This window comes from Luteimonas rhizosphaerae (assembly GCF_002849595.1).
GTDB lineage: Bacteria > Pseudomonadota > Gammaproteobacteria > Xanthomonadales > Xanthomonadaceae > Luteimonas > Luteimonas cellulosilyticus.
Genome location: NZ_NRQR01000017.1, coordinates 1 through 57671, shown reverse-complemented (window position 1 = coordinate 57671; position 57671 = coordinate 1). Strand labels below are relative to the sequence as shown.

The window sequence follows — 57671 nt, the reverse complement described above, 5'->3', positions numbered from 1 at the left end:
TCCGGCAAGGCCACCCAGGTGGTGGCCGACCTCGAGAAGGTCTTCGGCCAGGACAGCGAGTCGCCGGTGTCGGGCATGTTCCGTTTCATGCCGCTGGAAGGCGCGAACGCGGTGCTGGTGATCACGCCGCAGGCCGATTACCTCGGCGAGATCCAGCAGTGGCTGGAACGCATCGACAACGCCGGCCAGGAGCCGAGGCTGTTCTCCCACGAACTGAAGTACATCAAGGCGCGCGAACTCGCGCAGCGCCTGTCGGAAGTCTTCGGCGGCGGTGGCGGCAGCAGCGGCCAGGACAGCGCCTCGCTGGCCCCCGGCGCGACCAGCGGATCGCTGCGCAGCGGCGGGTTCGACAACCGCAGCAGCGACGGCGGCAGCGGGCTCGACAGTGGCGGCGGCTTCGGCAGCAACAACGGCGGTGGCATGAGCGGTGGGCGGGGCGGCAGCGCACGCGGCGGCGGCAATGTCGGCCAGATGCAGCTCGACGAGACCCAGGACGGCCCGAGCAGCGTGACCCTGGAAGTCGAAGGCGACCGCGTCGGCGTGTCCGCCGTCGACGAGACCAATACCCTGCTGGTGCGTACGACGCCCGCGGCATGGCGCTCGATCCGCGATGTCGTCGAGCGGCTGGACGTCATGCCCTCGCAGGTGCACATCGAGGCGCAGGTGGTGGAGGTGCTGCTGAGTGGTGACCTCGAGTACGGCGTCAACTGGTTCATCGAAAAGGGCATGACCGACAACGGGATCGGGCCGTTTCCGGGGCCGGGTCTTCCGGGCGTCGGCGGCCCCAGCCGCTGGAGCACGCTGGGCGCCAGCATCGGCGGCACCTCCGGCGCGGGGCTCGCATGGTCGCTGGTCCGGAACGACGCGGCCGCGGTCATCCAGGCGCTGGACGAAGTGACCGATGTGCAGATCCTGCAGTCGCCATCGGTGTTCGTGCGCAACAACGCGATGGCCGAGTTCAACGTCGGTGCGAGCATTCCGATCTCGTCGACGAGCGTGAATCCGATCATCGGCGACAGCCAGTTCACCCAGGTCCAGTACATCGAAACCGGCACCATTCTCAAGGTGCGCCCGCGCGTGACCCGCGACGGCATGGTCTTCCTCGACATCGTCCAGGAGGTCAGCTCGCCCGGACCGCAGAACACCGCCGATTCCCAGGGCAACGTGCGTATCGACACCCGTCGCCTGAAGACCGAAGCCGCGGTCCAGGCGGGCGAGACCGTGATGCTCGCCGGCCTGATCCGCGACGAGGTCGGCAAGACCTCGGGAGGCATTCCGGGCCTCAGCCGCATTCCTGTCGTCGGCGGCCTGTTCGGCTCGCAGTCCTCGCGTACCGAGCGCAGCGAAGTCATCGTCCTGCTGACGCCGACGATCGTGCGCAATCCGATGGAAGCGCGGCAGTTGACCGACGAGTACGGCAAGCGCTTCCGCGCGCTGCAACCGCTGAACCGGACCACGGACTGAGGCCGGCGATGTCGACGGGGCAGTCGCATGACTGACGTGCCGGTCGTGCTGCTGCCCGTCGGCCACGACGACGACGCGCTCGACGCGTGCCTGGCCGCGCTCGACGCCGGCACGCCGGCAGGTGCGCGTGTCTGGCTCGCGGACGACGCGCGGGTCGGTCCGCGCGGCGCGGCCATCGTGCAGCGCTGGCTCGCAACGACGCCGCTGCAGGCCGACTACACCTGCCGCCCGCGCAGCATCGGCGAGGTCGCGCATCTCGACGACGTGCTGCGCGCCTGCGGCGATGCCGATGTCATCGTGCTCGCGCCCGACGCGATTCCCGCGCCCGGCTGGGCCAACGCGCTCGCCGCGTGCTTCGCGCGCGACGCCTCGATCGCGACCGCGACCCCGTGGTGCAACGCCGGCGAAGCGGCCGCCTGGCCGCGTATCGGCGAGATCGCGCCGATTCCCGACGATCCGTCGCGGCTCGCGCGCGCCTGCCAGCAACTGCCGCCGCTGTATCCCGAGCTGCCGGCCGCCGTCGGCCACGCCGTGCTGCTGCGCGGCAACGCGCGGAAGAAGGCCGGCGGGCTCGACGCGTCCAGCTACGCGTCGTGGTACGCGGCGCTGATTGATCTGTCGCTGCGCATGGGCGGTCTCGGCTGGCGCAACGCGCTGTGCGAAACCGCCTTCGTCGCGCGCGGCGGCGAAGGCGGGCCGGCCGACGGCGACATGGATGCGCTCGCCGTGCGCTGGCCGGCCTGGCATGCGCGCCTGGCCCGGTTCCTGATGGACGATCCGCTGCACGCGAGCCGTGAACGCCTGCATCGCCTGTATGCCGCGCTGGAGGACGCGCCGGCGCAGCAGCAGTTGTTCGGCGATGCACCGGCCGACGAGGCCATCGCGGCGACGCCGCACCAGGACCGCGACGCGAGCGCGGCCCAGGACGCAAGGACCGATCCGGCCGCGCCTGTCGACGCACACGCGCGCGAAGGGCATGCAGGCTGACGCATGACGATGCCCCCGGAAACCGCCACCGGCGCCGACATCGTCGCCGTCGTCGTGACCTACCAGAGCGGCAGCACCATCGACGCCTGCCTCGCCCGCCTGCGCGCCGCGCAGGGCGTGGCCCAGGTGCGGGTCGTCGACAACGGCTCCAACGACCAGACGCTGGCCATCGTGCAGCGCCACGCTTCGCTCGATCCGCGCGTGCATTTCATCGGCAATCCCGACAACCCCGGGTTCGCGGTCGCCTGCAACCAGGGCGCGCGCGACAGCGACGCGCCGTGGATCGCGTTCGTCAATCCCGACTGCCTGCTCGAGCCCGACGCGTTGCAGCGGCTGCGCGCGCACGCGGATGCGCTGGCGGCGCCGTGCCTGCTCGGCGTCGATCTCGTCGACGAGGCCGGCGTCCGCGACGCCGCCGCGCGTCGCCGCGATCCGGATTTCGTCGCGATGCTGCGTTCGGCGGCCGGCCGGGAGCTCGCGTTGCCGCGCGATCCCGACCAGCGGCTGCAGCGCGTCGACGCGGTGTCCGGCGCGTTGATGCTGCTGCCGCGCGCGCTGTTCGACCGGATCGACGGCTTCGATACCGCGTATCGCCTGCACGCCGAAGACCTGGATTTCTCGCGCCGCGCGCGCGAAGCCGGCGCCGTCGTCGCGGTCGCCAACGACGTGCAGGTGGTGCACCTGCGCGGCGTGTCGAGCCGCGCGCGGCCGGTGTTCGTCGAGTGGCACAAGCATCGCGGCCTGTGGCGGTATTTCGGCAAGTTCGAACGTGCACGTCGCAGCCCGCCGATGCGCGCGGCGGTGTGGGCGATGATCTGGCTGCGGTTTCCGGTCGCCGTGCTGCGGAAGTTGCTGCGCGGCTGACGCCTCCGGTGTCATCACGGTTTCATGCGCGTCCGCTCCAATGGCGGCCCGCCGTCGTCGACGGCGTGCAAGCGTCCGATCCGCGCGACGCCGGAGCCCCTCATGCCTGTCCCATCCGCGCCGCTGGCGCCACGTCGCGCGCACGCCGCGTTTCCATCCCTGCGCGCGGCAGTCGTCGCGCTCGCCCTCGCGTCGATGCTGGCGACGCCATCGTTCGCGAACGACGCCGCGGGCCGGCGCTGGCTGCCGGGCGATCACCACGTGCACAGCGAATGGAGCGTGACCTGGGACGACAGCACGTCGCCGCCGACGCCGATCCGTGGCGGCGATTCGCCGTATTCGCGCACGCGCAATGCCGAGGAAGCGCGCCGGCACGGCCTGGCGTGGATGGTGCACACCGATCACGGCGGCCCGAACCATTCGGCGGTGACCCACGATTCGGCGTGGCCCGCGCTGCAGCAGGCGCGCACCGGGGTGCCCGAGGTGCTGCAGTTCCACGGCATGGAATTCGACGTGCCGGCCGGCGAACATGCGTCGCTGATCATGGCGCCGGGCGCGCACGAGAACGCGATGCTGGTCGATCTGGAGCGGCGTTTCAGCCGTCGCGAGGTGGACGACGACACGCGCGACACGCCGGAGGCGATGATCGCCGCGCTGCGCTACATGCAGGCGCAGCAGCCGCAGCCGCTGATGTTCGTCAACCATCCGTCGCGCACCGCGACGGCGACCGGCGCGTGGGGCGAGGTCGAACCCGACGAGCTGCGTGCCTGGCAGGACGCGGCGCCGGACGTGCTCGTCGGCATGGAAGGTGCGCCCGGCCATCAGGCCGACCGGCGCCATCGCGGCCTCTACCGCAACGATGCGGCCAAGACCTGGGGCGGGTTCGACCAGATGACCGCGCAGCTCGGCGGCGTGTGGGACACGCTGCTCGCCGAGGGGCGGCGGTTCTGGATCACGTCGACCTCCGACTCGCATCGCAATGCCGACATCGGCGGCGCCGACTTCTGGCCGGGCGAGTACAGCAAGACCTACGTGCTGGCGCGCCACGACAGCGCTGACATCCTCGACGGTCTGCGGCAGGGCCGCATGTTCGCGGTGACCGGTGATCTCATCGACGGCCTCGACCTGCAGGTGTCGGCCGACGGTGCGGCACCTGCGACCATCGGCGACACGCTGCAGGTCGCCCCGGGCGCGCAGGTCACGGTGCGGCTGTCGGTGACGGTCCCGGAGGGTCCGAACTTCAACGGCGACCGCAATGCGATCGACCACATCGACGTGATCGCCGGGCAGGCGGCGGACGACGGCGCGCCGCAGATGACCGTGCACACCGTGCGCGCTGCGCAATGGCGGCAGGACGGCAATCGCATCGCGTTCGACGTGACGCTGCCGGCGCCGGAGACGCGTGGCTTCGTGCGCGTTCGGGGCACGTCGAACGCGCAGATCGAACCGACGCCGGATGTCGCCGGCGAGGATCCGTGGCAGGACCTGTGGTTCTACTCGAATCCGGTGTTCGTGGAGCTTGTGCGCTGACGCCGTTGACTGGACTCGGCGCGGTCAACGGACCCGGTTGATCGCATCCCGCAGGGCGCGCGCCTCGCGCGCCGCAGCGTCCGCGAAATCGTCGCCGTTCGATGCATAGAGAATCGCGCGCGACGAACTGACCATCAGGCCGGTGCCGTCCGCCGTCTTCGCATTGCCGACCACGGCCTCGACGTCGCCACCCTGCGCGCCGACACCCGGCACGAGGAACGGCATGTCGCCGACGATCGCGCGCACTTCGCGCAGCTGCTCGGGCCAGGTCGCGCCGACGACCAGCGACACGTTGCCGTGGCCGTTCCAGTCGCGCGCGATGGTCTCGGCGACATGCTGGTACAGCGGCCGCGTGGCGCCGGCATGCGCAACCGGCAGGTCCTGCAGATCGGCCGCGCCCGGATTCGACGTGCGGCAGAGGATCACGACGCCCTTGTCGCTGCGGTCGAGGAAGGGCTGCACCGAATCACGACCGAGGTAGGGGTTCACCGTCACGGCATCGGCCGCGAAGCGTTCGAAGGCCTCGGCGACGTAGCGCTGCGCGGTGCTGCCGATGTCGCCGCGCTTGGCGTCGAGGACCACCGGCACGCCGGGGTGCGCGGCATGCAGATGCGCGATCAGTCGCTGCAGCGCGTCTTCGGCCCCGAGGGCGGCGAAGTGCGCGATCTGCGGCTTGAACGCGCAGGCGTAGTCGGCGGTCGCATCGGCGATGTCGCGGCAGAACGCGAACACCGCATCGGGATCATTCGCGAAACGAGCGGGAAACTTCGCCGGTTCGGGGTCGAGACCGACGCAGACCAGCGTGTCGGCGGACTGCCAGCGCGCACGCAGCGCCTGCATGAAGGTGTGCGTCATGGAGCGGTTCTCAGGTGACGATGATCGGCGCGCCGTGGGTGACGACGACCGTGTGCTCGAACTGCGCGCCATAGCCCTTGGGGCAGAGCAGCGACCAGCCGTCGTCCAGGTCTTCGGTGCGCGTGGCGTGGGTCGCGAGGAACGGCTCGACGGTGATCACCATGCCGTCGTGCAGGCGTCGGGTGTCGCGGCGATCGAAGTAGCCGGGAATCGAGCCGGGCGACTCGTGCAGCGCACGGCCGACGCCGTGGCTCTGCAGGTTGCGGATGATGCGGAAGCCGCGGCGCGCGGCCACGGCTTCGATGGTGCGGCCGATGCCGCTGAGCAGTTCGCCTGCCCGCAGCTGGGCGATGGCGGCATCGCGCGCCTCGCGGGTTGCGTCGAGCAGGCGCTGCTGCGCGGCGCTCGCGGTGCCGACGACGAAGCTCGCGCCGGTATCGGCGAAGAAGCCGTCGAGTTCGGCGGACACGTCGATGTTGACCAGATCGCCACCCTGCAGCGGCGTCGCGTCGGGGATGCCGTGCGCGACGACGCGGTTGACGCTGATGCAGGTCGCGGCCGGGAAGCCGTAGGTCAGCACCGGCGCGGACTGCGCACCGGCGTCGTGGAGCATCTCGGCGCCGATGGCGTCGAGATCGCGCGGCGTGGTGCCGGCCAGCGCGTGATCGCGCATCGTCGAGAGGATGCGCGCGACCAGCGCACCGGCGCGCTTGAGGCCTTCGAGTTCTTCCAGGGTCTGGATGGTCATCTGTGGCTTCCGGTTGTCTGTGCCGCTCTCACCCCAACCCCTCTACTCCGGCGGCACGTAGTCGGAGGGGGAGAGGGCTCGACTTTTTTCGGCTGCTTACTTCAGCGCCTTGAACCGCAGACGCTTCGGACCCGCGTCGTCGCCCATGCGGCGGCGCTTGTCTTCCTCGTACTCGCGGTAGTTGCCCTGGAAGAACTCGACGTGGCTGTCGCCTTCGAACGCGATGATGTGCGTGGCGATGCGGTCGAGGAACCAGCGGTCATGCGAGATCACGAACGTGTTGCCGGGGAACTCCAGCAGCGCGTCTTCGAGCGATCGCAGGGTCTCGATGTCGAGGTCGTTCGACGGTTCGTCGAGCAGCAGCACGTTGCCGCCCTGCAGCAGGGTCTTGGCCATGTGCAGACGGCCGCGCTCACCGCCCGACAGCGTGCCCACGAGCTTCTGCTGGTCCTGGCCCTTGAAGTTGAAGCGGCCGATGTAGGCGCGCGACTGGATCTCGACGCCGTTGATGTTGAGGATGTCGAGGCCGCCCGAGATTTCCTGGAAGACGTTGTGGTTGCCCTCCAGCGCGTCGCGGCTCTGGTCGACGTAACTCAGCTGCACGGTCGGCCCGACCACGATCTGGCCCGAATCCGGCTTCTCCTGCCCGGTGATCATCTTGAACAGCGTGGACTTGCCCGCGCCGTTCGGACCGATGATGCCGACGATCGCGCCCGGCGGGATGATCATCGACAGGTTGTCGATCAGCAGGCGGTCACCGAAGGTCTTGCTGACGTTCTTGAACTCCATCACCGCATTGCCCAGGCGCTCGCCCGGCGGGATGAACAGCTCGTTGGTCTCGTTGCGCTTCTGGTAATCGACAGACTGCAGCTCTTCCAGGCGGGCCAGACGCGCCTTGCCCTTGGTGCGACCGCCCTTGGCGTTCTGGCGCGACCACTCCAGTTCCTTCTGGATCGCCTTCTGGCGGGACTTTTCCTGGTTGTCTTCCTGCTTCAGGCGCTCGTCCTTCTGCGTCAGCCACTCGGTGTAGTTGCCCTTCCACGGAATGCCGCGGCCGCGGTCGAGTTCGAGGATCCACTCCGCGGCGTTGTCGAGGAAGTAGCGGTCATGGGTGACCGCGACGACGGTGCCGGTGTAGCGCGCGAGGAACTGCTCCAGCCACTCCACCGACTCGGCGTCGAGATGGTTGGTCGGTTCGTCGAGCAGCAGCATGTCCGGCTTCTGCAGCAGCAGGCGGCACAACGCGACGCGGCGCTTCTCGCCGCCCGACAGGTTGCCGACCTTGGCCTCCCACGGCGGCAGGCGCAGCGCGTCGGCCGCCACGTCCAGTTGGTTTTCCAGCGTGTGCGCGTCCCCGGCGGCGAGGATCGCCTCCAGGCGCTCCTGTTCCTTGGCCAGCGCGTCGAAGTCGGCGCCTTCCTCGGCGTAGGCGTCGTAGACCTTGTCCAGCGCGGCCTGGGCCTGCAGCACTTCGCCCACGCCTTCCTCGACCGCTTCGCGGACCGTCATCTCCGGATCGAGCTCGGGTTCCTGCGCCAGATAGCCGACCTTGGTGCCGGCCTGCGCGCGGGCTTCGCCTTCGAAATCCTGGTCCACGCCGGCCATGATCTTCAGCACGGTGGACTTGCCGGAGCCGTTGAGGCCCAGCAGGCCGATCTTGGCGCCCGGGAAGAACGACAGCGAGATGTCCTTGATGATCTGCCGCTTCGGCGGGACCACCTTGGACACGCGGTTCATGGTGTAGATGTATTGCGACATGGGGGCTCCGGTTGTGCCGGCCCGCGCCGGGGCCCGGTCGGGCGGCGTCGGGTAGGGAAGGGATGGCGGCAATTATAACGGCTCACGCCCGCCCGGGCCGCGCGCCGGGCGGCCCGGCGCTACAATGGCCGGCCTCGCCGTTCACTGTTCCGGAGCCCTCGATGTTCCAGCGCGACGCCCGTCTCGAAAGCTACGATCCCGACCTCGCCCAGGCCATCGCGAACGAGGTCCGCCGCCAGGAAGACCACGTCGAGCTGATCGCCTCGGAGAACTACTGCAGCGCGCTGGTGATGGAGGCGCAGGGCAGCCAGCTGACCAACAAGTACGCCGAGGGCTATCCGGGCAAGCGCTATTACGGCGGCTGCGAGTACGTCGACATCGCCGAGCAGCTCGCGATCGACCGCCTCAAGCAGCTGTTCGATGCCGACTACGCGAACGTGCAGCCGCATTTCTTCTTCGCGCTGCTGCAGCCGGGCGACACGATCCTCGGCATGTCGCTGGCCCACGGCGGTCATCTGACCCACGGCGCCAAGGTCAACGCGTCCGGCAAGCTGTTCAACGCGGTGCAGTACGGCGTCGACGACGCCGGCCTGATCGATTACGACGAAGTCGAGCGCCTCGCGCTCGAGCACAAGCCGAAGATGGTCATCGCCGGCTTCTCCGCCTATTCGCAGGTCGTCGACTGGGCGCGCTTCCGCGCCATCGCCGACAAGGTGGGCGCCTATCTGTTCGTCGACATGGCGCACGTCGCCGGCCTCGTCGCCGCGGGCGTCTACCCGACGCCGGTGCCGCACGCGCATGTCGTCACCTCGACCACGCACAAGACCCTGCGCGGCCCGCGCGGCGGCATCATCATCGCCAGCCAGACCGGCGCCGGCGAGCAGTTCGACGAGATCGCCAAGAAGCTGCAGTCGATCGTGTTTCCAGGCATCCAGGGTGGCCCGCTGATGCACGTGATCGCCGGCAAGGCGGTCGCGTTCAAGGAAGCGCTGGAGCCCGCGTTCAAGACCTACCAGCAGCAGGTGGTGAAGAACGCGCAGGCGATGGCGAAGGTCATCATCGAACGCGGCTACAAGATCGTGTCCGGCGGCACCGAGAACCATCTGATGCTGGTCGACATGATCGGCAAGGACGTCAGCGGCAAGGACGCGGAAGAAGCCCTCGGCCGCGCCCACATCACCGTCAACAAGAACTCGGTGCCGAACGATCCGCGCAAGCCCTTCGTGACCTCGGGCCTGCGCCTGGGCACGCCGGCGGTGACCACACGTGGCTACGTCGAGCAGGACTGCACCGACCTCGCCCACTGGATCTGCGACGTGCTCGATGCCCCGAAGGACGAGGACGTGATCGCCACCGTGCGCGACAAGGTCGCCGCGCAGTGCGCGAAGTATCCGGTCTACGGCTGATGCGACGTCCGCCGGCGTCGACACTTGGCGCCGGCGCCGTTCGCGCATCCTGACCAGGCCACGCCGCCCGCATGCATTGCCCCTTCTGCCAGCACACCGACACCAAGGTGATCGATTCGCGCGCCTCCGAGGACGGCGCGACGATTCGGCGTCGCCGCGAGTGCGAGGCCTGCGGCGAGCGGTTCAGCACGCTCGAGACCATCGAGCTGAAGCTGCCGGCGATCATCAAGGGCGACGGTCGCCGCGAGGCCTTCGACGCGCGCAAGCTGCGCCTGAGCATGGATCGCGCGCTGCACAAGCGGCCGGTGTCGGAAGAAGAGATTGAGGCGACGGTGCGCGCGGTCGTGCACCAGCTGCGCATGACCGCCGAGCGCGAGGTGTCGTCGCGCCGGGTCGGCGAGTTCGTCATCGCCGAACTGCGCAAGCTCGACCATGTCGGCTTCGTGCGTTTCGCGTCGGTCTACCGCGCCTTCGAGGATGTCGCGGATTTCCGCGAGGAACTCGACCGGCTGGAACGCGATCTGCCCGGCGACGGCCAGCTGCCGCTGCTCGGCGGCGGCGCGGCGCCGACGGGCAAGGGCGACAAGGGGCGCAAGCGCTGAAGGCCGGTTGCGGGACGGGCGGGGCGGGCGGCGCCACACGGATCGCGCGGCTCACGAGCGGCGCCTGTGAGCGCCGTCCACGACGCCAGCCGGCCGCCGCCGTCTTCCGCGCGATGCCCCGGGTTCGCGCGATCCCGATGTCTCCGCGTCGCGCCCGACCGCTGTACGTTCTCCATCCGTTTCCCGCCACCCGCGCCGAGCCATCGCCGCCCGCCTGCCAGGACTCCGCATGACGCACTTCACCGCCGACGATCACGCGCACATGGCGCAGGCCCTGCGGCTCGCCGAGAAGGGTGCCTATACGACGCGCCCCAATCCGATGGTCGGGTGCGTGCTCGCGCACGGCAGCGAGCGGGTCGGCGAGGGCTGGCACCGCCAGAAGGGCGGGCCGCATGCGGAAGTGCTGGCGTTGCGGGCCGCAGGCGAGCGGGCCCGTGGCGCGACCGCCTACGTGACCCTCGAGCCCTGCGCGCATACCGGCAGCACCGGCCCCTGCGCCGATGCGCTGATCGACGCCGGGGTGGCGCGCGTGGTCGGCGCGATGCGCGACCCCTTCCCGCAGGTCGACGGCGCCGGCTTCGAGCGGCTGCGCGCTGCCGGCATCGCCGTCGATGTCGGCCTGATGGACGCCCAGGCGCGCGCGCTGAACCGCGGCTTCCTGTCGCGGGTCGAGCGCGGCCGGCCCTGGGTGCGGATCAAGCTCGCCTGCAGCCTCGACGGCCGCACGGCGATGGCCAACGGCGATTCGAAATGGATCAGCGGCGACGCCTCGCGCGCCGACGTGATGCGCTGGCGCGCACGGGCCGGCGCGCTGCTGACCGGCAGTGGCACGGTGCTGGCCGATGATCCGCAGCTGACGGTCCGTTTCGATGCGGCCGCGTCCGAGGCGGACGCCGGCTTCGTCGCGCCGCTGCGGGTCGTGCTCGACCCCGGCCTGGCGACGACCGCGCGCGGTCGCATCCGCGACGCCGCCGCGCCCACGCTGTATCTGCACGCGGGCGAGGCCAAGGTGCCGCACGGGCTCGACGTGGCCCGCGCCGCGGTGCCGACCCGGGACGGGCGGCTGGACCTCGACGCGGTGCTGGCGTTGCTGGCCGAGGGCGGCATCAACGAGGTCCAGATCGAGTCGGGCGCCACGCTGTCGGGCGCCTTCCTCCGGGCGGGCCTGGTCGACGAGGTGCTGCTCTACGTCGCCCCGGTGCTGCTCGGCGACCGGGCGCGGCCGCTGTTCGAGGGGCTGGGCATCGACGCGATGGCCCAGCGCCTGCAGCTGGAGACCGTCGAGTCGCGGCGCATCGGCGACGATCTGCGGCTGCTGCTGCGTCCGGCCAAGGGCTGAACCCGGGCCACGGCTGCAATGAAGCGTCCCGGCCTGCGGGCCGGCGCGGCGCAGGGGCGCTGCTAGAATGCGCGGGCCGGTTCGCCGGCAACATCGAAACGTCTTCAGGGCGGGGTGCGATTCCCCACCGGCGGTAGGTGGCAGCGGTCCGGGGTTCCGGTCGCCCACGAGCCCGCGAGCGCTGCCACGGTGGATCCCACGCCGCGGCAGGTCAGCAGACCCGGTCCAATGCCGGGGCCGACGGTCATAGTCCGGATGAAAGAAGACGACCCGCGCATGGCGATCCGCCGTGCGTGCCGTCGTGCGTCCCGGAGCATTTCGTCGCATTCAACGTGCGGCGTGCCGGGCTGCATCCCGACTCCGCCGCGCCGTCATGGAGTCCAGCGGATGTTCACCGGATTGATCGCAGGCGTCGGTGCCTTGCAGACGCGCGATGCGCAGGGCGGCGATGCCCGCCTGCGGATCGCCACGGGCAGCTTGCCGTTCACCGACGTGCGGATGGGCGAGAGCATCGCCGTCAATGGCGTGTGCCTGACCGTCGTCGCGTTCGATGCCGACGCTTTCGAGGCGGACGCCTCGACCGAGACGCTGGCGCTGACGACACTCGGCGCGCTCGCGCCGGGGCGTGCGCTGAATCTTGAGCGCGCGATGCTGCCGACCGATCGCCTCGGCGGGCACCTAGTCAGCGGCCATGTCGACGGTGTCGGCCGCGTCGCCTCGGTCCACGAGGACGCGCGCGCCCAGCGCTGGCGTTTCGAGGCGCCGCCGGCGCTGCTGAAGTACGTCGCGCACAAGGGGTCGATCTGCGTCGATGGCGTCAGCCTGACCATCAACGCGGTCGACGCGACGGGCTTCGAGGTCGCACTGGTGCCGCACACCGTCGCGCACACCGCGTTCGCGCAGACGACTGTCGGCGACGCGGTCAATCTCGAGGTCGACATGATCGCCCGTTACGTCGAGCGCCTGGTCGGCGCTTCGTTGCCGCCTTCCGGAGACGCCGCATGAAGTTCGCCCCGGTGCCCGAACTGCTGGAAGAGATCCGCCAGGGGCGGATGGTGGTCATCGTCGACGACGAGGACCGCGAGAACGAAGGCGACCTGATCATGGCCGCCGAACTGGTCAAGCCGTCGGACATCAACTTCATGGTCACGCATGCGCGTGGCCTGGTGTGCCTGTCGCTGACCCGAGAGCGTTGCGGCCAGCTGGGCCTCGCGCCGATGGTCCGCGACAACACCGCGCAGTACCAGACCGCGTTCACCGTCTCCATCGAGGCGGCCGAAGGCGTCACCACCGGCATCTCCGCCTACGACCGGGCGCACACCGTGCGCACCGCAGTGAAGCCGGACGCGAAGCCGCACGACCTCGCCCAGCCGGGCCACATCTTTCCCCTGCTGGCGCATCCCGGCGGCGTGCTCAGTCGCGCCGGCCACACCGAGGCCGCGGGCGACCTGGCGATGCTCGCCGGGCTGGAGCCCGCCGGCGTGCTGGTCGAAGTGCTGAACCCGGACGGCTCGATGGCGCGGCGGCCCGAGCTCGAGGTCTTCGCCCGCGAGCACGGCCTGAAGATGGGCTCGATCGAAGACCTGATCGCGTGGCGGCTGGCCAACGAGCACACGGTCGAGCGCGTCGACGCGCGCGACATCGACACCGAATTCGGCCCGTTCCAGCTGGTGACCTACCGCGACCGCATCGCCCACGACCTGCATTTCGCCCTGGTCCGCGGCACGCCGGACGCGGCGACGCCGACGCTGGTGCGCGTGCAGGTGGAGAATCCGCTGGCCGACCTGCTGCACTGGCGCCGCGACGATTTCGGCGTCGCCGCGACCGATGCGCTGCGCGCGATCGATGCGGCCGGCAGCGGCGTCATGGTGATGCTGACCGCGCCACGCGATACCGACGCGCTGCTGGCCCGGCTGTGCAAGCAGCCCGAGCAGCAGAACGCCAAGGACGTCGGCCAATGGCGCCGCAACGGCGCCGGCGCGCAGATCCTCGCCGAGCTCGGCCTGGGCAAGCTGCGGGTACTCGGCACGCCGCGCAAGCAGGTGGGACTGGCCGGGTTCGGGCTCGAGGTCATCGAGTACGTCGACGTCGGCACCGGCACCCGCTGACGCTGCCGGCCGCCCGCCGCCATGCACTAGACTGTCCGGCCCACGCAGACCCGTGTCCCTCATGAGCCACTTCGAAGGCGACCTGCGCGCGCCAGCCAACGCGCGCTTCGCGATCATCGTCAGCCGCTGGAATCCGAAGATCACCGATGCCCTGGTCGCCGGCGCCCGCAAGGCCTTCGTCGACAACGGCGTCGCCGAGGATGCGGTCGACCTGGTCCGCGTGCCCGGCGCCTGGGAAATCCCGCTGGCCTGCCGGCAGCTCGCGCTCGGTGGCCGGCATGCGGCGTTGCTGGCGCTGGGGTGCGTCGTGCGCGGCGACACCCGGCATTACGAGCAGGTCGCCGACGGCTGCAGCGATGCGCTGATGCGGGTCGCGCTCGATACCGGCGTGCCGGTGGCCAACGGCGTGCTCGCGGTCGAGGACTACGCCGACGCCGAGCAGCGCGCCGGCGGCAACCACGGCAACAAGGGCGAGGAGGCGGCGCTGGTCGCCATCGAAATGAGCAACCTGTTGGACAAACTGTCATGAACCAGCGCCAGAACAGACACGGCGTCGATCCGGTGCTGCGCTCGCGCGCGCGCCGCCGCGCGCTGCAGGCCGTCTACGCGATGCAGATGTCGGGCGCGAACGTGCAGAGCATCATTGCCGAGTTCGCCCACGAGCAGGCCAAGGAAGTCGCGGATCTCGCGTATTTCGAAGACCTGGTGCGCGGCGTCGGCGAGCGCTACCGCGAACTCGATGCGGCGCTCAAGCCGTTCCTGGACCGCGAGATCGACGAGGTCGATCCGATCGAGCGGGCGATGCTGCGGATCGCGACCTACGAGCTGCAGCACCGTCTCGACGTGCCGTACCGCGTCGTCATCGACGAGGCGCTGAAGACGGTCAAGCGGTTCGGTTCCGAACACGGCCACACCTACGTCAACGGCGTGCTCGACCACGCGGCCGCCGAATGGCGTGCGCCCGAGGTCGCCGCCGCGCGCACGCGCTGAGCCCGCGATGAGCGCGGGCGCCGGCGAGTTCGACCTCATCGGGCGCATCCGCGCGCGGGTCGCCGGCCGCGACGACGTGGTGCTGGGCATCGGCGACGATGCGGCCATCGTGCAGGTGCCGCGCGACCGCCAGCTGGTGATCGCGATGGACACGCTCAACGCGGGCGTGCATTTCCCCGGCGACACCGCGCCCGCCGATATCGGGTGGAAGGCGCTGGCGGTGAACCTGTCGGATCTCGCGGCGATGGCCGCGACGCCGGCCTGGTGCACGCTGTCGCTGTCGCTGCCGGACTCCGATGCCGCGTGGCTCGACGGCTTTCTCGACGGCTTCGCGGCGCTCGCCGCGGCGCAGCGCGTGGCGCTGGTCGGCGGCGACACCACGCGCGGCCCGCTGTCGGTGTGCGTCACGGTGCATGGTCTGGTCGCGCCGGACGCCGCGCTGCGGCGCGACGCGGCCCGGGTCGGCGACGACATCTGGATCAGCGGCACGCTCGGCGATGCGGCGGCGGCGTTGCGGCAGTGGCAGGCCGGCGGCGTGCGCGATCCCGCACTGCGCGCGCGCCTCGACCGGCCGACGCCGCGCGTTGCGCTCGGCCTGCAACTCGCCGGACTCGCGCATGCGGCGATCGACGTGTCCGACGGCCTGCTGGCCGATCTCGGGCATGTCTGCGTCGCAAGCCACGTCGGCGCCGAGCTGCGACTCGCCGATCTTCCGGCGTCGCCCACGCTCCGCGCCGCCTGCGATCCGGTGATGCGCGCGTCCCTGCAGGCGACCGGCGGCGACGACTACGAGCTGTGCTTCACCGCGCCGCCGCAGCTGCGCGACCGGATCCTGCAGGCCGCGGAGACCGCCGCGACGCCGGTCACCCGCATCGGCGTGATCGGCGCCGGGCAGAGCGTCTCGGTCCGCGATGGCGACGGTGCGCCGTGGCGCCCGGCGCGCACCGGCTTCGATCACTTCGACGCGCGCTAGGCGATCGCGGCGAAACCGCCGGCAGCCTCAGTCGTCGGCGCGGAACGCGTCGCGGATCCACTGCAGCGTCGGGGCGTCGGGCGTGCCGCCGGTCTCGACCACGTCGAAGCGGCAGGGCCGCTCGCGCAGGCTGCGGTCGTCCTGCAGGAACTGCTGGGCGGCGTGCACCAGGCGCCGCCGCTTGCCGGCATCGACCGAGGCGGCGCCACCGCCGAAGAAGGCCGAGCGGCGATGTCGCACCTCGACGAACACCACGGCGTCGCCGTCGCGCATCACCAGGTCGAGTTCGCCGCCGCGGCAGGCCACGTTGCGGGCGACGAGGGTCAGTCCCGCCGCCTGCAGATGCGCGCAGGCGCGCGCCTCGGCCGCCGCGCCATCGCGGCGGCGATCGTTCAACCGCCGACGTCCGCCTGCGGCACCACGTAACCGTTGCGCCAGGTGGCCCACGCCGGCGTGCGCATCACCGTGCCGTCGGGACCGACGCGCAGCATGCCGGTCGCGCCGCCGATGCCGGTATCCGGGCGGCTCGACAGGTGCTCCAGATAGCCGCTGAGCAGCCAGGCGTCGTGGCCGAACGCGAACAGCTTGGCGGCCTGGCCGCGCGCGGTCGGCAGCTCGGTCGCGACGCTCGTCATCGGCGGCAGGGCGCGCGCGCTGGCCCCGGTGGCCCAGCTCTCGGTGGGGAACACGATGCCGTCGAGCGCCTGGTCTTCCTCCGCCTTGCCGGTGCCCAGCGTCAGCTGCGAGGTGCCGATGCGCAGGCGGCTGCCGAGCCCGGCGACCGACAGCTGCGGGGTCAGCATCCGCGCCTGGTTGCCGCGGATCGCCAGGAACACCGCGTCGACGCCGGCGCCCGCGGTCACCGCATTGCGGAAGGCGTCGGTCTGGTCGACCGGCGTGTCGCCGACGATCGCGACGGTGTTGACGATGGTGCCGCCTTCCTGGGCGAGACGGGCGCGCAGCGCATCCACGCTGCGGCGCGCGTTGTCGTCGCCGTTCGACAGCACCAGCACGTTGCGGGCGTTGCGGGCCAGCAGGTATTGCGCCGCGGCGTCGCCCTCGTCTTCCGGCGCCAGCGAGAAGCTGGCGGTGTTGTCCGGACCGGCGACGTTGCCGCGGTTCAGCGCCAGCAGCGGCAGGCCGCCCGGCGCCTCGAACAGGGCCGTGACCTCGTCGCGGCCGAGCGGGCCGACGACCTGGTCGGCGCCTTCCTGCACGGCACGCGCGTACGCTCCGGCGGCACCGGCCGGCGTGCCGGCGGTGTCGTAGAACGCGAGTTCCGGGCGGGTGCGGCGCTCGCCGTAGTAGCCGGCGAGGAAGCCGTCGCGCACCGGGCCCGCGGCCGTCGCCAGCGCGCCGGTCATCGGCAGCAGCACGGCGAGCTTGCGCGGCGGCCGGTAGCCGTCGCTCTCGGCGGGCGGGCGCGTGTCGTCGAAGGCCCAGCGCCCGGATTCGACGACCGGCTCGGCGCCGGGCGCTTCGGTAACGGTCGGCGCGCTGACCTGCACGCTCGCGCAACCGGCGGCGAACAGGGCCAGCGATGCGACGATCGCGAGGCGGGCGGTCGAGTGACGCGGCGTCGAAGCTGCCATGTTGCGGTCCCGCTGCAGGATAATGCCGGGCATTCTAACGTTCCCCCTGCGTGGAGACGATGTCGGTACATCCCGGAGCAAGCGCGGCCCCCGGCATCCTGCATGTCGTGGCGACCCCGATCGGCAATCTCGGCGACCTGTCGCCGCGCGCGCAGGACACGCTGCGCAGCGTCGCCGCGATCTGCGCCGAGGACACCCGGCATACGCGCCAGTTGCTGTCGCACTTCGGCATCGAGCGGCCGCTGATCGCGCTGCACGAGCACAACGAGGACGAGATCGCCGGCAAGCTGGTCGCGCGCCTGCAGGCCGGCGACGCGCTGGCGCTGGTCAGCGATGCCGGCACGCCGCTGGTCAGTGATCCCGGTTTCCGGCTGGTGCGGGCGGCGCGTGCGGCCGGCGTCCGGGTGTCGCCGGTGCCCGGCGCCAGCGCCCTGATCGCGGCGCTCAGCGTCGCCGGCCTGCCCAGCGACCGGTTCGTGTTCGAAGGCTTCCTGCCGGCCAAGAGCGCCGCCCGGCGGGAACGCCTGCTGGCCGTGGCCGGCGAGCCGCGGACGCTGCTGTTCTACGAGTCCTCGCACCGCATCGCCGAGATGCTGGCCGACTGCGTCGCGGTGTTCGGCGAGTCGCGTCCCGCGGTGGTCGCGCGCGAGCTGACCAAGCTGTTCGAGACCGTGCTCGACGGCACCCTGGCCGGGTTGCATGCGCAGGTCGTGGCCGATGCCAACCAGCGCAAGGGCGAGTTCGTCGTGCTGATCCAGGGCCTGGGCGAAGACGAGGACAACAAGCGTGCCGAGGGCCTGCGGGTCTACGCCAAGCTCGCCGCGCACCTGCCGCCGTCGACGGCCGCGCGCCTCGCGGCCGAGATCACCGGCGCCTCGCGCAAGGCGCTGTACGGCACGACGCCGGCGTCGTGACCGGTTCGCCGCCGGCGCGCCGCGGCGGTGGAGCCACCTCGGCGACCGGGGTCTTCCTGGCCTTCCTCGGGCTGGGACTGACGTCGTTCGGCGGGCCGATCGCGCATCTGGCCTATTTCCGCGACGCGTTCGTCGTGCGCCGCCGCTGGCTGCGGGAAGACGAATATGCGGAGCTGGTGGCCCTGTGCCAGTTCCTGCCCGGGCCGGCCAGCAGCCAGGTCGGCATGGCGTTGGGGCTCCGCCGTGCCGGCCTGCGCGGTGCGCTGGCGGCCGGGTTCACCCTGCCATCGGCGCTGCTGATGATCGGCGTCGCGCTGGGGTTGCTGCACTGGGGCAATGGCGTGCCGGCGGGCGTCGTGCACGGCCTGAAACTGGTGGCGGTGGCGATCGTCGCGCAGGCGGTCTGGGCCATGGCGTCGGCGTTCTGCCGCGATCCTCTCGCGATCGCCATGGCCCTGGCCAGCGCGGCCGCATTGCTGCTGTGGCCGGCAGCGGGCACGCAACTCGCGGTCATCGCGGTGGCGGCGTTGCTGGGCGCGGCGGTCTGGCGCGTGGGCGCCGCGCAACCGCTCGATGCGGTGGGCCTGTCAGGGCTGCGCTGGCCCGGCCGGCTCGCGCTCGGGGTGTTCCTGGGGCTGCTGCTGGGTCTGCCGTTGCTGGCGCGGGTGTTTCCGGCGTCGACGCTGGCCGTGGTCGACGCGTTCTACCGCGCCGGCGCGCTGGTCTTCGGCGGGGGGCACGTGGTGCTGCCACTGCTCGAGTCGAGCGTGGTGGCGCCGGGCTGGATGGACGGCGAGTTCTTCCTCGCCGGTTACGGCGCGGCGCAGGCCTTGCCCGGTCCGCTGTTCGCGTTCGCTGGCTTCGTCGGCGCCGGCATGCAGGCCGGTCCGGGCGGTTGGGCCGGCGGTGCGCTGGCGCTGGTGGCGATCTTCCTGCCCGGCATGCTGCTGGTCCTTGGCGTGCTGCCGGTCTGGCAACAGGTGCGCCGCTGGCCACGCATGCGCGCGGCTTTGGTGGGCGTCAACGCCGCGGTGGTCGGGTTGCTGCTTGCGGCGCTGTACGACCCGCTGTGGACCGGCGCCGTGTCCGGCTGGCGCGACGTGGGCCTCGTCGCGGTCGCCCTGCTGCTGCTAGGCGGACTGCGGGTCCGCGTCTGGTTGCTGGTGCCGGCGATGGCGCTCGCGGGCTGGGCGCTGACGGCGGTCCCGCTGTCCTGACGGGTGGAACGCTGCGATGGCGGCCTTCGCGCGACGATCTCGCGGCCGCGGATGGTCGGAAGCCGATGCGCTAGATTCGGTAGCCGGGCGCATGACGCGTCGTTGGCAGGGCGGAGAGGGCATGGATTCCAGGACTTTCAGGTTGGTGGGCGTTCTGTTGCTGCTGGCATTGCTGCCGGGCTGCGTCTATCACTTGAAAGAGGACCAGCTCATCCGCCCGCGACCGGCGCCGGCAGTGGCACTCGATGTGCTGGCCACGGCGTACCCGGACTATCGGATCGAGGCCGGGCACATTCCCGCCGCCGATGGCGCCTCGCTGGCGACGCTGCGCCTGACCCGGCCCGATGCGCGCGCCACCGTGCTGTATTTCGGCGGCAACGGCTACCGTATCGGCCTGCACGCAGGCCACAGCGCCACCGCGTATCGCGATGTGCCGGTCAACCTCGTCCTCGTCGATCACCGTGGCTATGGCGGCAGCACCGGCACGCCGACCACCGAAGCCCTGATGGCCGACGCCCTCCACGTCTACGACCACTTCCGCGCGGACACGGCGTCGGCGGGGATGCCGCTGCTGGTGCACGGCCAGTCGCTGGGCAGCTTCATGGCCGGCCACGTCGCCGCGCAGCGCCGTCTCGACGGCCTGGTGCTGGAAAGCTCGACCACCACGGCCGAGGACTGGGCGCGCGACATGCGGTCGAAGGGCAGCCTGTGGATGCGCCTGGCGATCCGGCGCATCGACATCGCACCGCCGCTGCGCCGGTTCGGCAACCAGGGGGTCGTGGCGACGCTCGAGGCGCCGGTGCTGTTCGTCGTCGGCGCCAACGACCAGACCACCGCGCCGGGCTTCTCACGGACGCTGTACGAGGCCACGCCGCTGCCCGAAGGCCGCAAGCGGCTGCTGGTCGTGCCCGATCGCAGTCACGACAACGCCAGCCGCTCGCCGGAATTCACTGATGCGATGCAGGCGTTCGTCGCGCAGGTCGCGTCAGGCTGAGCGTCGCGGACGGGTGGCCGGCAGCACGTGACGCGGCGCGAAGCGGCATTGCGCGTGCGGCGGCGTGCGACAATGCGCGCGGCGGAGTCGGCCAGACAGTCGCGTCATCACGGTTGCTTCGGCAGCCGGCGGTGCCGAGGAAAGTCCGGGCTCCACAGGGCACGGTGCCAGGTAACGCCTGGGCGGCGCGAGCCGACGGAAAGTGCAACAGAAAGATACCGCCCAAGACTGCTTCGGCAGGACGGCAAGGGTGAAATGGTGCGGTAAGAGCGCACCGCGAGCCTGGTAACAGGCCGGCACGGCAAACCCCACCGGGAGCAAGACCAAATAGGGACCTCATGACGTTGCCCGCGTCGGGTCCGGGTAGGTTGCTCGAGCGTACCGGCGACGGTGCGCCTAGAGGAATGACTGTCCACGACAGAACCCGGCTTATCGGCCGGCTCCGCCACCTTCTTTCGATCCCGTGATCCGCGCGTCGGCGCACGGGCGGCGGGTCCGGTGCATCGGCCAAGCACCGAAGCCCGAGGCGCCGTGGCCTCCTGATCCGGTTTCGCCAGGCATGAATCTCCGGACCTGCGGGGGGCTCGCCGCGCAGCGCAGCCATTCGGCACACGGATGCTGCGGCGCAACATGATGATTTCGTGAAGCGCTTGTGAGGGTGGCATTCAGCTCGAAAACGTGCCCGATCTCAAAATTTGAGACGAAACAAACGCTTGTGGATAAAGCTTGAACAAGTCTCTCAAGAGTGCCGCAAGTCATTGACGGGACTGGTGAAATCACCTCCTGAAAGCTGTTGACAACCCTGTGGGGCAGTCCTAAGGTGGCGACTCGTGGGGAAACCGGGAAATTCGTGGTTTTCCAGCGCTGAAACCCGCCAGAGACGGGTCACCACCGGCAGGACTGACGTGTTCCAGGGCGAGACCGCCATCACCATCGATGACAAGGGCCGACTGGCGATTCCCACCGCCTATCGGGACGTCATCGCGCGTGAGTGCGACAACCGCCTGGTCCTGACCTACAACCCCTTCGATGCCGGCAGCCTCTACCTCTATCCCTTCAAGGTCTGGGAGGGCGTCCGCGACCAGGTCAACGCACTGCCGCGCACCCGCTCCACCAACCGCACCCTGCAGCTGAAGCTGGTTGGCGCGGCGATGGTGGTCGAACCCGACGGAAGTGGCCGCATCAGCGTGCCCGCCAGCCACCGCACCACGGTCGGCATGGAGCGCAAGGCGGTGCTGGTGGGGATGGGCGAGAAATTCGAACTGTGGAGCGAGCAGGCCCACCAGGCCCAGATCCGGCAGACGCTCAGCGATGCCGATATGGACGGTGACGACCTGGTCGGGTTGCAGCTATGACGGCCGGTGGTGCGGATGCTGCGTCCGGCCACCTCCCGGTGTTGTTCACCCAGGTCATCGACGGCCTCCGGGTGCTGGATGACGGCAGGTATCTCGACGGGACCTTCGGACGCGGCGGGCATGCGCGCGGCGTGCTGGCGCGTCTCGGCCCGTCCGGCCGGTTGCTGCTGATGGACAAGGATCCCGATGCGATCGCGGTCGCCGAACTGGCCTTCGGCGGCGACGCGCGCGTGTCGATCCACCGCGGCAGCTTCACCGAGCTGGCGCACTGGGATGCGGTCACCGAAGCCGGCCTCGACGGCATCCTGTTCGACCTCGGCGTGTCGTCGCCGCAGCTGGACGTCGCCGAGCGCGGCTTCAGCTTCGGCAAGGACGGTCCGCTCGACATGCGCATGGATCCCGCCAGCGGCGAGAGCGCGGCCGAGTGGATCGCGCGCGCCTCGGATGCCGAGATCGCCGACGTGCTGTGGACCTACGGCGAAGAACGCCTGAGCCGCCGCATCGCGCGCGCCATCGTCGCGCGTCGCGAGGAAGCGCCTTTCCTGCGCACCGCCGACCTGGCCGCGCTGATCGCGACCGTCGTACCGCGCGGCAAGCCGGGCAAGAAGGAAACGCATCCGGCGACGCGTTCGTTCCAGGCGATCCGCATCCACATCAACCGCGAGCTCGCGGATCTCGAGACCGGCCTCGATGCCGCGCTCGCCGCGCTGCGGCCCGGCGGCCGGCTCGCCGTGATCAGCTTCCATTCGCTGGAAGACCGCATCGTCAAGCGCTTCATCGCCGGCCACGCGAAGGCCCCGGCCGGCAACCGCCGCCTGCCCGAGCTGACCGGCTTCCAGCCGCGGCTGCGCATCGTCGACGACGCGCGCAAGGCCGATGCCGACGAACTGCAGGCCAATCCGCGGGCGCGCAGCGCGGTGCTGCGGGTCGCCGAGAAGCTCGACCTGGAGGCCGCCGCATGAAGCTGCGCCACCTCGTCTTCGGCGTGCTGCTGATCGCCAACATCATCACCGCGATCGGCGTCGTCCACGCGCGCCACGACCACCGCCAGCTCTACATCGAGCTGACCAGGCTGGAGCGCGCCCGCGACGAGCTCAACATCGATTTCGGCCGCCTGCAGCTGGAACAGGCGACGGTGGCGATGAGCAACCGCGTCGACCAGGTCGCGCGCGAGAAGCTCGGCATGCGCTTCCCCGAAACGGCCGAAATCGTGGTGGTGCGGCCGTGAAGTTCATCCGCGCCCGCGACGGACACGCCAAGAAGCCGCGCAAGCGCGCGCAGTTCGACCTGCGCATGCGCCTGATGCTGGTCGGCGGTGCGCTGGGTCTCGGCGCGGTGGCCCTGGTCGGACGCGCGGTCGATCTGCAGCTGATCGACAACGCGTTCTACCAGCAGAAGGCCGACGCGCGCTTCCGCCGCGAAGTGCCGATTCCCGCATCGCGCGGCATGATCACCGACCGCAACGGCGAGCCGCTGGCCATCTCGTCTCCGGTCGAGTCGCTGTGGGCCAATCCGCAGGAACTGAGCAAGCATCCCGATCGCCTGCCCGAGCTCGCGGCCGCGACCGGCCTGCCGCTCGACGAACTGTCGCGCGCGGTGTCGCAGCGCGCCGACAAGGAATTCATGTACATCCCGCGGCATCGCCGGATCAGTCCGTCGGTGGCCAAGCGGGTCCTCGATCTCGGCGTGCCGGGCGTGTTCTCGCAGCGCGAGTACCGCCGCTTCTACCCGCAGGGCGAGGCGATCGCGCACGTGCTCGGCTTCACCAACATCGACGACCGCGGCCAGGAAGGCGTGGAGCTGGCGTTCGACCACTGGCTGGCCGGCAAGCCGGGCGCGCAGAACGTGATCCGCGACCGCCACGGTCGCATCGTCGAGCACGTGAGCCTGGTGCGCGCCGCCGAGCCGGGCAAGGACCTGGTGCTGAGCATCGATCGCCGCATCCAGTTCCTGGCCTATCGCGAACTGCGCCGCACGCTCGAGGAAACCGGCGCGAGCGCCGGTTCGATCGTGATCCTCGACGTCGCGACCGGCGAAGTCCTCGCGATGGCGAACCTGCCCTCGTACAACAACAACCGCGTGACCGGCGAGAACCGCGACGCGCAGCGCAACCGCGCCGTCACCGATCTCATCGAGCCCGGTTCGACGATGAAGCCGTTGACCGTCGCCGCCGGCCTCGAAGCAGGCGTGATCACGCCGACCACCCAGTTCAACACCAGCCCCGGTTCGATCGCCAACGGCCGCTACCGCACCAGCGATTTCCGCAACTACGGGGTGCTCGACACCACCGGCATCCTGACCAAGAGCTCGAACGTCGGTTCGGCGATGATCGTGCACAAGCTGTCGAACCAGCAGTTCTACGACTTCCTGCGCAAGATGGGCTACGGCGCGAGCACGCGCAGCGGCTTCCCGGGCGAAGCCTCGGGCATCTTTCCCGAGCCCGCGCGCTGGAGCGGCACGACGAAGCAGACGATGTCCTATGGCTACGGCCTGTCGGCGACGCCGCTGCAGATCGCGCATGCCTACGCGACGCTCGGCAACGGCGGCCGCGCGAACGCGCCGACCTTCGTCAAGGGCCAGGCGGGCGAATCGGTGCAGGTCCTCGACCCGGGAATCGCCAACGAGGTCATGCACATGATGCAGACCGTGACCGAGCCCGGCGGGACCGCGACCCGCGCCGCGATCCTCGGCTACCACGTCGCCGGCAAGACCGGCACCGCCCGCAAGGCGACCGGCGGCGGCTACGCGCGCCGCTACGTCGCCTTCTTCGCCGGCGTGGTGCCGGTGGAGAATCCGCGCTTCTCGATGGCCGTCGTCATCGACGATCCCGACACCTCGCGCGGCGGCTCGACCTACGGCGGCGGCATCGTGTCGGCCCCGGTGTTCCAGCGGGTCATGGACGGCGCGCTGCGTCTGATGGACGTACCGCCCGACGACATCGAAACCTGGCTCGCCGCCCAGGCCGCCGCCGAAGCGAAGCAGGCGCGTGCGAACCCGCGTCCCGCCGCGCCACCCGCGGCGGCTGCGGCCGTCGGTACGCCGGGAGCCCTGCGATGAGCCGTCCGGTGCTGCTGTCCACGTTGTTGCCCGATGTCGCCGGCGTGCCCGACGGGCTGGCGATCACCGGCCTGGTGCAGGACAGCCGCGCGCTGCGCGCCGGCGATGTGTTCGTCGCGATCGCCGGCGAGGACACGCACGGCCTGCATTACGCCGCGCAGGCCAAGGCCGCCGGTGTCGCGGCGATCCTGTTCGAGCCGCCGGTGGGGGGCGACTTACCTGCGCCTCCCGCCGATGCGATCGCGGTGCCGGGCCTGTCCGCGCGCCTGCCCGCGATGGCGGATCGGTTCCACGGCCAGCCGTCGCGGGCGATGACGATGGTCGGCGTCACCGGGACCAGCGGCAAGACGTCGACCGTGCAGCTGCTCGCACAGGCGTTCGAGGCGACCGGCCTGCGCACCGGCACCATCGGCACGCTCGGCGCCGGCCTGCATGGCGCCATCGTGCCGACCGGCTTCACCACGCCGCTGCTGCTGCAGACGCACGCGCTGCTCGCCGAGCTGCGCGATGCCGGCGCGACCGCGGTCGCGATGGAAGTCAGTTCGCACGCGCTCGACCAGGGCCGCGTCGACGCGGTGCATTACGACATCGCGGTGTTCAGCAACCTCACCCGCGACCACCTCGACTATCACGGCGACATGGCCGCCTACGGCGCGACGAAGGCGAAGCTCTTCGTCCGTGACGGCCTGCGCGCGGCCGTGCTCAACATCGACGACGCCTTCGGTGCCGCGCTGCAGGCGCAGCTCGCGCCCGGCGTGCGCGCGATCACGCTCAGCGCGGCCGGCAGCGCCGGGGCCGACATCGCCGCGCACGACATCGCCCTGGACGCCGACGGCCTGTCGTTCACGCTGCGGATCGGCGCCGACACGCGCGTGCTGCGCTCGTCGCTGCTCGGTCGCTTCAACGTCGACAACTTGCTGGCCGTCGCCGGCGTGCTGCAGGCGCTGGGCCACGACACCGATGCGATCGCGGGCGTGCTGGCCGCGCTGCAGCCGATTCCCGGTCGCATGAACCGGCTCGGCGGCGGCGACGCGCAGCCGCTGGTCGTCGTCGACTATTCGCACAAGCCCGATCCGCTGCAGCAGGCGCTGCAGTCGCTGCGTGGCCACCTGCGCGGCCAGCTGGTCTGCGTGTTCGGCTGCGGCGGCGAGCGCGATCGCGGCAAGCGTCCGGAAATGGCGGCGATCGCCGAGGCACACGCCGATCGCGTCATCGTCACCGACGACAATCCGCGCGGGGAGGACGGCGACGCGATCGTCGCCGAGATCCTCACCGGCTTCGCCGCGCCCGACGCGGTGATCGTCGAGCGCGACCGTCGTCGCGCGATCGAGTGCGCCATCGCCGAGGCGCAGCCGGGCGACATCGTGCTGATCGCCGGCAAGGGCCACGAGCCCTACCAGGAAATCGACGGCGTCCAGCATCCCTTCGACGACCGCCTCGTCGCGCAGGCCGTTCTGGAGGCGGGACGATGATGCCGCTGTCGCTCGCGCGCATCGCGCAGTACACGCACGGCCGCCTGCACGGCGCCGATGACGACGTGCGCATCGATGCGGTCGCCACCGATACCCGCACCCTGGTGCCCGGCGACGGCCGCGCGCTGCTGTTCCTCGCGCTCAAGGGCGCGAACTTCGACGGGCACGACCACGTCGCCCGCGCCGCCGAGCAGGGCGCCCGCGCCGCGCTGGTCGCACGCGCGGTCGGCGTCGCGATCCCGCAGCTGGTCGTCGCCGATCCGGAACAGGCGCTGGGTGCGCTGGCCGGCGCGGTCCAGCGCGAGCGCGACGCGACCGTGATCGGCATCACCGGCAGCAACGGCAAGACCAGCGTCAAGCAGCTGGTCGCGACGATCCTGGCGCGCGCCGCGGCGACCTACGTCAATCCGGGCAACTTCAACAACGAGATCGGCCTGCCGCTGTCGGTGCTGGCTGCGCCGGACGACGCGCGTTTCGCGGTCTACGAGATGGGCGCCGGCAAGCCGGGCGACATCGCCTACCTGACCGCCATCGCGCGGCCGCGCATCGCCCTGGTCAACAACATCGCGCCGGCGCACATGGAGCGCATGGGCAGCCTGCTCGGCATCGCCGACACGAAGGCCGCGATCTACGACGCGCTGCCGGCCGACGGCACCGCCGTCATCAATGCCGACGATACGTTCGCGCCGTACTTCGCCGAGCGCGCCCACGGCCGCCGGCTGCTGCGCTTCGGCATCGAGGCGAGCGCCGACGTCCGCGCCACCGCGATCGAAGCGGACGACGCCGCCACCCGCTTCACGCTGCACACGCCGGTGGGCGAGGCCGCGGTCCTGTTGCCGCTGGTCGGCCGCCACAACGTCCGCAACGCGTTGGCTGCGACCGCCGTCGCGCTGGCTGCCGAGGTGCCGCTGGCGACGATCGTCGCGGGTCTCGCCGCGATCGAGCCGGTCGCCGGTCGCCTCGTGCGCCACCGCCTCGGCAACGGCGCGCTGCTGATCGACGACAGCTACAACGCCAATCCCGGTTCGTTGCACGCCGCGATCGACACCCTGGCTGCGGCCGGCGGCGATCGCTGGCTGGTGCTCGGCGACATGCGCGAACTCGGCGCCGATGGCGCGGCGATGCATGCCCAGGCCGGCCGCAACGCGCGCGCCGCCGGCATCGCGCGGCTGTACGCGCTGGGCGCGCTCAGCGCGGCCGCGGCCGAGGCCTTCGGCGACGGCGCCCGCCATTTCGACACGCACGCCGCGCTGATCGCGGCGCTGCAGGCCGACCTGCACGGCGACGCGCGCGTGCTGGTCAAGGGATCGCGCGGCAGCGCGATGGACCGCGTCGTCACCGCGTTGCTGCCGCCACAAGGACACCACGATGCTGCTTGAACTCACGCGCTGGCTGCAGGGCCTGGAAAGCTTCTTCGGCCTGTTCGGCTACCTGACGTTCCGCGGCATCCTCGCGGCACTGACGGCGCTGCTGCTGTCGCTGTGGATGGGCCCGGCGGTGATCCGCCGCCTGGCGCAGTACAAGGGCGGCCAGCCGATCCGCCAGGACGGTCCGCAGACGCATTTCTCCAAGGCCGGCACGCCGACGATGGGCGGCGCGCTGATCCTGATGACGATCCTGTTCTCGGTGCTGCTGTGGGGCGACCTGCGCAACAAGTACGTCTGGGTCGTGCTGCTGGTGATGCTGTCGTTCGGTGCGATCGGCTGGTATGACGACTGGATCAAGATCGTCAAGCGGGACCCGAACGGCCTGAAGTCGCGCTGGAAATACCTGCTGCAGTCGATCCTCGGCCTGGCCGCCGGTTTGTTCCTGTTCCACACCGCCGACGTGCCGGCGGCGACGACGTTCTACATCCCGCTGTTCAAGGCGGTGGCGCTGCCGCTGGTGTCGGTGACCTTCGTCGCGATCGCCTACTTCTGGATCGTCGGTTTCTCCAATGCCGTCAACCTGACGGACGGCCTCGATGGCCTGGCGATCATGCCGACGGTGCTGGTCGCCTGCGCGCTCGGCGTGTTCGCGTACGCCTCGGGCAATGCGGTGTTCTCGACCTATCTGCAGATCCCGCAGGTGCCGGGGGCCGGCGAGCTGGTGATCATCTGCGCGGCGATCGCCGGGGCCGGGCTCGGCTTCCTGTGGTTCAACACCTATCCGGCGATGGTGTTCATGGGCGACATCGGCGCGCTCGCGCTCGGCGCGGTGCTCGGCACGATTGCGGTCATCGTCCGCCAGGAACTGATCCTGGTGATCATGGGCGGCATCTTCGTCATCGAAACCCTGTCGGTGATGATCCAGGTCGCGTCGTTCAAGCTGACCGGCAAGCGCGTGTTCCGGATGGCGCCGATCCATCACCACTTCGAGCTCAAGGGCTGGCCCGAGCCGCGCGTGATCGTGCGCTTCTGGATCATCTCGGTGATCCTGGTGCTGATCGGCCTCGCCACGTTGAAGGTGCGCTGATGGCCCGGACTTACGACAGCATGGCCTACGACAGCGCCGGCGCCCGCCAGGCCACGCGCCTGGACGACATCTACGGCCGCTTCGATCCGTGGCTGCTCGGCATCGTCGTCGCGATCGCGACGCTCGGCATCGTCATGGTCGCCTCGAGCTCGATCGCGATCGGCGAGGACATGGACGTCGGTCGCTACTACTTCCTCACCCGTCACCTGATGTTCCTCGCGCTCGGCCTCGGCCTGGCGCTGGCGGTGATGCGCACCGAACTCAAGACCATCGAGAAGTACGACCGTCTAGCGCTGGTCGCCTGCGCGGCGCTGCTGCTGCTGGTGTTCGTGCCGGGGCTCGGCCGGTCGGTCAACGGCGCGCACCGCTGGATCAACCTCGGCATCTCGAACTTCCAGGTCGTCGAGGCCGTGAAGATCATCTACATCGTCTGGCTGGCGAGCTATCTCGTGCGCTTCCGCGACGAGGTCAACGCGACCTGGCCGGCAATGATCAAGCCGCTCGGCGTCGCCGTGGTGCTGGTCGCGCTGCTGCTGCTGCAGCCGGATTTCGGCTCGGCCTCGCTGCTGCTCGCGGTCACCGCCGGCATGCTGGTGCTCGGCGGCGTGCATCTGCCGCGCATGGCCGCACCGGTCGTCATCGGCCTGCCGATCTTCGCGTTCATCGCGATCCTCGAGCCCTACCGACTGCGCCGCATCACGTCCTTCATGAACCCCTGGGAAGACCAGCTCGGCGCCGGCTACCAGCTCAGCAATGCGCTGATGGCGGTCGGCCGCGGCGAGTTCTCGGGCGTGGGCCTGGGCGCATCGGTGCAGAAGCTGTCCTATTTGCCGGAGGCGCATACCGACTTCATCTTCTCGGTGCTCGCCGAAGAGCTCGGCTTCGTCGGCGTCTGCCTCGTGGTCGGCCTGTTCGTCGCGCTCGTCGGCCGCGCGTTGTGGCTCGGTCTGAAGTGCGTCGAGATGCGCCGCCATTTCGCCGGCTACTGCGCCTTCGGCGTGGCGCTGATGATCGGCCTGCAGAGCCTGGTCTCGATCGGCGTCAACCTGGGCCTGCTGCCGACTAAGGGGCTGACCCTGCCGCTGGTGTCGTCGGGCGGTTCCAGCGTGATGATGACCTGCGTCGCGATTGGTCTGCTGCTGCGCGTGTCCTACGAACTCGACCGCGCCCAGCGCCAGGTCGCGCGCCTGCGCGGCGACGCGCCGCCGGCGCCCGCCGCGGCCGCGCCGGCGACGCCGCACGCACCGCTACCCACCACCGAACCGTATCGCGGCACCAGCCGCCTGCGTCAGCGCGCCGAGCCCACGTTCGGCTCCCGGAGCACCCCATGATCCGCCGCCTGCACGACACCCGCGGCCTGTCCAAGGAAGACTTCGCCAAGGTCTTCTCGCGCGTCCATTTCGTCGGCATCGGCGGCACCGGCATGAGCGGCATCGCCGAGGTGCTGTGCACGCTGGGCTACAAGGTGTCCGGCTCGGACACCGCCGACAGCGCCGTGACGCGCCGGCTCACGCGGCTCGGCGCCACCGTGCACCGTGGCCACGCCGCCGCCAACGTGCTCGATACCGACTGCGTGGTCGTCTCGAGCGCGATCCGCCACGACAATCCCGAACTGATGGAAGCGCGCGCGCAGCGCATTCCGATCGTGCCCCGCGCCGAGATGCTGGCCGAGCTGATGCGCTTCCGCCGCAGCATCGCGGTGGCCGGCACGCACGGCAAGACGACGACGACCTCGCTGACCGCGAGCGTGCTCGCCGAAGGCGGCATGGATCCCACCTTCGTCGTCGGCGGACAGCTGCTGGCCGCGGGCGCCAACGCGCGCCTCGGCAGCGGCGACTGGCTGGTCGCGGAAGCCGACGAGAGCGACGGCAGCTTCCTGCGCCTGAATCCGCTGGTCGCGCACGAGTGCGCGCCGGGCCACAGCTTCCAGGCCGCGCTGGCACTCGAAGCGCCGGCGCGCCCCGACTTCCGCCAGCAGACCTATTTTTCGGGCTACGGCGAAGGCGGGGTCGCCGTGGTCACCAACATCGACGCCGACCATCTGGAGAACTACGGCGGCGACTTCGCGCGCGTCCAGGCGGCGTTCTCCGAATTCCTGCACCGCCTGCCGTTCTACGGCCTGGCCGTGCTGTGCATCGACGATGCGGAAGTCGCCAAGCTCGTCGTCGACATGCCGCGCCACGTGATGACCTATGGGCTGTCGCCGGACGCCGACGTGCGCGCCGAGGACGTGCGCCAGGACGCGGCGGCGATGCAGTTCACCCTGTGCCTGCCGGAGAGCATCCGGATCGAGGCGCGGCTGGCGCTGCCCGGCCACCACAACGTGCTCAATGCGCTGGCCGCGGCCGCGGTGGGCTGGCAGCTCGGCGTCGCGCCGGAGGCGATCGTCGCCGCACTCGGCAAGTTCGAGGGCATCGGTCGCCGGTTCAACCTGCTCGGTGAACTGGTCACGCCGTCCGGCGCCCGGGTGCAGCTGGTCGACGATTACGGCCATCACCCCAAGGAACTCGCCGCGGTGTTCGCCGCCGCGCGTGGCGGCTGGGCCGACCGGCGCCTGGTGGTGGCCTTCCAGCCGCACCGCTTCAGCCGCACGCGCGACCTGTTCGACGATTTCGCCGGCGTGCTGTCGGACGTCGACGCGCTGGTGCTGACCGAGGTCTATCCCGCCGGCGAATCGCCGATCGCGGGCGCCGATGCGAAGGCGCTGGCGCGCGCCATCCGTGCGCGCGGACGCATCGATCCCGTCGTCGTCAACGGCGCCGACGATCTCGCCGGCGTGCTGCCCGACGTGCTGCGTGACGGCGACCTGCTGCTGATGATGGGCGCCGGCGACATCGGCGCGGCCGTGCAGCAACTGGCCCAGCACGGCTTCGAAGGAGCATCGCGTTGAACGTCACGCTCGCCCCGAACCGCTTCACCGACCCGGCCGTGTTCGGCCGCGTCGCCGTCCTGCTCGGCGGCCCCGGCTCCGAGCGCGAGGTGTCGCTGCAGTCCGGCGCGGGCGTGCTCGAGGCGCTGCGCTCGCGCGGTGTCGACGCGCACGCGGTCGACGGCGTGCCCGCGCTGGCGCAGGCCATCGTCGCCGGGCGGGTCGATCGCGTGTTCAACATCCTGCACGGCGGCGACGGCGAGAACGGTGTCGTCCAGGGCCTGCTCGACGCGTTCGGCGTGCCCTACACCGGGTCCGGCGTGCTCGGCTCGGCGCTGACGATGGACAAGATCCGCACCAAGCAGGTGTGGATGAGCCTGGACCTGCCGACGCCGCGCTACCGCCGGCTGCAGCCGGGCGACGACGTCTACGCGGCGGCGCATGCCATCGGCCTTCCGATCATCGTCAAGCCATCCAAGGAAGGCTCCAGCGTCGGCATCAGCCGGGTGTTCGCCGATGCCGATCTCAAGGCTGCGGTCGAGCTCGCGTCGCGCTACCCCGGCGAACTGCTGATGGAGCAGATGGTCGAGGGCGACGAGCTGACCGTCGCGGTGATCGTCGATGCGACCGGACCGAAGGCGCTGCCGTCGATCCGCATCGTGCCCAAGGGCGCGTGGTACGACTACGACGCCAAGTACGTGTCCGACGACACCCAGTATCTGTGTCCGGGCCTGGACGGCGAGGACGAGGCGCGCATCGGCGCGCTGGCCGTCGATGCCTTCGTGTCGGCCGGTTGCAGTGGCTGGGGCCGGGTCGACGTGATGCGCGATCGCCGCACCGGCGCGCTGCTGCTGCTCGAGGTCAACACCGCGCCCGGCATGACGAGCCATTCGCTGGTGCCCAAGGCTGCGGCGAAGATCGGCATCGGCTACGCCGACCTGTGCTGGCGCGTGCTCGAATCGACCCTGCCTGCGGAGGTGCCCGCGGCATGAACCAGGCGTTCGGCACGCTGCTCCGCGTCATGACCTGGCTGCTGGCGATCGCGCTGGTGGCGCTGCCGGTCGTGGCCGTGGTCAACGGCTGGATCGGCGCCGAGCGCTGGCCGCTGCGCGTGCTGCGTGTCAACGACGGCCTGGAGCAGGTCGACACCGCGCGCCTGCGCGAGACCGTGCTGCCGCATGCGCAGAAGGGGTTCTTCGCCGTGCGCCTCGCCGATGCCCAGCGCGACGTCGCGCGGTTGCCGTGGGTCGCCGCGGCCGACGTGCGCAAGCGCTGGCCCGACGTGCTGGAAGTGCGCATCGACGAGCATCGCCCGTTCGCCCGCTGGGGCGACGATCGTCTGCTGTCGGACAAGGGCCGGCTGTTCTCGACCGACGGCATCGACGTACCGGCGCGGATGCCGCGCCTGTTCGGCCCCGAGACCCGGGTGCAGGACGTGGTCGCGCTCTACAACGAATCGCGCGAGCTGTTCCGTCCCACTGGCTTCGAGGTCGCCAGCGTGACGCTCGACGAGCGTGGCAGCTGGACGCTGGGTCTGTCGAACGGCATCGACGTCGTCGTCGGCAGCCAGGAGGCGCGGCTGCGGCTCGCGCGCTTCGCCCGGGTGCTGCCCCGCCTGCTCGATAACCGGCCGCAGCCGCTGGAGCGCGCGGACCTGCGCTACACCAACGGCTTCGCGCTGCGCTGGGGCGACGTGCCGGCTGACGAGGCCGACGCGGCCACCGGCGCCGCAACGGGTACCCCGGCGCCGCAGGCGATCGCGGCACGCACCACCTCCCCCAATTTCCAACCCGGCCTGACGACATGAACCGCAAGGGCGACAAGACACTCATCGTCGGACTCGACATCGGCACCTCCAAAGTGGTGGCGCTGGTCGGCGAGTACTCGCCGGGCAATCCGATCGAAGTCATCGGCATCGGCAGCCACGAATCGCGCGGCCTCAAGCGCGGCGTGGTCGTCGACATCGAATCGACGGTGCAGTCGATCCAGCGCGCGGTCGAAGAGGCCGAGCTGATGGCCGGCTGCGAGATCCGCTCGGTCTACGCGTCGATCTCCGGCAACCACGTGCAGTGCCGCAACTCGCCGGGCATCGTGCCGATCCGCGACAACGAGGTGACCTGGGCCGATCTCGACCGCGTGCTCGACGCGGCCAAGGCGGTGGCGATCCCGGCCGACCAGAAGATCCTGCATGCGATCCCGCGCGAGTACGTGCTCGACGATTCGCAGTCGGCCGCCGCCAACATCAGCAAGTGCGTGCAGCGCTGCGGCCTGTCGATCGACGATCTGATCCTGTCGTCGTTGGCGTCGAGCACCGCGGTGCTGACCTCGGACGAGCGCGAGCTCGGCGTGGTGCTGGTCGACATGGGCGCCGGCACGACGGATCTGGCGGTGTTCGTGCAGGGCGCGATCTGCCACACGGCCTCGCTGCCGATCGCTGGCGACAAGGTCACCGAGGACATCGCGCACATGCTGCGCACGCCGACGCCGGAAGCCGAGCAGATCAAGGTCCGCTACGCCTGCGCGCTGGCGCAGCTGGCGACCAGCGAGGAATCGATCCAGGTGCCGAGCGTCGGTGACCGTCCGCCGCGTCGCCTGCCGCGCCAGTCGCTGGCGCAGGCGGTGCAGGCGCGCTACGAGGAGATCTTCGAGATGGTGCAGGCCGAACTGCGCCGCTCGGGCTTCGAGCAGCACGTCCGCGCCGGCATGGTGCTGACCGGTGGCGCTTCGAAGATGGAAGGCGTCGTCGAACTCGCCGAGGAAATGCTGCAGATGCCGGTGCGCGTGGGCATTCCGCAGCACGTCACCGGCCTGGGCGAAGTGGTCGGCAATCCGGTGCACGCCAGCGGCGTGGGCCTGCTGCTGATGGGCAGCCAGATCGAACATCCGCGCAGGCCGGTGATCTCCACCGGACGTGCCGGCGGGCTGCTGCGCAAGGTCAAGACCTGGTTCAACGGCGAGTTCTGACAGCGGTCACGCAGCGAAGACACAAAGCGGGCAGGGCAGGGCGACGACGACACGGCGGCACATGTGACACCAGGACACCCATAACAACACCCGGCCCGCAGAGGCCGGTCACCAACAAGAGAGGACGACGGACATGGCACATTTCGAACTCGTGGAAAAGATGGCACCCAACGCGGTGATCAAGGTCATCGGCGTGGGCGGCGGCGGCGGCAACGCGGTCGCGCACATGGTCAACAACAGCGTCGACGGCGTGGAGTTCATCACCGCGAACACCGATGCGCAGGCGATCAAGAACTGCGGCGCCAAGCTGCAGCTGCAGCTCGGCAGCAGCGTCACCAAGGGTCTGGGCGCAGGCGCCAACCCGGAGGTCGGTCGTCAGGCCGCGCTGGAAGATCGCGAGATCATCATGGACGCGCTGCAGGGCGCGGACATGGTCTTCATCACCGCCGGCATGGGCGGCGGCACCGGCACCGGCGCCGCGCCGGTCGTCGCGCAGCTGGCCAAGGAGATGGGCATCCTGACCGTCGCCGTGGTCACCAAGCCGTTCCCGTTCGAAGGCCGTCGCCGCATGCAGGTCGCGCTCAAGGGCATTGAAGAGATGTCGGCGCATTGCGACTCGCTGATCACCATCCCCAACGAGAAGCTGATCACCGTCCTCGGCCGCAACGCCACGATGATCCAGGCCTTCCGCGCCGCCAATGATGTGCTGCTGGGCGCCGTGCAGGGCATCGCCGATCTGATCGTCCGTCCGGGCCTGATCAACGTCGACTTCGCCGACGTGCGCACCGTGATGTCCGAGATGGGCCTGGCGATGATGGGCACCGGTTCGGCACGCGGCGACGATCGCGCGCAGGCCGCCGCCGAGTCCGCGATCCAGAACCCGCTGCTCGACGACGTCAACCTCGCGGGCGCCAACGGCATCCTCGTCAACATCACCGCGGGCGCGGACTTCACGATGGCCGAGTTCGACGAGGTCGGCCGCACCGTCGAGAACTTCGCCAGCGAAGACGCGACCATCGTCATCGGTACCGTGCTCGATCCCGACATGCAGGACGAAGTCCGCGTGACCGTGGTCGCCACCGGCCTCAACCGCGCACCGGCGCGCGCGACCGGCTATGCCGGCGAGGGCGCCACCCGCGGCAAGCCGCAGGTGCAGCTGATCAGCAACAACCAGCGTGGCGTCCGCGACGGCACCACCGGCATGCTGATCGACGACGAGTCCGATGCCGTGGCGCCGTACAGCCCGGGCCACAGCATCGCCTCGACGCTGCGCGGCCAGTCCCAGGGCAAGGCGACGCCGGCGGCACGCGGCGATGCGGCCGAAGCGCCGAAGACCGCCGACTTCGGCACCGACAGCTACCTCGACATCCCCGCGTTCCTGCGTCGTCAGGCGGACTGATGTCTGCCATGACGGCGCGACCGGCCGACGGGGACGCCTGCCCGGCTTCCGTCGACCGGGCGGGGGCCGGCATGTGGCGCGCATCCGCGCGCTGCAGCCGGAACCCGCTGCGCCGTCGGGCGGGGTGAAGCCCGCCACGTGCGTCCTCGCGACACCGGTGGCGCGTCGTCCGCGCGCTGCTGCTTTGGTTCCCCGGGCCGCCCGGCCCGGGGGGCTGTTTCGACGGGCGTCGTCGTCGGCGCGAGCGCCTGCGATGTCGGCCACCGGACGCCCTGGCTTTCGTTCAGGTTCAGCCGGTCCCGTGATAATCTGCCCCGCGCGTTGATGACGACCTGATGACGCGTGCGTGTGTGCGAGACTCCTTTCCATCACGTCGTCCCTTCTTTTCTTTCCGGACTCCGCCCGCCCGATGCCCCGGCAACGCACCATCCAGAACGTGATCCGCGCGACAGGCGTCGGCCTGCACAGTGGCGAGAAAGTGTTCCTGACCCTGCGCCCGGCCGCCCCGGACACCGGCATCGTGTTCCGCCGCGTCGATCTCGAGCCCGTCGTCGAGATTCCCGCCGACGGCAGCCTCGTCACCGAAACCACGCTGTGCACCGGCCTGAGCTGCGGCACCGCCAAGGTGCAGACGGTCGAGCATCTGATGTCCGCACTCGCGGGCCTGGGCGTCGACAATCTGTACGTCGACCTGTCGGCGCCGGAAGTGCCGATCATGGACGGCTCCTCGGGCCCGTTCGTGTTCCTGCTGCAGTCCGCCGGGATCGTCGAGCAGGACGCGGCCAAGAAATTCATCCGTATCCTGCGACCGGTGGAAGTGCGTGACGGCGACAAGATCGCCCGCTTCGAGCCCTTCGACGGGTTCAAGCTCGACTTCACGATCGCCTTCGACCATCCGGCGATCCCGCTCGCGCAGTCGCGGGCCGAAGTCGAGTTCTCGACCGAGGCCTACATCCGCGAGGTCAGCCGCGCGCGGACGTTCGGTTTCATGCGCGATCTCGAATACATGCGCGAGCGCAACCTCGGCCTCGGCGGCTCGATGGACAACGCGATCGTGCTCGACGAATTCCGCGTGCTCAACGACGACGGTTTGCGCTACGCCAACGAATTCGTGCGCCACAAGATCCTCGACGCGGTCGGCGATCTGTATCTGGCCGGTCATCCCATCCTGGGTCTGTTCAAGGGCTACAAGTCGGGCCACGCCCTGAACAACCAGCTGGTGCGCGCCCTGCTCGCCGAACGCGACGCGTGGGAAGAAGTGACCTTCGACGCACCGGCGGCATCGCCCGTGGTCTACGGGGCGCCGGTCACCGCCTGAGCCGGCGGGCCGCAGCGCTCGTTGCGCGGTATTGCGGGGTGGCCCTCACCTCCGACACGGCGTGGTCCGCGTCCGGGCAGCCGGCCTCGGTCTTCCCCTCTCGGCTCGAGGCGGCGCCCACTGTCCAGGCGCCCAACCCGTACTGAACGCGCGTCCCGGAACGCGTCGAGGGTTCAGGCCAGAGCCTTCCGCTAACGAAAGCTTTACTTATTCCTTCTGGAATTTTAATTCCGGGTTAACTTCCGCCACCGGTTTGGCCGGTAGGATGCCCCCTCCTCGCGGCTCTTCACGACGCTTTGACGTTTACGAATAGCCGCCAGGATCAGGATTGCGACGTGTCGTCCGCACCGGTTTCCGGCTCCGGGGCCCGCAACGAGGCCACCACCGCACGCAAGGCATCGCGGGCGGCCGGGCTCGGGGTGTGACCGGCGGAGGGGGATGCGGCGGTTGCAGTGGGGCGCAACGGCGTCGTCGACGTCCTGACCACGATGTCACTGACATCCAGCCCGATGGACCGGGCGGCGTCGAGCAGCACATCGGCCGACAGGCGCAGCCTGGCGTGCCAGATGGGCGAATCGACGAGGAAGACCAACCTGCCGCGATCGACGTTCGCCAACCGTGCATGCGGGGCCAGCGCCGGAGGCAGCAGGGGAACCAGACGGCGGTCCAGTGCGTCGAGCCAGATGGCCCGACGGATCGGATCGGCCGACGTGCCTTCCAGCAAGGCATCGAGTGCCGCCGTTGGCGCACCGATGCGGGACGGCTTGGGTTTGGACCTGAAATCAGACATTTGGACTCATGACTCTACACAGCGTGTTGCATGATATGCGTGGCCGTGCGATCCAGCTGGCCCGCAGCGCCCGCGGCCTCGCCGCACAGAAGCCGGTCTCGATGGCCATCGTCATCGCCGCAGCCGGCATGCTCGGCGCCGGTGCGATGAACGCCGCCGAGATGACCCGTCTCAACGCCGTCGCCGCCGCGCACGAGACCAGCCTCGAGCAGACCCGGCGCGAGGCCCAGCGTGAGGTCAACGCACTGGCCGCCCGCATGGGCGAGCTGCAGGCCCAGGCCAACCGGCTCAACGCCCTCGGCGATCGCCTCGCCCGCGGCGCCGGCATGGAAGGCGGCGAATTCGATTTCGACCGGCCGGTCGGCCTCGGTGGTGCCGAGGCGGCCACCGACATGCCGGCGCGCAAGCTGACCGACGGCATGCTGGCGCTGGAGGGCGATCTGGCTCGCTCGGGGCAGCAGCTGTCGGTCCTCGAGGCGCTGCTGTTCGATCGCACGCTGGAGCAGAACGCGATGCCGTCGCGCTCGCCGGTCGCCAGCAGTTACATGACGTCGAGCTACGGCTACCGCGCCGATCCGTTCGGCCGCGGTGGCCAGTTCCACAAGGGCATCGATTTCGACGCCCGCACCGGCGACCCGGTGATGAGCGTCGCCAATGGCGTCGTCAGCTATTCGGGCGTGCGTGGCGGCTACGGCAACGTGGTCGAGGTCGATCACGGTAACGGCTACGTGACCCGCTACGCGCACAACTCGCGCAACGTGGTGAAGGTGGGTGATCTGGTGCGCGTCGGCCAGGAGATCGCCAAGGCCGGCTCGACCGGCCGCTCGACCGGCGCCCACGTGCATTTCGAAGTCTGGGAGAACGGTCGCGTGCAGAATCCGCGCAAGTTCCTCGGCGACATGGGCGTGAGCCGGCAGTAAGCCGCTCGGTTCTGTCTGCTGGCGGAGCGCGCGCGCCGCCCGGCAAGTGCTCGGACCCTCGGCCGCCGCAGGGAAAAGGGCTAGTTGAGGCTGTCGCCGGTACCGTGTCCGGCGGTCCTGCAAAAAGAGCGCGGGACCGTGTTGGACGGCCTGTTCCGCGGCTCTTGAGGCCGTAGGTCGATTGCTCGCCAACGCCGCGCCTCGTCCGGCCCTGCGCGGGTCGGCGCCGCCGGGCGCTCGCAAGGGCCCAAAGCGGTGCCTTGCAGACGCCTCCGCTCGTCCGGCCTGCGCCGCATGGCGGCTTCGGCGCTCGTCGCGGCGCAAGCCCGTGGCTTGCAAACGCCGCTCCTCGTTCCGGCCCTGCGCGGCGCAGCCGCTCCGGGCGCTCGCGGGGGCGCAAGGCAGTGCCTTGCAAACGTCCCCGCTCGCCCCGAGCTACAATGCGCGTTGCCAATCGAAAGGGCGCCCAGCGCCCTTTTTTCAATGCGGCTGCCGGCGTCCGTGCCCGGGCCGCACTCCGATTCCAGATTTCGGGACTCCAATGCTCAATCGCTTGCTCACCAGTGTCTTCGGCAGTCGCAACGACCGGTTCGTCAAACAGCTCCACAAGGTGGTCGAGAAGATCAACGCGCTGGAGCCGCAGATGGAGGCGCTGTCGGACGCCGAGCTGCAGGCCAAGACCCCCGAGTTCAAGACGCGGATCGCCGGCGGCGAATCGCTCGACAAGATCCTGCCCGAGGCGTTCGCGGTCTGCCGCGAGGCCAGCCGTCGCGTGCTGGGCATGCGCCCCTACGACGTGCAGCTGATCGGCGGCATGGTGCTGCACATGGGCAAGATCGCCGAGATGCGCACCGGCGAAGGCAAGACGCTGGTCGGCACACTGCCGACATATCTCAACGCGCTGGAAGGCAAGGGCGTCCACGTCGTCACGGTCAACGACTACCTGGCGCGCCGCGATGCCGCGCAGATGGGCAAGCTCTACAACTGGCTGGGCCTGTCGGTCGGCGTGATCTGGCCCGGCATGCCGCACGGCGAAGCCAAGCGCGAGGCCTACAAGGCCGACATCACCTACGGCACCAACAACGAATTCGGCTTCGACTACCTGCGCGACAACATGGCGCTGTCGCGCGCGGACCGGTACCAGCGCGGACTCAACTACGCGATCATCGACGAGGTCGACTCGATCCTGATCGACGAGGCGCGCACGCCGCTGATCATCTCCGGTCCGGCCGACGATTCGCCCGAGCTCTACATCAAGGTCAACCGCCTGGTGCCCTCGCTGGTCAAGCAGGAAACCGAAGACGGCGACGGCGATTTCTGGGTCGACGAGAAGGGCAAGCAGGTCCACCTGTCCGAGGCCGGCCAGGAACATGCCGAGGAACTGCTGCGCAAGGCCGGCATCCTCGAAGGCGACGACAGCCTCTACGCGCCGCAGAACATCCACGTCGTGCATCACCTCAACGCGGCGATGCGCGCACATGCGATCTACCAGCGCGACGACCACTACATCGTCCGCGACGGCGAAGTCATCATCGTCGACGAGTTCACCGGCCGTACGCTCGCCGGTCGCCGCTGGTCCGACGGCCTGCACCAGGCGGTGGAAGCGAAGGAAGGCGTGCCGGTGCAGCGCGAGAACCAGACGCTCGCCAGCATCACCTTCCAGAACCTGTTCCGCATGTACGGCAAGCTCTCGGGCATGACCGGTACCGCGGATACCGAGGCGTTCGAGTTCGAGAGCATCTATTCGCTCGAGGTCGTGGTGATTCCGACCCATCGGCCGATGATCCGCAAGGACGCGCCCGATGCGGTGTTCCTCAACCGCGCCGGCAAGTACCGCGCGGTCGCGCGCGAGATCCAGGCCAAGCACGAGCAGGGCCAGCCGGTGCTGGTGGGCACGACGTCGATCGAAGTCTCCGAGCTGCTGTCCGAGCACCTGCGCAAGGAAGGCATCGCGCACGAAGTGCTCAACGCCAAGCAGCACGAGCGCGAGGCGCAGATCATCGCGCAGGCCGGGCGCCCGGGTGCGGTGACCATCGCCACCAACATGGCCGGTCGCGGCACCGACATCGTGCTCGGCGGCTCGCTCGAGAGCGAACTCGCGCAGCTCGAAGCCGACAGCGGCGCGCCGGTCGACGAGGCCACGAAGGCACGGCTCAAGGCCGAATGGCAGACGCGCCACGACGCGGTCAAGGACGCCGGCGGCCTGCACATCCTCGGCACCGAACGTCATGAATCGCGGCGTATCGACAACCAGCTGCGTGGCCGCTCCGGCCGCCAGGGCGATCCGGGTTCCAGCCGCTTCTACCTGTCGCTCGAAGACAACCTGATGCGCATCTTCGCCGCCGACTGGGTGCAGAAGGTCATGGCGCGCATGGGCCTGCAGGAAGACGACATCATCGAGTCGCCGCTGGTCACCAAGCAGATCGCCAACGCGCAGCGCAAGGTCGAGGCGCACAACTTCGACATCCGCAAGAACCTGCTCGACTTCGACGACGTCAACAACGACCAGCGCAAGGTGATCTACGGCCAGCGCGACGAACTGCTCGATGCGGAGAGCGTCAAGGACAACATCGACGGCATCCGCGCCGACGTCGCGGCCGGCATCGTGGCGCAGTACGTGCCGCCGCAGTCGATCGACGAGCAGTGGGACCTGCCGGGTCTGGAATCGGAGATCGAACGCGAGTTCGGCGTGCGCCTGGCGCTGGTCGACATGGCGAAGACGCGCGAGGAACTCGACGCCGAGCAGATCGCCGCGCACGTCCAGGACGAGATCGACCGCGTGTTCGCCGCGAAGGAAGAGCAGCTGGGCCCGGACACGATGCGCATGCTCGAGAAGCACATCATGCTCAACGTGCTCGACCAGGGCTGGAAGGAGCATCTCGGCCGCATGGATTACCTGCGCCAGGGCATCCATCTGCGCGGCTACGCGCAGAAGCAGCCGAAGCAGGAGTACAAGAAGGAAGCCTTCGCGCTGTTCTCCGAGATGCTCGACAAGGTCAAGCAGGATGTCGTGACGATGCTGGCGCGCGTGCGTGTGCGCAGAGAGCGTCGCCAGATCGAGGCCAAGCTCAACCAGGCGCAGTTCCAGCACGCCGATGCCGGCGGCTACGGCGCCGACGAGGAAGCCGATGACGTGCGCGCCGCGCAGGCCCCGGCGCCGCAGGCCCAGATCGTCCGCGATGGCGCCAAGGTCGGCCGCAACGATCCCTGCCCGTGCGGCAGCGGCAAGAAGTACAAGCACTGCCACGGGCAGCTGAGCTGACCGACGCCCGCGTCGTCGGCACGCACCTGGAGACCGCCGCGCAAGCGGCGGTTTCCGTTTTGTGGGGAAGCCTGGCAGGGCTTTGACCGCGTGGCGCGGCGTCGCGGCGGTTGCAGTCACGGGGCAAAAACGGAAGCACTGGTGGAGGCGAAACGAGCTGCATCGGCACAGGCACGTTACGCGCTCGCGCCTACTGGCCGGAATGCGACCACCGTCAGGCGTTATTCCGGCGACCAGGAACGCGCGCAGGCGCGGGCGAAAAGGGAGTGCGCCCCAGGGCGGGCTGGTGCCGAGCGTCCGCTGGCAAGCCGCCTCACCCGGCGCGACGGGCCGACTTGTGCCGCTGGCCAGGCGAGGTGCCCCGCATGGCGTCGGCTTAAGGGCCATCCTCCCGCCTGCGGGAGAAGGTGCCCCAGGGCGGATGCGGACGACTTCGGTCGGCAGCCTGCCAACCCGTCGGTCCCGCCCGGCGTCCGGGCCAGGGAAACGGCTTGAGCACCCTCGACGTCGCCTTGGCCTGGTGCGTCGCCGCGAACAGGTCCAGCGTCGATATCCCCGTATAGCCAGCGCGGCAGCCGGGCTTCTCCCGTCTGCAGCCCCTCACAGCATTGGCAATCGTCATCCCGCGCCCCTAACCTCGGCCTGCAATCGGTCAAAGGCGGGGCAATGAACCAACGCATCATCGAGGTCGTCGCCGGTGTCATCACCGACAAGCGTGGCCGCATCCTGCTGTCGCGACGCACGCCGAGCCAGGACATGGCCGGCCTCTGGGAATTTCCCGGCGGCAAGCGCGAACCCGACGAAACGCCTGAGCAGGCGCTGACGCGCGAGCTGGACGAGGAGCTCGGCATTCAGGTCGACATCGGTCCGGCGCTGATCACCGTGCCGCAGGCCTATGCGCACAAGCGCCTGCGCCTTGACGTACGCCGCATTGCCGCGTGGCGTGGCACGCCGAAAGGGCGCGAAGGGCAGGCCCTGACCTGGGTCGCGCCCGATCGCCTCGCCCGCTACTCCATGCCGCCCGCGGATCTCCCCGTCGTCGCGGCCCTGCGCGGCCCCGATCGCTATCTGGTCACGCCGCTGCCGGATGACGACACCGATGTCTGGCTGCGACAACTCGAGACCGCCCTGGCTGGCGGCATACGCCGCGTCCAGTGCCGCCTGCCCGGCCTCGACCCCGCGCGGCAGGCCGCGCTGCTCGAGGCTGCAGTCGCGCTCTGCCGCCGCCAGCACGCCGAGCTGCTGTTCAATGGCCCGGTCGACATCGCGCGCGCAATCGGGACCGGACTGCACCTGTCGTCGCACGCGCTGCACGAGCAGGGCGCGCGCCCCGTGCCGGACGACGTGCCGCTGGCCGCGTCCTGCCATGACCTCGACGACCTGCGCATGGCCGAAGCGATCGGCTGCGATTTCGTCGTGCTCGGCCACATCCGCGACACCCCGAGCCATCCCGGCATCCCCGGCATCGGCTGGCCTGCGTTTTCCGCCCTGCGGGAATGCACCGCGCTGCCGATCTACGCAATCGGCGGTCTGGGGCCGGACGACATCGCAGAGGCCCGCTTCCATGGGGCGCAGGGCATTGCGGCGATTCGGAGTCTGTGGCCGTCGCGTTGAGCTGCGGAAAGCACGGGCCCTCCGTCGATAGCGGCATAAGGCGTCTCGACCCGGCCAGCGGACGCCGCCCCGAGTGAGCGTCACGCCAACCGACGTGTCCTGATCGTACGAAGCAGCCGGCTTCCCGCAAACGCCATTGAACCTGCAGGAGCGCGCTCGCGCGCGATGCTTTTCCCCGGCAACCGAAAGCTCGCGCGCAAGCGCGCTCCTGCAGGCGCGCGCTTACAGGATGGTCCGCAAGGCCATGTGCGTTGGCGGGCACCCGACCAGCGCCGGAGCAGTGCCCCGTCCAATCTGCTTGCAAGCCGCCATGCAACGCCTTACACAGAGCCCAGCCCACAGGACAGTTGCCCATATGACCCGCTGGAAAGCCGCCGCCACCCACTTGCTCCTCAGCATCGTCGTCATCGGCGGCATCGCGATCACCGCATTCCTGCTCTGGTACCCGTACGCGCTGCATCGCGTCGCCGGGCTCGATCGCGTCCTGCTGGTGATGCTCGCCATCGACCTGACCGCCGGCCCGCTGTTGACCCTGATCGTCTACCGCGAGGGCAAGCCCAGCCTGCGCTTCGATCTCGCGGTCATCGCGCTCTGCCAGATCGCCTTCCTCGGCTACGGGCTGCACACGCTGTGGCAGGGGCGGCCAGTGTTCCTCGTCGGCACGCCTGAGGTGTTCACCCTGGTGTTCGCCAACGAGATCAGTGATGCCGACCTCGCCCGGGCCAGTCGCCCCGAGTGGCGGCGCCTGTCCTGGACAGGGCCGCAACTCGTCGGCACGCGCATGCCGGACGACCCTGCGGAACGCAGCGCGGTCATCGAGGCCTTCATGGCTGGCGGCGCCGGCATCGAACGCACGCCTGGGTACTACCGGCCGTATCCGGAAATCGCACCGGCCTTGCTCAAGAACTCAACGCCCGCGGCCGATAGCGTGTCTGACGCGGACATCCGCGCCGCTGGAGACGAGCGGCAAGACCTGCGGCAGGTGCCAATCCTCTCGCGCCGGGGCGAGGGCGCGATGCTGCTGGACCCCTCGGGCATGCCGCGTCGAACGACGACAACGTCGGCGAACCCCTGAAACGACGCGTTGCGTCGCTAAGTGACGCGTAGTGGCCGTTCAAGGACATGCGATCTGTGCGTCGGGCTTGCTGAATCGGGCATTTAGTCACGTGCAGGTGCGGTTCATCCGCCCGAAAGAAGTTGGCACGGCTTGTGCGTCTACCTCTTCGCACGTGCAAGTCGCACGGCTGCCCACGGATCGGCACCAGCCGGCCACGCGGCACGTGAAAAACACCACTCCTAGGGGATACACCATGAAAGTACAGAAGGGCTTCACCCTGATCGAGCTGATGATCGTCATCGCGATCCTCGGCATCCTTGTTGCGATCGCCCTGCCGGCGTACCAGGACTACACCGTCCGCGCCCGCGTGTCGGAAGCCGTTGCCCAGACGGCGCCGGCGAAGCTGGCGGTTGCGGAAACGGTCTCCTCATTGAACAACGGTCTCGCTGGTGTCACTGCCGCGAATTCTGGATTTGTTTTCGACCAGGGTGCGACGGATTACGTTGATACCATCACGATCACGCCTGTTACGGGTGTTGTGACCACCGTTACCCAGAACACGGGCGGTGATGCTGATCCGACCATGATTTGGACTCCCACGCAGGCCGATGCCGCTGCGCCGATCAATTGGGCCTGCTCCACGACGCCTGCTGCCGCGTTCAAGTACGTTCCGGCTGAATGCCGTAACGCTGGTCCGACGCCGGCGCCGTAACATTCGCTACAACCTAGCGCACTCGCGCGATCAAAGCTCTGGTGCAAGTGCGCCAGGGCTTTTTTTTTGGGGAACTTCATGTCGTCCATCTCGACATCGGCTCGCACTGGTCAAGCTGCGCGTACGCAGGAGCGCTACCTGTTCGGTCCGTTCCTGGATTTCGCGCTGCTCGGCGGCGGCTCTCTGATTGCCCTGCTCTCGTTGCGACTCTGGCTCGGTAACGGCAGCGAGGCGCGCGCATGGTCACTCGGCGTGACCCTCGCGATCGCCAACATTATCAACCACCCGCACTTCGCACACTCGTACCAGATCTTCTACTCCGGGTTCCGCGACAAACTGAGTTCGCCGACTTACAGCCCGGAACTGCGCGCGCGCTATCTGCATATCGGAGTAACCGCGCCACTCCTGATCTTGTGCGCCCTCGCGGTCATGGTGGTGACCGAAAGTGCTCGGGGGCTCGGCCTGGCGGCCAACGCGATGTTCTTTCTCGTCGGTTGGCATTACGCCAAGCAGGGCTACGGCATGGCCATGGTGGACGCGGTGCTGAAACGCCGCTTCTATGGCGATGCACAGAAGCGCTGGCTCCTCCGCAACGCGCACGCCACCTGGATTTTCGCGTGGCTCCTAGCCAACCATCTCATCGCGCAGTCCACTCGGGAATACTGGGGCGTCGAGTACTTCGTCATCCCCGTACCCTTCTGGGCGCTTATCGTCTCCGGAGCCTGCTGTGCTGCAACGTTGACAACGCTACTGCACCGGCTGCAGGTCCAGAAGCGCAGCACGGGCATCGCATGGAACGGTCTGCTGGCGTACTGCGTTTCGATCTATGCCTGGCTACTGATCCGGGATCCGATCGTTCTGCTGTGGGTTCCGATGTTCCATTCCCTGCAGTACATGGCGGTGGTCTGGCGGTTCCAGTCCAATAGAGCGCGCACCACACAATTATCAATTGCCGGAAATCAAGTGGGGCGCACTATTCGCCTTGTGATGTTTGCCGCATTCGGCTTCATCCTCGGCTATCTCGGATTCTGGGTGCTGCCCGAAACGCTGAATACGCTGGTTCCGTACGACCGGGATGTCTTTGGCGGACTGCTGTTCTTCTATCTCTTCTGGATCTTCATCAACATCCACCATTACCTACTGGATACAGTGATGTGGCGGAAGGGGAATCCCGACGTGTCTCGCCACCTCTTCGGTTGACTGGATGCGACATCGCGTTGAGTTGAAGGTTTCTTGCAGTAAAGTTGCGCGTAGCCCAAATCGAAATCTAATTATGAGCGCCGTCGCCAGCCCTAACCTTGTCGGCATCACCGGCATCGCCCGCCGACTCGTCCTGGACGGGGCGCTCGACGAGGCCGCCGCACGCGAAGCGCTCGACAAGGCCACCGCCGCGCGCAAGCAGGTCGGGGTCTACCTGCGCGAGCACAAACTGGTCACCGCGGCGCAGATGGCGGCGGCGAACTCGGTCGAGTTCGGCATGCCGCTGTTCGACCCGTCGGCGCTCGACAGCCAGGCCAGTGCGATCAAGCTGGTCAGCGAGGAGCTGCTGCAGAAGCATGCGGTGCTGCCGCTGTTCAAGCGCGGCGCGCGCCTGTTCGTGGGCACCGCGGACCCGACCAATTCGCAGGCGCTCGACGAGATCAAGTTCCACACCAACCTGACGGTCGAGCCGATCCTCGTCGACGAGGACAGCATCCGCCGCATGCAGGAGCTGTGGCTGCAGGCGTCCGACCAGTTCGGCGATGCGCTCGACGACACCGACGGCCTGGATGCGCTGGAGATCGGCGACGACGACGGCGGCAAGATCGAGAACGTGGCCGACGGCAAGGACGACACGCCGATCGTCAAGTTCGTCAACAAGGTGCTGGTCGATGCGATCAAGCGCGGCGCATCCGACATCCACTTCGAGCCCTACGAGACCGACTACCGGGTACGCCTGCGCATCGATGGCATCCTGAAGCAGTCGGCGAAGATGCCGGTCAAGCTCAACCAGCGCATCACCGCGCGCCTGAAGGTGATGGCGCAGCTGGACATCGCCGAGAAGCGCGTGCCGCAGGACGGCCGCATCAAGCTGAACCTGTCGAAGACCAAGCAGATCGACTTCCGCGTCAGCACCCTGCCGACGCTGTTCGGCGAGAAGGTGGTGCTGCGTATCCTCGACGCCAGCGCGGCCAAGCTGGGCATCGACAAGCTGGGCTACGAGCCCGACCAGCAGGCCCTGTTCCTCGAGGCCATCCACAAGCCCTACGGCATGGTGCTGGTCACCGGCCCGACCGGTTCGGGCAAGACCGTGTCGCTGTATACCGCGCTCGGCATCCTCAATGACGAGACCCGCAACATCTCGACCGCCGAGGATCCGGTCGAAATCCGCCTGCCCGGCGTTAACCAGGTGCAGCAGAACAACAAGCGCGGCATGACCTTCGCCGCGGCGCTGCGCTCGTTCCTGCGGCAGGATCCGGACATCATCATGGTCGGCGAAATCCGCGATTTGGAAACCGCCGAGATCGCGATCAAGGCCGCACAGACCGGCCACATGGTGCTGTCGACGCTGCACACCAACGACGCGCCGCAGACCATCTCGCGCCTGATGAACATGGGCATCGCGCCGTACAACATCACCTCGTCGGTGACCCTGGTCATTGCCCAGCGCCTGGCACGCCGGCTGTGTTCCAAGTGCCGGCGCCCGGTCGAGCTGCCGGATCATGCGCTGCTGGCCGAGGGCTTCAACGAGGACCAGGTGCGCGCGGGCGTGACCCTGTTCGAGGCGGTCGGTTGCGACGAGTGCACCAACGGTTACAAGGGCCGCGTCGGCGTCTACCAGGTGATGCCGATGAGCGAGCAGATCCAGGAGATCATCCTGCAGGGCGGCAACGCGCTGCAGATCGCCGAGGTCGCCGAGCGCTCGGGCGTCAACGACCTGCGCAAGTCGGCGCTGGAGAAGGCTCGGCAGGGGCTGACCAGCCTGGCCGAGATCAACCGCGTGACAAAGGACTAGGCGCGCCGCTCGCCTGTCGTGAAACCCTGCGCCCGGTCACATCCGGGCCTGCTTTTTTGGCCGATTACCCGGTACCATGCGGCGATCCGCCCGGTTTGGGGAAATCGGGCTTCGGGGGAATGCCAGCATGTCGATGTCACGTACTGCCGCCAAGAAATCGATTCCGCGCAGGAAGCCGCCTGTGCCCGTCCGCGCGGGCGTGACGCTGGATACTTTCGTCTGGGAGGGCTCCGACAAGCGCGGCGTCAAGATGAAGGGCGAGCAGCAGGCGAAGAACGCCAACATGCTGCGCGCCGAGCTGCGCCGCCAGGGCATCCAGCCCGGCATGGTCAAGGTCAAGCCGAAGCCGCTGTTCGGATCGACCGGCAAGAAGATCACCGCGAAAGAGATCGCGGTGTTCAGCCGCCAGCTCGCGACGATGATCAAGTCGGGCGTGCCGGTGGTGCAGGCGCTGGAGATCATCGGCAACGGCCACAAGAACCCGCGCATGGCGGCGATGGTCAACGGCCTGCGGCTGGACATCGAAGGCGGTTCGTCGATCAGCGAGGCGCTGACCAAGTATCCGGTGCAGTTCGACGAGCTGTTCCGCAATCTGGTGCGTGCCGGCGAGACCGCCGGCGTGCTGGAGACCGTGCTCGACACGATCGCCACGTACAAGGAAAACACCGAGAGCCTCAAAGGCAAGATCAAGAAGGCGCTGTTCTATCCGGCGACGGTCATTGCCGTCGCAATCCTCGTCAGCGCCGTGCTGCTGATCTTCGTGGTGCCGCAGTTCGAGGCGACGTTCAAGAGCTTCAACGCCGAGCTCCCCGCGTTCACGCAGCTGATCGTCGACATGAGCCGCTTCATGACCTCGTGGTGGTGGGCGATCCTCGGTGCGTTCATCGCTTTTGTCGTGGCCTTCATCTATGTATTCAAGCGCTCGCCGGCCCTGCAGCACTTCGTCGACCGGATGATGCTGAAGATCCCGGTGATCGGGCAGGTGCTGCACAACGCCGCGATCGCGCGCTTCGCACGCACGCTGGGCACGACCTTCAAGGCGGGTGTGCCCTTGGTCGAGGCGCTGGACATCGTCGCCGGTGCGACCGGCAGCGTGGTCTACGAGCAGGCCGTGCACCGGATCCGTGACGACGTCTCGGTTGGCTATCAGGTCAACATGGCGATGAAGCAGGTCAACCTGTTCCCGCACATGGTGGTGCAGATGACCGCGATCGGCGAGGAAGCCGGCGCCCTGGACACGATGCTGTTCAAGGTGGCGGAGTTCTACGAGGAAGAGGTCAACAATGCCGTCGACGCCCTGAGCAGCCTGATCGAGCCGATGATCATGATCATCATCGGCGGCGTCATCGGCTCGATGGTCATCGGCATGTACCTGCCGATCTTCAAGATCGCTGCGACGATCTGACGATGGCCCTGTCTCACTGATGGCGTTTCTCGACCAGAACCCCGCGCTCGGGTTTCCCCTCGCCGCCGGTTTCGGCCTGCTCGTCGGCAGCTTCCTCAACGTCGTGATCCTGCGCCTGCCCAGGCGCATGGAGTGGCAGTGGAAGCGCGACAGCCGCGAGATCCTCGGCGAGCCGGAGCTCTACGATCCGCCGCCGCCGGGCATTGTCGTCGAGCGTTCGCACTGTCCCCACTGCGGCCACCAGCTGTCGTGGTACGAGAACATCCCGGTCGTCAGCTGGCTCGCCTTGCGCGGCAAGTGCCGCAGCTGCAAGGCACCGATCTCGATCCAGTACCCGGCCGTCGAGCTGCTGACGATGCTGTTGTTCGTGGCCTGCGTGTGGCGCTTCGGCTTCGGCTGGCAGGGGTTCGGCGCACTGGTGCTGACAGGGTTCCTGATCGCGCTGTCGGGCATCGACATCCGCACCCAGCTGTTGCCGGATACGCTGACGCTGCCGTTGATGTGGCTCGGGCTGATCGCCAGTCTGGATGCGCTGTACATGCCGGCCAAGCCGGCGCTGCTCGGCGCGTTGGTCGGTTACGTGAGCCTGTGGTCGGTCTGGTGGCTGTTCAAACAGGCGACCGGCAAGGAAGGCATGGGCCATGGCGATTTCAAGTTGCTGGCCGCGCTCGGCGCCTGGTGCGGCCTAAGCGGGCTGCTGCCGATCATCCTGCTGTCGGCGGTCGCCGGCGCGGTAATAGGGTCGATCATGCTCGCCGTCCAGGGCCGCGACCGGGCGACGCCGATTCCGTTCGGCCCCTATCTCGCCGTCGCCGGCTGGATCACCTTCATGTGGGGCCACGACCTCACGGCCACCTATCTGCGCGTCTCGGGCCTGCAGTAGGCCGCGCAGGCACATCCGACCCGGCCACACGCTTCTTCCTGATGCCTGCCGATCGCCGCCATGTCTGACTTCGTCATCGGCCTGACCGGCGGCGTCGCGTCCGGCAAGACGGCGGCGACGCGCGCATTCGAAGCGCTCGATGTTCATGTGGCGGACGCCGACATCGCGGCCCGCGACGCCGTCGCGATGGGAAGCGACGGTCTGGCGGAGGTCGTGCACGCGTTCGGCATGGAGGTGCTCGCGCCGGACGGCGGTCTCGATCGCGCCGCGATGCGGCAGCGGATCTTCGCCGACCCCACGGCGCGCGCGCGTCTCGAAGCCATCATCCATCCGCGCGTCCGTCGGCAACTGGAAGCGGCCTGCCGCGCCGCGCCCGGGCCGTATGCCGTCGCGGCGATCCCGCTGCTGGCCGAGGGCGGTCGCGGCGCCTATCCCTGGATCACGCGGGTGCTGGTGATCGACGTTCCGGAGGCGGTACAGATCGCGCGTCTCCTGCAACGGGACGGAATCGACCTGGCACTGGCGCAGGGCATGATCGAAGCGCAGGCCGATCGCATGGCGCGTCTCGCGATCGCCGATGACGTGATCGTCAACGACCGCACGCTGGCCGAGCTGGCGGCGCACGTCGAGGCGATGGATGCGCGGTACCGGGGACTGGTCCGGACTTGATCGTGCCGTCGGGAACGCGTCGACGGCTTGGGTGCTCGCCAGGGTCGGCTGCTTCGACTCGCGCTCGCCGCGCGTCGACACATCGCGGATACCCGCGAGTCCGGGGTGCTCGAGTCCGCATGATGCAGGAGCGGCCTTGGCCGCGATGGACCTCGGGAACGCCGCCTCGCGCGCGAACGCACTTCTGCGCGAGCGAGGTCCGGAGGATTGCGGCGGAACTCCGCCGCGCCCTCAATCGATCGCCAGCTTCTTCAGCTTGTAGCGCAGGGCGCGGAAGGTGATGCCGAGCGCAGCCGCAGTCTTGGTCTTGTTGTAGCGGTTTTCCTGCAGGGCCTGCTGGATCGCGGCGCGCTCGATGTCCTCGATGTACGAGGGCAGGGCGGTGCCCGCGGTCTCGTATGGACTCATCGTGCGGGGATCGGGCGGCAGGCGGGTCTGCGTGGGCTCGGCTGCGCCGCCATGGGCACCGGGGCGGGGCTGGCCGTTGCCGGTGGGCAGGTGCAGGTCGTCGGCGCGGATCAGATCCTCGTCGGCCATCGCCAGGGCGCGTTCGAGCACGTTTTCCAGTTCGCGGACATTGCCGGGGAAGGCATAGCCCTCCAGCGCGGCGATGGCGTCGCCGGCCAGCTGCGGGGCGCGGCGATGCATGGCCAGGGCGAGGCGCTGCAGGATGGCATCGGACAGCAGCGGCAGGTCGCCGGTGCGCTCGCGAAGCGGCGGCACGCTGAGGCCGATGACGTTGATGCGGTAATAGAGGTCGTGGCGGAAGCGGCCTTCGTCGACGAGCGCCGACAGGTCCTTGTGCGTCGCCGAGAGAATGCGCACGTCGACCTGCACTTCGCCCGGCGCGCCGACCGGGCGCACGCACTTCTCCTGGATCGCGCGCAGCAGCTTGACCTGCATCGGCAGCGGCAGCTCGGCCACCTCGTCGAGGAACAGGGTGCCGCCGTTGGCCGCCTGGAACAGGCCGGGCTTGTCGCTGTGCGCGCCGGTGAAGCTGCCCTTCTTGTGGCCGAAGAACTCGCTTTCCATCAGCTCGGTCGGGATCGCGCCGCAGTTGACCGGGATGAAGGGGCCGGACGCGCGCGCGCCCTGCGCGTGGATGGTGCGGGCGACGAGTTCCTTGCCGGTGCCGGACTCGCCGTTGATGTAGACCGGCGCCTGGCTGCGCGCGACCTTGGCGATCGTCGCGCGGAGCGTGACCATCGGCGCCGACGTGCCGAGCAGGCGGCTACCGGTGTCATCGGTCTCGCGGCGTGCACGTTCGCCCAGCTCGAGCGCCTGGCGCACCAGGCCGCGGAGCACGTGGATGTCGACCGGCTTGCTGACGAAGTCGAACGCGCCGGCTTTCAACGCCTCGACCGCGGCCTCGACGTTGCCGTAGGCGGTGATCATCGCGACCGGGGTGCCGGGGAAGCGGGTGTTGATCTCGCCGACCAGCTCGAGGCCGGAGCCGTCGGGCAGGCGCATGTCGGTCAGGCACAGGTCGTAGTGCGAGGTCGCCAGCAGGGCCCGGGCGGCGGCCAGGCTGGGCGCGGTATCGGTCCGCAATCCCATGCGGCCCAGGGTCAGGACGAGGAGCTCACGGATGTCGTGTTCGTCGTCGACGATCAGCACGCTGCGTTGTTCGCTCATCTAGTTCTATCTGTAACCACCGGTCGATGTGACGAATATTGACATCTTTCGCCCCTAGTGACGAGGCCGTGAGGGCGGCCGCACTGCGTTTCCGGCCAAAGGTCGCGGCTGATGCGAACGGGGGCGGATCGCCGGTCGATCGGCGTACCCGTCGTCTGCAAGCCGGGCAAACTCCTTGGAAACCGGCGCGTCCGGTCGGGATGGCCCACCTGCAGCGAGCAAAAAACGCACTGCCCGGTTCCGGCAGACCTCGCCACCGGCGTCCCCGCCGCGGGACGCTGCGTCGCATTCGCGGCGGCGCAGGGCCGGTCAAGGAAGCCCCGGCATCGGCGATCCGCCGACACGACCTGCGTGCGTGTGTCGCGCCGGCCGCTCTGACTAGGCCTCTAAACCGGGCGCGTGCCGGACGACGTGAGGCGCTGGGTACCGAGCTTGCGTCAGTCCCGCAGCAGGCGGTCACGCGCCGGCAGGTGCACGCGGAAGCACGCGCCGCCGCCGGGCACGGCGACGTATTCGATATGGCTCTGGTTTGCCCGGCACAGCTCGTGGGCGATGTAGAGCCCGAGGCCGGTGCCGCTCTCGGACGTGGTGAAGAAGGGCCGGAACAGCTGGGCGGCGACGGCGTCCGGGATGCCGGGGCCGCGGTCGAGCACGCCCAGCGTCGGCGCATCGCCCATCACCTCGATCCGCAGCGTGATGCGCGCGGGCTCGCCCGGCATGCGGCCGTAGCGGACGGCGTTGTTGACCAGCGCCGTCAGCACCTGGTGCAGGTGGCGCGGATCGAACATCGTGGCCATGGTGGCCTGGTCGCAGCTGACCTTGATCTCCGCATTCTCCTCCGCGACGATCAGGCGGTAGTCCTGCACGAACGCATGCGCGGCCGCGACCAGGTCGACGTGTTCGGGCCGCGCGCGCTCGCGGCGGGCCAGGCCCAGCACGCTCTCGACGATGCCGTTCGTGCGCAGGCACTGCTGGTGGATGATCTGCAGCAGGCGGCGGTCGGGCTCGCGGATGTCCTGCGATTCCTCCAGCAGCTGGGTCGCGTAGCTGATCGCGGCCAGCGGGTTGCGGATCTCGTGGGCGAGGCCCGCGGAGAAGCGCCCCATCGTCGCCAGGGTCAGCGATTCGGCGCGCTGCGAGACCAGCGAGGTGTCGTCGAGGAACACCAGGGTGCTGTCGCCATACGCCATCAGCCGCACGAAGCGCGGCAGCACGTCCTTGTGTTCCTTCAGCGTCAGCGGGGCGGTATCGGTGATGCCCGCGCGCAGCCATGCCGCCAGCCGCATCGCCAGCGGCGGCGAGAGCTGCGCCAGCGTGCGGTCCTGCAGCGCATTGGCGCCGGTCACGCTGTCGTCGCCGAGCAGCAGCATCGCCGACTCGTTGCTCAGGCGGATGTGCCCGGTGCTGTCGACCAGCAGCACGCCGGTCTGCATGCGCCGGATGATCAGTTCGCTGATCTCGGCCAGGCTCGCCGCCTCGGCGCCGCGCCGGTCGGCCAGCGCGTGGGTCTCGCGCACCTGGGTACCGAGCTGGCGGGTCAGCGACGCGGCGGCGAAGAAGCCGAGCGAGAACATCAGCATCTCGGCCAGCGGCCGGTCGAAGCTGCCGTTGCTCGCGGCCCCGACCAGGCGCTCGAGCATCAGCAGCGCGGCGGCCGCTGCGGCGATCAGCAGGCTGGTGCGCAGGGTGACGAACAGCGAGGCCGCGCCGATGTTGAACAGCAGCAGCATCGCCACGCCCGGGGCGACGTCCGGCACGGCGTGGGTGATCAATGCGGCGACCAGGATGTCGACGGCCACGCCGACGGTCGCGTGCGCGGAATGGTGGACGCGCGCGCTGCGGGCATGCAGCAGCAGGCCGATCGACGCGATCAGGTAGCCGATGCAGACCGAGATCGCGATCGGCGCATCGACGATCTCGCCCATCGTGTCGCCGAACGGGCTGAACACCAGAGCCGCCAGCAGGGCCGCTTCGAGCACCCGGTACAGCGCGAACAGCGACAGTTCGCGCTGCAGGTGCTGCAGGGACATCGCAGGGACGGCGAGCAGGGGCACGGGGGCGTCCAGAGGGGCCGGAGGGCCGAGTATAGGCCGGCCGCGTCGGCCGCCAGAACGCGGTTTTGCCCGGGGGACGCGCATGCGAGACAATAGCGGGCCCCGTCGGCCCCCGCGTCATGCGCACTGCCGGCCGGCGACTTTTCCTTTTCGTACGGACCCCACATGAACTTCCACGAATATCAGGCCAAGCAGCTGTTTGCCGATTACGGCATCGCAGTCCCCGCCGGGCGCGTCGCGCGCTCGCCCGAAGAGGCCGTCGAGGCCGCCAAGGCCATCGGTGGCGACTTCTGGGTCGTCAAGGCGCAGATCCACGCGGGCGGCCGCGGCAAGGCCGGTGGCGTGAAGCTGGCCAAGACCCTCGACGAGGTGCGCGACTACGCCAAGGCCATGCTCGGCACGACGATGGAGACCTACCAGTCGGCCGGCGTCGCGCTGCCGATCGATTCGGTGCTGGTGACCCTGGCCACCGACATCGCCAAGGAGCTGTACCTGTCCGTGCTCGTCGACCGCAGCACGCAGTCGATCACCTACATCGCCTCGAGCGAAGGTGGCGTCGACATCGAGCAGGTCGCGGCCGAAACGCCGGAGAAGATCCAGACCCTCAACGTCAACTTCGTGCAGGGCCTGCAGCCCTACCAGTGCCGCGACATCGGGTTTGGCCTGGGCCTCAACGCCAAGCAGGTCACCCAACTGAGCAAGATCATGCTGGGCCTGTACAAGCTGTTCAACGAGAAGGACCTGGCGCTGGTCGAGCTCAACCCGCTGGCGATCATGACCTCGGGCGATCTCGCGGTGCTCGACGGCAAGATCAACTCCGACGACAACGCCAGCTTCCGCCACGCCGACCTGGTCGCGATGCGCGACGTCCGCCAGGAAGACGAGACCGAGGTCAAGGCCAGCGAGCACGACCTCAACTACGTCACGATGGACGGCAACATCGGCTGCATGGTCAACGGCGCCGGCCTGGCGATGGCGACGATGGACGTCATCAAGCTGGAAGGCGGCGAGCCGGCGAACTTCCTCGACGTGGGCGGCGGCGCGACCAAGGCGCGCGTGACCGAGGCGTTCAAGCTGATCCTGTCGAGCGAGAAGGTCGAGGCGATCTTCGTCAACATCTTCGGCGGCATCGTCCGCTGCGACATGATCGCCGAGGGCATCATCGGCGCGGTCAAGGAAGTGGGCGTCAAGATCCCGGTGATCGTGCGTCTCGAAGGCACGAACGTCGACAAGGGCAAGGAGCTGCTGAAGAACTCCGGCCTGGCGATCGAATCGGCCGACGACATCAACGACGGCGCCAAGAAGGCCGTCGCGGCGGCGAAGAAGGCGGCCTGAGGGACGCGACGTATCGAATCCCTCTCCCGTTCGCGGGACCTCGGTCCCCGTCGTGGGAGAGGGAGCCGACCGCGGGTGAGGGCGCTTTTCGCACAGCAGCCCTCACCCCGACTTCTCTCCCGCATGCGGGAGAGGGGCTAAAAAAACAACCAAGGATTTCCACCCCATGTCCGTTTTGATCAACAAGAACACCAAGGTGCTCGTGCAGGGCTTCACCGGCCAGCAGGGCACCTTCCACGCCGAGCAGATGGTCGACTACGGCACCAAGGTCGTCGGCGGCGTGACCCCCGGCAAGGGCGGCACCGAGCACCTCGGCCTGCCCGTCTTCAACACCATGGCCGAAGCCGTCGCCGAGACCGGCGCCGACGCATCGGTGATCTACGTGCCGCCGCCGTTCGCGGCCGACGCGATCCTCGAAGCGGCCGATGCCGGCATCACCGTCATCGTCTGCATCACCGAGGGCATCCCGGTGCTCGACATGTTGCGCGTCAAGAACACCCTGAAGGGGTATCCGGACGTCGTGCTGGTCGGCCCCAACTGCCCGGGCGTGATCACGCCGGGCGAGTGCAAGATCGGCATCATGCCGGGCCACATCCACATGCCGGGCAAGGTGGGCATCGTCTCGCGCTCGGGCACGCTGACCTATGAAGCGGTCAAGCAGACCACCGACGCCGGCCTCGGCCAGTCGACCTGCATCGGCATCGGCGGCGATCCGATCAACGGCACCAACTTCATCGATGCGCTGCGTCTGTTCCAGGACGACCCGCAGACCGAGGGCATCATCCTCGTCGGCGAGATCGGCGGCAGCGCCGAGGAAGAAGCGGCCGAGTTCATCGCCGAGTACGTGACCAAGCCGGTCGTCGGCTTCATCGCCGGCGCGTCGGCCCCGAAGGGCAAGCGCATGGGCCACGCCGGCGCCATCGCCTCGGGCGGCAACGGCACGGCGGAAGGCAAGTTCGCCGCGCTGGAGAAGGCGGGCGTGACCACCGTGAAGTCCCCGGGCGACCTGGGCGCGGCGATCGCGAAGCGTCTGAACGGCTGATTCCAGGCGTTCTTTGTGTGATGTCGGAAGGCCGCCCCAGGGCGGCCTTCTGCTTTCTGCTCTCTGTCT

At 69.3% G+C, this 57671-nt stretch carries 49 protein-coding genes, 1 other RNA gene and 1 riboswitch (1 of these 51 running past the window's edge); of the genes, 42 read left to right on the top strand and 8 right to left on the bottom strand.

Translation table 11 applies throughout. From position 1 onward, the window contains the following. The 4 genes from gspD to CJ022_RS08505 form a co-directional block, all read left to right on the top strand. Positions 1–1464 carry the 3' portion of a type II secretion system secretin GspD gene (gspD, locus tag CJ022_RS08520; RefSeq protein WP_425490865.1) on the top strand. The gene continues 807 nt to the left of window position 1, outside the view, so the window shows 1464 of its 2271 coding nt (coding positions 808–2271); the start codon falls outside the window, past its left edge; it ends in the stop codon at positions 1462–1464. 27 nt (positions 1465–1491) lie between these two features. After that, positions 1492–2451, top strand: a complete 960-nt coding sequence (locus tag CJ022_RS08515) for a glycosyltransferase family 2 protein (protein ID WP_233198658.1) — start codon at positions 1492–1494, stop codon at positions 2449–2451. Between the two features lie 9 nt (positions 2452–2460). Beyond that, positions 2461–3315, top strand: a complete 855-nt coding sequence (locus CJ022_RS08510) for a glycosyltransferase family 2 protein (RefSeq protein WP_101926236.1) — start codon at positions 2461–2463, stop codon at positions 3313–3315. 102 nt (positions 3316–3417) lie between these two features. Further along, positions 3418–4845, top strand: a complete 1428-nt coding sequence (locus CJ022_RS08505) for a CehA/McbA family metallohydrolase domain-containing protein (protein WP_233198657.1) — start codon at positions 3418–3420, stop codon at positions 4843–4845. A gap of 24 nt (positions 4846–4869) precedes the next feature. Here CJ022_RS08505 and pyrF read toward each other — a convergent pair whose 3' ends face one another. The 3 genes from pyrF to ettA all read right to left on the bottom strand — a co-directional run bounded on the left by pyrF (position 4870) and on the right by ettA (position 8206). Then, positions 4870–5700, bottom strand: coding sequence for an orotidine-5'-phosphate decarboxylase (gene pyrF, locus CJ022_RS08500; RefSeq protein WP_101926231.1), 831 nt, complete (start codon positions 5698–5700; stop codon positions 4870–4872). Between the two features lie 10 nt (positions 5701–5710). Beyond that, positions 5711–6448, bottom strand: a complete 738-nt coding sequence (gene map / locus CJ022_RS08495; RefSeq protein ID WP_101926230.1) for a type I methionyl aminopeptidase — start codon at positions 6446–6448, stop codon at positions 5711–5713. Positions 6449–6544: 96 nt separating this feature from the next. Next, positions 6545–8206, bottom strand: coding sequence for an energy-dependent translational throttle protein EttA (ettA, locus tag CJ022_RS08490; RefSeq protein WP_101926229.1), 1662 nt, complete (start codon positions 8204–8206; stop codon positions 6545–6547). 161 nt (positions 8207–8367) lie between these two features. Between ettA and glyA the strand changes: the two genes are divergently transcribed. The 8 genes from glyA (at position 8368) to thiL (ending at position 15624) form a co-directional block, all read left to right on the top strand. Next, positions 8368–9612: a serine hydroxymethyltransferase gene (gene glyA, locus CJ022_RS08485; protein WP_101926228.1), complete on the top strand. Its 1245-nt coding sequence runs from the start codon at positions 8368–8370 to the stop codon at positions 9610–9612. A 71-nt stretch (positions 9613–9683) separates the two neighbouring features. After that, entirely contained in the window at positions 9684–10214 is a 531-nt protein-coding gene (nrdR, locus tag CJ022_RS08480; protein WP_101926227.1) for a transcriptional regulator NrdR, read from the top strand. Between the two features lie 229 nt (positions 10215–10443). Then, positions 10444–11553, top strand: a complete 1110-nt coding sequence (gene ribD, locus CJ022_RS08475; protein ID WP_199171460.1) for a bifunctional diaminohydroxyphosphoribosylaminopyrimidine deaminase/5-amino-6-(5-phosphoribosylamino)uracil reductase RibD — start codon at positions 10444–10446, stop codon at positions 11551–11553. 96 nt (positions 11554–11649) lie between these two features. Beyond that, a riboswitch (FMN riboswitch) is annotated at positions 11650–11824 on the top strand. Positions 11825–11940: 116 nt separating this feature from the next. Beyond that, positions 11941–12558 (top strand): riboflavin synthase, encoded by a 618-nt coding sequence (locus CJ022_RS08470; protein ID WP_101926225.1) that lies wholly within the window; start codon positions 11941–11943, stop codon positions 12556–12558. Further along, the gene (gene ribB / locus CJ022_RS08465; protein WP_101926224.1) at positions 12555–13661 is read left to right on the top strand and encodes a 3,4-dihydroxy-2-butanone-4-phosphate synthase; all 1107 of its coding nucleotides are present in this window, start codon (positions 12555–12557) and stop codon (positions 13659–13661) included. The genes CJ022_RS08470 and ribB overlap by 4 nt, the downstream gene beginning before the upstream one ends. 61 nt (positions 13662–13722) lie before the next feature. After that, on the top strand, positions 13723–14190 hold the full coding sequence (gene ribH / locus CJ022_RS08460; protein WP_101926223.1) for a 6,7-dimethyl-8-ribityllumazine synthase: 468 nt from the start codon (positions 13723–13725) through the stop codon (positions 14188–14190). Further along, positions 14187–14651, top strand: coding sequence for a transcription antitermination factor NusB (gene nusB, locus CJ022_RS08455; RefSeq protein WP_101926222.1), 465 nt, complete (start codon positions 14187–14189; stop codon positions 14649–14651). Before ribH ends, nusB begins: the two co-directional genes overlap by 4 nt. Before the next feature lie 7 nt (positions 14652–14658). Continuing rightward, positions 14659–15624 (top strand): thiamine-phosphate kinase, encoded by a 966-nt coding sequence (gene thiL / locus CJ022_RS08450; RefSeq protein WP_101926221.1) that lies wholly within the window; start codon positions 14659–14661, stop codon positions 15622–15624. 27 nt (positions 15625–15651) lie between these two features. On the opposite strand, the gene CJ022_RS08445 is transcribed toward thiL, so the two are convergent. Both CJ022_RS08445 and CJ022_RS08440 read right to left on the bottom strand, forming a co-directional pair. Next, positions 15652–16020 carry a YraN family protein gene (locus tag CJ022_RS08445; protein WP_101926220.1) on the bottom strand — a complete coding sequence of 123 codons (369 nt, stop codon included), beginning with the start codon at positions 16018–16020 and terminating at the stop codon, positions 15652–15654. Then, positions 16017–17249 carry a penicillin-binding protein activator gene (locus CJ022_RS08440; protein ID WP_101926219.1) on the bottom strand — a complete coding sequence of 411 codons (1233 nt, stop codon included), beginning with the start codon at positions 17247–17249 and terminating at the stop codon, positions 16017–16019. Before CJ022_RS08440 ends, CJ022_RS08445 begins: the two co-directional genes overlap by 4 nt. 26 nt (positions 17250–17275) lie before the next feature. Between CJ022_RS08440 and rsmI the strand changes: the two genes are divergently transcribed. From rsmI to lpxC, 18 genes are all read left to right on the top strand, one after another. Next, the gene (rsmI, locus tag CJ022_RS08435) at positions 17276–18130 is read left to right on the top strand and encodes a 16S rRNA (cytidine(1402)-2'-O)-methyltransferase (protein WP_101926234.1); all 855 of its coding nucleotides are present in this window, start codon (positions 17276–17278) and stop codon (positions 18128–18130) included. Continuing rightward, positions 18127–19347 (top strand): chromate efflux transporter, encoded by a 1221-nt coding sequence (gene chrA / locus CJ022_RS08430; RefSeq protein WP_101926218.1) that lies wholly within the window; start codon positions 18127–18129, stop codon positions 19345–19347. The genes rsmI and chrA overlap by 4 nt, the downstream gene beginning before the upstream one ends. 145 nt (positions 19348–19492) lie before the next feature. Next, positions 19493–20341: an alpha/beta hydrolase gene (locus CJ022_RS08425; protein ID WP_101926217.1), complete on the top strand. Its 849-nt coding sequence runs from the start codon at positions 19493–19495 to the stop codon at positions 20339–20341. Between the two features lie 83 nt (positions 20342–20424). After that, positions 20425–20789, top strand: an RNA gene (gene rnpB / locus CJ022_RS08420) — RNase P RNA component class A. A gap of 457 nt (positions 20790–21246) precedes the next feature. Further along, positions 21247–21696 carry a division/cell wall cluster transcriptional repressor MraZ gene (locus CJ022_RS08415; RefSeq protein ID WP_101926216.1) on the top strand — a complete coding sequence of 150 codons (450 nt, stop codon included), beginning with the start codon at positions 21247–21249 and terminating at the stop codon, positions 21694–21696. Next, positions 21693–22658 carry a 16S rRNA (cytosine(1402)-N(4))-methyltransferase RsmH gene (gene rsmH, locus CJ022_RS08410; RefSeq protein WP_101926215.1) on the top strand — a complete coding sequence of 322 codons (966 nt, stop codon included), beginning with the start codon at positions 21693–21695 and terminating at the stop codon, positions 22656–22658. The genes CJ022_RS08415 and rsmH overlap by 4 nt, the downstream gene beginning before the upstream one ends. Further along, positions 22655–22924 (top strand): cell division protein FtsL, encoded by a 270-nt coding sequence (ftsL, locus tag CJ022_RS08405; protein WP_425490864.1) that lies wholly within the window; start codon positions 22655–22657, stop codon positions 22922–22924. The genes rsmH and ftsL overlap by 4 nt, the downstream gene beginning before the upstream one ends. A gap of 65 nt (positions 22925–22989) precedes the next feature. Beyond that, positions 22990–24753 carry a penicillin-binding transpeptidase domain-containing protein gene (locus tag CJ022_RS08400; protein WP_101926232.1) on the top strand — a complete coding sequence of 588 codons (1764 nt, stop codon included), beginning with the start codon at positions 22990–22992 and terminating at the stop codon, positions 24751–24753. Further along, positions 24750–26225, top strand: a complete 1476-nt coding sequence (locus CJ022_RS08395) for a UDP-N-acetylmuramoyl-L-alanyl-D-glutamate--2,6-diaminopimelate ligase (protein WP_101926214.1) — start codon at positions 24750–24752, stop codon at positions 26223–26225. Before CJ022_RS08400 ends, CJ022_RS08395 begins: the two co-directional genes overlap by 4 nt. Continuing rightward, positions 26222–27604, top strand: a complete 1383-nt coding sequence (locus CJ022_RS08390; protein WP_101926213.1) for a UDP-N-acetylmuramoyl-tripeptide--D-alanyl-D-alanine ligase — start codon at positions 26222–26224, stop codon at positions 27602–27604. Before CJ022_RS08395 ends, CJ022_RS08390 begins: the two co-directional genes overlap by 4 nt. Beyond that, positions 27594–28679 (top strand): phospho-N-acetylmuramoyl-pentapeptide-transferase, encoded by a 1086-nt coding sequence (gene mraY, locus CJ022_RS08385; RefSeq protein ID WP_101926212.1) that lies wholly within the window; start codon positions 27594–27596, stop codon positions 28677–28679. Before CJ022_RS08390 ends, mraY begins: the two co-directional genes overlap by 11 nt. Next, positions 28679–30010, top strand: a complete 1332-nt coding sequence (ftsW, locus tag CJ022_RS08380; RefSeq protein WP_101926211.1) for a putative lipid II flippase FtsW — start codon at positions 28679–28681, stop codon at positions 30008–30010. The genes mraY and ftsW overlap by 1 nt, the downstream gene beginning before the upstream one ends. Then, the gene (locus CJ022_RS08375) at positions 30007–31569 is read left to right on the top strand and encodes a UDP-N-acetylmuramate--L-alanine ligase (RefSeq protein WP_101926210.1); all 1563 of its coding nucleotides are present in this window, start codon (positions 30007–30009) and stop codon (positions 31567–31569) included. Before ftsW ends, CJ022_RS08375 begins: the two co-directional genes overlap by 4 nt. Then, positions 31566–32540: a D-alanine--D-alanine ligase gene (locus tag CJ022_RS08370; protein WP_101926209.1), complete on the top strand. Its 975-nt coding sequence runs from the start codon at positions 31566–31568 to the stop codon at positions 32538–32540. The genes CJ022_RS08375 and CJ022_RS08370 overlap by 4 nt, the downstream gene beginning before the upstream one ends. Next, on the top strand, positions 32537–33355 hold the full coding sequence (locus tag CJ022_RS08365) for a cell division protein FtsQ/DivIB (protein WP_101926208.1): 819 nt from the start codon (positions 32537–32539) through the stop codon (positions 33353–33355). The genes CJ022_RS08370 and CJ022_RS08365 overlap by 4 nt, the downstream gene beginning before the upstream one ends. Further along, positions 33352–34512: a cell division protein FtsA gene (gene ftsA / locus CJ022_RS08360; protein WP_101926207.1), complete on the top strand. Its 1161-nt coding sequence runs from the start codon at positions 33352–33354 to the stop codon at positions 34510–34512. Before CJ022_RS08365 ends, ftsA begins: the two co-directional genes overlap by 4 nt. Positions 34513–34645: 133 nt before the next feature. Continuing rightward, positions 34646–35911, top strand: a complete 1266-nt coding sequence (gene ftsZ / locus CJ022_RS08355) for a cell division protein FtsZ (protein ID WP_101926206.1) — start codon at positions 34646–34648, stop codon at positions 35909–35911. Between the two features lie 409 nt (positions 35912–36320). After that, positions 36321–37229 carry a UDP-3-O-acyl-N-acetylglucosamine deacetylase gene (gene lpxC / locus CJ022_RS08350; RefSeq protein ID WP_101926205.1) on the top strand — a complete coding sequence of 303 codons (909 nt, stop codon included), beginning with the start codon at positions 36321–36323 and terminating at the stop codon, positions 37227–37229. 322 nt (positions 37230–37551) lie between these two features. Here the strand turns inward: lpxC and CJ022_RS08345 are convergent, their stop codons facing one another. After that, positions 37552–38019 (bottom strand): DUF721 domain-containing protein, encoded by a 468-nt coding sequence (locus CJ022_RS08345; RefSeq protein WP_101926204.1) that lies wholly within the window; start codon positions 38017–38019, stop codon positions 37552–37554. Positions 38020–38054: 35 nt separating this feature from the next. On the opposite strand from CJ022_RS08345, the gene CJ022_RS08340 reads away from it, so the two are divergent. From CJ022_RS08340 to coaE, 10 genes are all read left to right on the top strand, one after another. Beyond that, complete coding sequence (locus tag CJ022_RS08340; protein ID WP_425490867.1) at positions 38055–38939, top strand: M23 family metallopeptidase; 885 nt, start codon at positions 38055–38057, stop codon at positions 38937–38939. 541 nt (positions 38940–39480) lie between these two features. Next, positions 39481–42201, top strand: a complete 2721-nt coding sequence (secA, locus tag CJ022_RS08335) for a preprotein translocase subunit SecA (RefSeq protein WP_101926202.1) — start codon at positions 39481–39483, stop codon at positions 42199–42201. A 666-nt stretch (positions 42202–42867) separates the two neighbouring features. Next, complete coding sequence (locus CJ022_RS08330) at positions 42868–43815, top strand: Nudix family hydrolase (RefSeq protein ID WP_101926201.1); 948 nt, start codon at positions 42868–42870, stop codon at positions 43813–43815. Positions 43816–44170: 355 nt separating this feature from the next. Beyond that, positions 44171–44890: a type IV pilin accessory protein gene (locus CJ022_RS08325; RefSeq protein ID WP_101926200.1), complete on the top strand. Its 720-nt coding sequence runs from the start codon at positions 44171–44173 to the stop codon at positions 44888–44890. A 235-nt stretch (positions 44891–45125) separates the two neighbouring features. Beyond that, positions 45126–45584 (top strand): pilin, encoded by a 459-nt coding sequence (locus tag CJ022_RS08320; RefSeq protein ID WP_101926199.1) that lies wholly within the window; start codon positions 45126–45128, stop codon positions 45582–45584. Between the two features lie 78 nt (positions 45585–45662). Next, positions 45663–46784 (top strand): hypothetical protein, encoded by a 1122-nt coding sequence (locus tag CJ022_RS08315; protein ID WP_101926198.1) that lies wholly within the window; start codon positions 45663–45665, stop codon positions 46782–46784. Between the two features lie 73 nt (positions 46785–46857). Beyond that, positions 46858–48579, top strand: coding sequence for a type IV-A pilus assembly ATPase PilB (gene pilB / locus CJ022_RS08310; RefSeq protein ID WP_101926197.1), 1722 nt, complete (start codon positions 46858–46860; stop codon positions 48577–48579). Positions 48580–48706: 127 nt separating this feature from the next. Then, a complete protein-coding gene (locus tag CJ022_RS08305; RefSeq protein ID WP_101926196.1) occupies positions 48707–49984 on the top strand; it encodes a type II secretion system F family protein in 1278 nt (425 codons plus the stop codon). A gap of 19 nt (positions 49985–50003) precedes the next feature. Beyond that, positions 50004–50867 carry a prepilin peptidase gene (locus tag CJ022_RS08300; protein WP_101926195.1) on the top strand — a complete coding sequence of 288 codons (864 nt, stop codon included), beginning with the start codon at positions 50004–50006 and terminating at the stop codon, positions 50865–50867. A gap of 60 nt (positions 50868–50927) precedes the next feature. Beyond that, entirely contained in the window at positions 50928–51536 is a 609-nt protein-coding gene (gene coaE / locus CJ022_RS08295; protein WP_101926194.1) for a dephospho-CoA kinase, read from the top strand. A gap of 231 nt (positions 51537–51767) precedes the next feature. Here coaE and CJ022_RS08290 read toward each other — a convergent pair whose 3' ends face one another. Together CJ022_RS08290 and CJ022_RS08285 are read right to left on the bottom strand one after the other, a co-directional pair. Continuing rightward, positions 51768–53171, bottom strand: coding sequence for a sigma-54-dependent transcriptional regulator (locus CJ022_RS08290; RefSeq protein ID WP_101926193.1), 1404 nt, complete (start codon positions 53169–53171; stop codon positions 51768–51770). A 437-nt stretch (positions 53172–53608) separates the two neighbouring features. After that, positions 53609–55201 (bottom strand): sensor histidine kinase, encoded by a 1593-nt coding sequence (locus tag CJ022_RS08285; protein ID WP_101926192.1) that lies wholly within the window; start codon positions 55199–55201, stop codon positions 53609–53611. Positions 55202–55390: 189 nt separating this feature from the next. Here CJ022_RS08285 and sucC point away from each other — a divergent pair, with 189 nt between their 5' ends. Both sucC and sucD read left to right on the top strand, forming a co-directional pair. Next, positions 55391–56560 (top strand): ADP-forming succinate--CoA ligase subunit beta, encoded by a 1170-nt coding sequence (sucC, locus tag CJ022_RS08280; RefSeq protein WP_101926191.1) that lies wholly within the window; start codon positions 55391–55393, stop codon positions 56558–56560. A 166-nt stretch (positions 56561–56726) separates the two neighbouring features. Further along, positions 56727–57602, top strand: a complete 876-nt coding sequence (gene sucD / locus CJ022_RS08275; RefSeq protein ID WP_101926190.1) for a succinate--CoA ligase subunit alpha — start codon at positions 56727–56729, stop codon at positions 57600–57602. Positions 57603–57671 lie beyond the last annotated feature (69 nt).

Coding starts and splice junctions, on each gene's coding strand:
- CJ022_RS08515 (WP_233198658.1), top strand. CDS start 1,492: ATGACTGACGTGCCGGTCGTGCTGCTGCCCGTCGGCCACGACGACGAC.
- CJ022_RS08510 (WP_101926236.1), top strand. CDS start 2,461: ATGCCCCCGGAAACCGCCACCGGCGCCGACATCGTCGCCGTCGTCGTG.
- CJ022_RS08505 (WP_233198657.1), top strand. CDS start 3,418: ATGCCTGTCCCATCCGCGCCGCTGGCGCCACGTCGCGCGCACGCCGCG.
- pyrF (WP_101926231.1), bottom strand. CDS start 5,700: ATGACGCACACCTTCATGCAGGCGCTGCGTGCGCGCTGGCAGTCCGCC.
- map (WP_101926230.1), bottom strand. CDS start 6,448: ATGACCATCCAGACCCTGGAAGAACTCGAAGGCCTCAAGCGCGCCGGT.
- ettA (WP_101926229.1), bottom strand. CDS start 8,206: ATGTCGCAATACATCTACACCATGAACCGCGTGTCCAAGGTGGTCCCG.
- glyA (WP_101926228.1), top strand. CDS start 8,368: ATGTTCCAGCGCGACGCCCGTCTCGAAAGCTACGATCCCGACCTCGCC.
- nrdR (WP_101926227.1), top strand. CDS start 9,684: ATGCATTGCCCCTTCTGCCAGCACACCGACACCAAGGTGATCGATTCG.
- ribD (WP_199171460.1), top strand. CDS start 10,444: ATGACGCACTTCACCGCCGACGATCACGCGCACATGGCGCAGGCCCTG.
- CJ022_RS08470 (WP_101926225.1), top strand. CDS start 11,941: ATGTTCACCGGATTGATCGCAGGCGTCGGTGCCTTGCAGACGCGCGAT.
- ribB (WP_101926224.1), top strand. CDS start 12,555: ATGAAGTTCGCCCCGGTGCCCGAACTGCTGGAAGAGATCCGCCAGGGG.
- ribH (WP_101926223.1), top strand. CDS start 13,723: ATGAGCCACTTCGAAGGCGACCTGCGCGCGCCAGCCAACGCGCGCTTC.
- nusB (WP_101926222.1), top strand. CDS start 14,187: ATGAACCAGCGCCAGAACAGACACGGCGTCGATCCGGTGCTGCGCTCG.
- thiL (WP_101926221.1), top strand. CDS start 14,659: ATGAGCGCGGGCGCCGGCGAGTTCGACCTCATCGGGCGCATCCGCGCG.
- CJ022_RS08440 (WP_101926219.1), bottom strand. CDS start 17,249: ATGCCCGGCATTATCCTGCAGCGGGACCGCAACATGGCAGCTTCGACG.
- rsmI (WP_101926234.1), top strand. CDS start 17,276: ATGTCGGTACATCCCGGAGCAAGCGCGGCCCCCGGCATCCTGCATGTC.
- rsmH (WP_101926215.1), top strand. CDS start 21,693: ATGACGGCCGGTGGTGCGGATGCTGCGTCCGGCCACCTCCCGGTGTTG.
- ftsL (WP_425490864.1), top strand. CDS start 22,655: ATGAAGCTGCGCCACCTCGTCTTCGGCGTGCTGCTGATCGCCAACATC.
- CJ022_RS08400 (WP_101926232.1), top strand. CDS start 22,990: ATGCGCCTGATGCTGGTCGGCGGTGCGCTGGGTCTCGGCGCGGTGGCC.
- CJ022_RS08395 (WP_101926214.1), top strand. CDS start 24,750: ATGAGCCGTCCGGTGCTGCTGTCCACGTTGTTGCCCGATGTCGCCGGC.
- CJ022_RS08390 (WP_101926213.1), top strand. CDS start 26,222: ATGATGCCGCTGTCGCTCGCGCGCATCGCGCAGTACACGCACGGCCGC.
- mraY (WP_101926212.1), top strand. CDS start 27,594: ATGCTGCTTGAACTCACGCGCTGGCTGCAGGGCCTGGAAAGCTTCTTC.
- ftsW (WP_101926211.1), top strand. CDS start 28,679: ATGGCCCGGACTTACGACAGCATGGCCTACGACAGCGCCGGCGCCCGC.
- CJ022_RS08375 (WP_101926210.1), top strand. CDS start 30,007: ATGATCCGCCGCCTGCACGACACCCGCGGCCTGTCCAAGGAAGACTTC.
- CJ022_RS08365 (WP_101926208.1), top strand. CDS start 32,537: ATGAACCAGGCGTTCGGCACGCTGCTCCGCGTCATGACCTGGCTGCTG.
- ftsA (WP_101926207.1), top strand. CDS start 33,352: ATGAACCGCAAGGGCGACAAGACACTCATCGTCGGACTCGACATCGGC.
- ftsZ (WP_101926206.1), top strand. CDS start 34,646: ATGGCACATTTCGAACTCGTGGAAAAGATGGCACCCAACGCGGTGATC.
- lpxC (WP_101926205.1), top strand. CDS start 36,321: ATGCCCCGGCAACGCACCATCCAGAACGTGATCCGCGCGACAGGCGTC.
- CJ022_RS08345 (WP_101926204.1), bottom strand. CDS start 38,019: ATGTCTGATTTCAGGTCCAAACCCAAGCCGTCCCGCATCGGTGCGCCA.
- CJ022_RS08340 (WP_425490867.1), top strand. CDS start 38,055: ATGCGTGGCCGTGCGATCCAGCTGGCCCGCAGCGCCCGCGGCCTCGCC.
- secA (WP_101926202.1), top strand. CDS start 39,481: ATGCTCAATCGCTTGCTCACCAGTGTCTTCGGCAGTCGCAACGACCGG.
- CJ022_RS08330 (WP_101926201.1), top strand. CDS start 42,868: ATGAACCAACGCATCATCGAGGTCGTCGCCGGTGTCATCACCGACAAG.
- CJ022_RS08325 (WP_101926200.1), top strand. CDS start 44,171: ATGACCCGCTGGAAAGCCGCCGCCACCCACTTGCTCCTCAGCATCGTC.
- CJ022_RS08320 (WP_101926199.1), top strand. CDS start 45,126: ATGAAAGTACAGAAGGGCTTCACCCTGATCGAGCTGATGATCGTCATC.
- CJ022_RS08315 (WP_101926198.1), top strand. CDS start 45,663: ATGTCGTCCATCTCGACATCGGCTCGCACTGGTCAAGCTGCGCGTACG.
- pilB (WP_101926197.1), top strand. CDS start 46,858: ATGAGCGCCGTCGCCAGCCCTAACCTTGTCGGCATCACCGGCATCGCC.
- CJ022_RS08305 (WP_101926196.1), top strand. CDS start 48,707: ATGTCGATGTCACGTACTGCCGCCAAGAAATCGATTCCGCGCAGGAAG.
- CJ022_RS08300 (WP_101926195.1), top strand. CDS start 50,004: ATGGCGTTTCTCGACCAGAACCCCGCGCTCGGGTTTCCCCTCGCCGCC.
- coaE (WP_101926194.1), top strand. CDS start 50,928: ATGTCTGACTTCGTCATCGGCCTGACCGGCGGCGTCGCGTCCGGCAAG.
- CJ022_RS08290 (WP_101926193.1), bottom strand. CDS start 53,171: ATGAGCGAACAACGCAGCGTGCTGATCGTCGACGACGAACACGACATC.
- CJ022_RS08285 (WP_101926192.1), bottom strand. CDS start 55,201: ATGTCCCTGCAGCACCTGCAGCGCGAACTGTCGCTGTTCGCGCTGTAC.
- sucC (WP_101926191.1), top strand. CDS start 55,391: ATGAACTTCCACGAATATCAGGCCAAGCAGCTGTTTGCCGATTACGGC.
- sucD (WP_101926190.1), top strand. CDS start 56,727: ATGTCCGTTTTGATCAACAAGAACACCAAGGTGCTCGTGCAGGGCTTC.